A 57,671-nucleotide genomic window follows, 5' to 3' on the forward strand; every position below is an offset into this window, starting at 1 on the left:
TAGAGCTGGGGGATAAAAATGAAGAAAGAAATATGGGCAATTTGTGATGATATGCACACTTGTAACAATGGTTATTTTAAAGGACTTGTAAGCAAAACAGCTTCTTTAGCACATGAGGGTGGATATATAGCTACAGCTGTTTGTATTGGCAAGTTTGATAAGAATGAAATGGGTGAGCTATTTCATTATGGATTGGATAAAATTGTTTATTGTAAAAATACAAATGAAATTTTAGATGATTCATATTTAAAAATTCTTGAGTATGCTATTAAGCAGAAAAAACCAAAAATGATAATGTTTCCAGCTTCAGAGATTGGAAGAAAATCAGCTGCTTATATGTCTATAACATTTGAGGCAGGGTTAACAGCTGAATGTATAGAAATTAGTTTAGATGAGTTAAATGAATTTGTTTATAAGCGTGCAGCTGTAAATTCCTCAGCAATAGCAAAGATAAAGTGTGTTAATTGTGATATTGAAATGTGCACCGTTAAAAATAACGTTTTTGATGAAATTTTCAATGAAAATATGAACGAGATAAACATTGAAATTTTAAAATACGATATTGATATAAGCAAAATGGACGAATTGGTAAAAAAGCTATCGAGTGAGTCTATCACAATTGAAAAAAAGGTTGATATATCTTCTGCAAGGATTGTTCTTGCAATAGGAAGAGGAATAAAAGACAAAGAAACTATTGACTTAATATTTAGCCTTGCGAAAAAGTTAGGGGCAGAAGTAGTTGGAACAAGGGCAGCGATGGAAGAAAATACTATTGAAAAATTTAGACAGGTTGGACAATCAGGTATTAGTATATGTCCAGATATTTATGTAGGATTTGGAATAACAGGAGCAAGTCAGCATATGGTTGGTATAAAGAACTCTAAAATAATAGTTGCAGTAAATACTGATGAAAATGCTCCGATTTTTAATTATGCAGATTATGTAATAGTTGAAGATGCGACAGTAGTTTTAAAGGAAATTGAAAAATCTTTAATTTAAAGGAGGCATATGAGTGATATATAAGATTATACTGAGAAATGCTGTTAAAAAGAAGATTAGAACATGTCTGATAGTGTTAACATTGATGTTTGTTATGTGTATAACATTTGTTACAATTGGAGCAAGCAATATTACAGAAAAGGTTGTACTTGAAACAAGCAAGAAATATTCGGGAAATTCTGATTATAAAATAACTGCAAAAGAAAAAAGTGATTATTTATCGTTTAATATAAATCAGAACAACAATTACGAATATATTATAGGATTTGTTGATATTAAATGTACCTATGAAAAAAATAATGTATTAATGTTGCGTGGAGCAGAGCTTTTAGATGTTGAAAGAGTTTGGGAAATTAATAATTTGAATAAACAGATAGGTGATAGCTTTAATGGTAATGTAGCTATTGTTAGTGATTATTTTTTGGATAAATATAATATTACTGTTGGCAGTGAAATAACTGTAACAGTTAATGGAATTAATTCTAAACTAAAAATTATAGGAGCAATGAAACCAAAGGGGTTATTTATAAATGATGGTGAACTTGAATATGTGCTTGTTCCAAGAGATTATCTTCAAACAAGATTAGGTTATGATAATAGAGTAAATATAGCATTTGTTAAGGTGTATAATAATAATGAAAATTCATTAGCAGATTTAACAAATGAATATCCAGACTGTGAAGTTGAATATTCAATTATTCAAAGTAACATTGACACTGCAGTAAATATTCAGACGAGTACATACAAAATATTAAGTTTAATTGTTATAATTTTAAGCATAGTTATTATAATGTCAATATTTAAGGTCATTTCGTATGAAAGAATGGCTGACATAGCTATTATTAGAAGTCTTGGAGGTAATAAGAAAAGATGTAATAGGATTTTGATTTTTGAAGGTGTTTTTTATAGTCTGGTTGCAAGTGTTTTAGGAAGTATAGTTGAAATTGCTTCAATGTATGCCATTGTAAATGTAACAATGCCTGAAAGCCTTTCGAATTTAGATATTACAATAAAATTTTTACCAATCCAATTTATTTTACCATGTATTATAACAATTGGGGTTGCGGTGATTTCGTGTATTATTCCTACTCTTCAAATAACAAAAAGGTCTATTAAAAATCTTTTGTTTAAAATAGAGGAAAAAAAGAAAAGAAAGTTATCAAAAATAAAATTAATTATTAGTTTAATTTTTGTATTAATACCACTAACATTTGATAGAAATCTAATTTCATCTAATAAAATGCTGTTTGAAATATTATTCATATCAATGCTTGTTATAGGATTTATTTTAGTAACAGAGTTTGTTGTTTATTTTTGTTGTGAGGCATTAAGATATATTTTTGGTAAGCTTTCTAAGGATATAGCTTATATTTCAATTCAAAATATAAAAAATAATGTTAATTTTGTGACAGATATTAAGCTTTTAGTTGTCAGTCTTGCATGCTTTTTACTTACATTTTCAGTAGTAAATAATGTTGAGGATAACGTATCTGACTTATATAGAGACAATGCCAAATTTGATGCTTTTGTATGGTATGAATCAAGTGAATCACAGTCAGATATTGAAAATTTAATTAACTCATCTGGTTATTCTTATAGAATGTATACCTCGGATTTTAGTTATGGTCATGATATTTGCAATACAGAGTTTTCTTTTGAAAAGATACAAAGTGTTGATAGCACAATATATTATGAGTTTTGGAATGTAAATCTTTCTGAAAATATAGATGTTAATGAGTTATTAAGTAAGCTTAATAAAGGACGCAATATTATTATTACAAAAGTTATGCTTGAAAGATTAAATATTAATGTTGGTGATAGCATTGATGTTATGTTTGGAGATAAATGTATTTCGTATAAAGTAATTGGAGCGGTCGATTCTCTTAATAGTAATGGGAATAATGGTTATATTTCAGATAAATATTTTTTTCAAGATGTTAATAGTGTTTATTATAAAGATACATCTTTATATAGTGAAGGAGATTCAAGTGAGTCGTTAAAAATGCTTAAAAATATTTTAAGCGAAAAAAAAGTTAAAATAATGTCCGTCGATGAAATGCAAAGTGAAAATTATGAATCTTACAGTGGAATTTATTTTATGCTTAAGGTTTTAACGGTAATGATTTTAGTTTTATGTTTAATAGGAATGACAAATAACAGAATAGTTAATTTTATTCAACGAAAAAAGCTATTTTGTATTGAACGCTCTATTGGAATGAGTAAGAAGCAATTAGCATTGATGCTTGTACTGGAAGCAATATCAAGCGGTTTTGTGGGTGGTATAATCGCAATGATTTTAGGAAATATGCTTATTTTAGTTGTTCCATATTTTATAAAATCCATTGGCCAAATTATGTCTATTAATATTTCCTTTATGCTATCCTGTATATGTGTAGGTTTGGGAGTGATATTATCAACGATTACTTCAATATTACTTGTACAAAAGAGCTTTAAGATAAGCATTATTGAGGAAATAAAACAAGAATAGGAGGTTAGTTATGAGTTTTGCAGTAGAAACCGTAAATTTGTGCAAGGAATATGGAAATGGTAATAATGTTTCTAAAATATTAAGAGGAATAAATCTAACTATTGAGGAAGCAAAATTTGTGTCAATCATGGGGCCCTCAGGTTCTGGGAAAAGCACATTGCTATATTTGATTGGAGGAATTGATACTATTACATCTGGTCAGGTAAAAATATTCGGTGAAGATATAAAAAATATGAACGATGATAAGAAAAGTATTTTAAGAAGGCGTGAAATAAGTTTTATTTTTCAATTTTATAATTTAATTCCAACCTTATCTGTTATAGAAAATGTTATGCTTCCACTTGCTTTAGATAATAAAAAGTTAAAAGACTATAAGGAAAAAGCTGAAGAGCTTCTTGAGATTGTTGGATTAGAGGATAGAATTAAGTATATGCCTGCTGAGCTTTCTGGAGGGCAACAACAGCGAGTGGCAATAGCAAGAGCACTAATAAATGACCCTAAAATAATATTAGCTGATGAGCCAATAGGAAATCTTGATTCTAAAAGTGGTATAGATGTTTTGGAACTTCTAAAAAAAATAAATGAAGAAAAGAAAAAAACAATTGTGATGGTAACACACTCAACTGAATCCAGTGAATATGCGAATATGAGAATTAACTTAAAGGATGGGAAAATTAGTTGATTTGAAGAGCAAATATTTGAAATAAATAAAAGTTTATGGGGAAGGAGTATTTTATGAAAAAAACAAAGGTTATTGTATTAATTGCTTTAAGTTTGGCAATGTTAGTCGTAACTGCTTGTGATAATGGTAAAGAAGTAGAGCAGGAGGTAATAACTGCGAAAGAGGTGGATACTATAACATTTGATGGTACTGTTAAATCTAAAGAAGAAAAAACATATTTTTCATTAGATGTTGGTAAGGTATCAGCTATTAACTATAAGGTAGGAGAAATTGTTAAAAAAGGTGATGTGCTTATTGAATATACATGTTTGGACGATTCATCAAAATCAGAACAGATTATTAGTGATATTGATGAGGGAGTAGTTACGAGTATAAATGTGGTCGAGGGTCAAGCTATTAACAATCAAGCTGCAATAATAACTGTTTCAGATAAAAATCAGTATTGTATTATTTCAAATGTATTAGAAAATTTTGTAGTTGATATTTCAGTAGGGGGAAAAGTTAAAATAATTCCTAATGCAGATAAGTCAAAAGAGTACATTGGAACAATAAACAGTATTTCTGACACGGCGTATTTAAAAAATAATGGTGATACAGTTGTCGATGTAGAAATTTTAGTAGACAATATTGATAGCTCACTGAAATTGGGTTATACAGTTAAAGTAAGTGTGGAATAGTATGGAAAAATATTTTGGTATTGGTGTAGTTGCTTTATGTATAATTATTGGAGCAATATTTACTTTTCAAATAATGGTAGCTTTAATTGATATTTTTAAAAGGGAGAGGAAGTTCAAGCGAGGGATACTATCAAAACTTAAGACATTTGCTTGTGTTGGTTTATATACGCTTGTTGGATTAGCTACATTTTATAATATAAAACAGAGTGACCTTAATTTGTATTCAAAGATTAAGGAATACATTTTAGTAGTATTTATTATTTATTGTATCTTTATTGTATATTATTTAATTACAAGCTGGTTTACTAAAAAAGAGCTTAGACTATTTTCTGTCATTTTAGTCGGATTATTAGGGTCTTTAGGTTATGCATTCATTATGTTTATAATAGATTTGGTTATACAAGGTAATACGAAAAATTATTACATATGGTATTTTATATTCGCTATGGTTACATATATTTACGCACAAAAAATAACCAGAAGCAGTATAATTACATTTACAAATAATAAGGTATGCGATTTTAGAAAAAAGCTTTTTGATCTTGTTCTTAACACTTCTCACGAAAAGCTTGAAAATACTGATGTTGGAAGAGTATATACTTGTATTAACAATGATATGGAAATATTAAGCAGCTCGATGAGGGATGTTGTTACTGTAATTACTAATATATTAACAATTGTAGTTTGTTTTATATACCTTGCGATATTAAGCTTGAAGTGTTTTATTTTTGCAATAATATTTGTTATTGTATCATTTTTACTACAGCTAATTTATGTTAGATTTCAGGAAAAAATTTTTTCATTACTTATGAAAATACAGCATAAAGTATATAATTTTTTAGATTCATTAATTAAGGGGCACAAGGAATTGGCTATTAATAGTTTGAAAAAGAAAGAATTTATTGGTGATGTGTACGAAGTTAACGGACAGTATATGAAGACAAGGATTTCAGCTGAAAATAAAATGACAAATATATTTGTTTTAGGACAAAGTCTTTTGTATGTAGTTATTGGGTTAGTAATATTTATATTTCCGATAATATTTAATGATGTTGATAGTCAAGTTCTTCAGTCGTATGCTTTAATTTTCCTATTTATAATTAGTCCAGTAAGTTACCTTGTGGATTTAGCTCCAAGAGCTATGCAAGCCAAAGTAAGCTATTTTAGAATTAAAGAAATTATTTCAGAGCTTCAGATTAATGCTAACTCAATTAATCAAATTGATATAGAGTATCAACATAATGTTAATAAAATAGAACTTAAAAATGTTACTTATGCATACAAAAACAATTCTGATGAAAGTAGCTTTAAAATAGGGCCAATTAATTGTGATATTGAAAGCAATAAAATTAATTTTATAATTGGTAGTAATGGTAGTGGTAAATCTACGCTCGTAAAAGTGATTACAGGTCTTTATGAAGAGAACGAGGGCGAAATACTAATAAATGGGAAAAAAGCTTTAGCAACTGAAAGATGTGAATTATTCTCTGCAATATATAGTGATTATTATTTATTTAAAAAGCTGTATGGAATGAATATTGAGGGTAAAGAAGCAGAGATTGATTATTATTTAAAGCAACTTAGAATTGATGATAAGATAAAAATAAACAATAAAGAGTTGTCTACAATTGAATTATCAAGTGGTCAGAGGAAGAGAATAGCATTACTGCTTTGTTATCTTGACAATAAGGATATATATGTATTTGATGAATGGGCTGCTGACCAAGATATTATTTTTAGAGATTTCTTTTACAAGAAATTGCTGCCTCAGATGAAAGAAGAAGGGAAAACTATTATAGCTATTACACATGATGATAGATATTTTGATATTGCTGATAATATTATTTGTATGGACATGGGCAAATTGACTGAGGAGAAAAGTATATGGAAAAAGTAAAGCTTTTTTGTCTTCCTCATGCAGGAGCTTCTTCATATTATTATCTTCCTTTTAAAAAGTATTTTCAAAATGTTGATGTAGTACTTATTGAACTTAAGGGTAGAGGGAAAAGATTTAATGAACCCTTTTATACATCGTTTGAAGATGCTGTTAATGATATTTATTCACAGATTAAGAGCGAATGTATTGGTGATTATGGAATATTTGGACATAGTATGGGAAGCTGGCTTGCTTACGAATTGTATTATAAATTATTAGAGAATAATCATGTTCTTCCTAAATGCATGTTTTTTTCTGGTCGTGAGGCACCAAATGATAATATAGATAAAATTGATTTTACCAATTTTTCAAATGAAGATTTTGAAAAATATTTAAAAGGAATGGGCGGAATAGAGGAATTATCTAATATGAATGAAAATCTCACAAAAGTTTTTTATGAAATAATTCGGGCAGATTTTAATATTATTAGTAATTATGATTATCAAGAGTACAGTGAAAAGATTAAATCACCAGCTGTAATTATGTCTGGAACAGAAGATGAGGGAATTAATTTTAGAAAGCTTACAAAGTGGAGTAGTCTTATTGAAGATAAAGTTTCATATACCAGTTTTAATGGAAGCCATTTTTATATGACAAATTCGTGGGACAAACTGTCTAAAACAATTGAAGATAATCTTGTTAAAATTGATGAATAATTATCATATGCGAGTAGATATTTTCGAATTTTATAAAATAATTTGTAGTTGATAGCCGCTTTTAAAAAAGGAGGATAAAATGTTAGATAATTTAGTTGAATATTTTAAGAAAGCATGCAGTACTGATAAAGGGGTATATTTCATAAAAGATATTGAGAATAATTATGAATTTATATCATATAAAGAATTGTATTTGGAAAGTATTAAAAGCTTGAATTTATTATATACAAAGGGAATTAATAGCGGCGATACATTAGTATTTTTGACTGATGATAATAAAATTTTTATGAAATATTTCTGGGCTGCATTCATGGGGAAAGTATTAGTTGTTCCATTAAAACTTGGGGATAAATCTGAAGATTTTGAAAGATTAGAAAATGTTATTAAAAAATTTGAAAATGTTCATATTCTAATTGATGAAAATATGTATGGAAAGGTGAAAAATTATTTTAGTGATAACAATAGAAATGATATTGTATTAGATAATGAACCCTTAATTGTTGAACAAATAATAAATAAAGAAAAGCTTTGCTATGAAAAATTACAAAAAGGTGAAATGAATTCATTGTTTTCATGTGATGAAGAATATGGTTATGTTAGTAAAGCTAAAATTGATGGTAGTGATGTTGCTATTATACAGTTTTCATCGGGTTCAACTGGAACTCCAAAAGGAGTTATTTTGACACATAAGAACTTGGTATGTGGAGTCGATGCTATTATTTGCGGTTCTGATGGTCGACAGGATGATACATATATGAGTTGGTTACCGTTAACCCATAATATGGGGTTAATTGGTATGCATTTTACCCCAATTATGAGTAAAACTAATCAGATATTTATGCCTACTAATCTATTTTTTAAAAATCCATTATCGTGGTTTTTTATCATTAACAAATTTAGAGTGTCAAGAATTGCTGGCCCAAATTTCGTTTATCGGATATTAATAAAGCTTCTGCGACAACATAAAATCACAGGGGTCGATTTGTCATGTATAAAAGAGATTTATAATGGTTCAGAGCCTGTTTCAATGGAATTAATACGTCAATTATATGATGAATTAAAAATATATAATTTGAAAAAAGAAGCTTTGTATCCGGTTTATGGTATGGCGGAAGCTACTTTAGCAGTAACCTTTCCACATCCTTCAACTGAACCACAAGGTGTTATAATAAATAGAAAAAGCTTGTCAATTGGTGATAAGGTTGAGATATTATCTTCTATTAATGAGGAAAATGCTGTTGAGTATGCAAAGCTTGGATATCCATTAAAGTATTGTGAATTAGTTATCCTTGATGAGAACGAAAAAAAATTGGAAGATGGATATGTTGGAATAGTTTATTTAAAAGGCGAAGTAATTACAAGAGGTTATTATGGCGATGATAATAGTGTTTATAATAAAGATGGATGGTATTGTTCAGGAGATGTTGGATTTATTATAGATGGTCAGCTTGTAATTTCTGGGAGAAAGAAGGATATAATTTTTTCGTGTGGACAAAATTTTTATCCTGTCGATGTAGAAAAAGTTTGCTGTGGTAATATGAATATAGAGTCGGACAAGCTGGTAGTTTGTGGATTTTTTAATGAAGTATCAAATAAGGATGAAATGGCAATTTTCATAGTTTCTGATTTGGATGATAAAGATTTCTTAATAATAGAAGAAAAAATTAAGAATATTACATTTATAAAGTTAGGAGTAGCTGCTGATAGGGTTGTTAAGGTAAAAGAAATTCCCAAATCAGCTGGAGCTAAAACTGCTCGATATAAATTGATTGAAAAAATTAAGCAACAAATTTATGAAGAAAAAGTTTTAGAAGATACTAATAAACAAATATCTAATGCCAATAAGAATGATACAATTGTTAATAGTTGTAATTATAATAAAACAGAAGAGACAATATTAAAAGTATTAAAAACGATTGTTGGAATAAATGATATTAATATTGAAGACAATTTGTTTGTAATGGGTATATCTTCAATTATGGCATTTAATTTATTTGATAAATTAAGTGATTTGTTCCCAGACAAAATAAATTTTGAAGATTTATATACATATTCTTCAATTAAAGAGTTAGCACAGTTTATTGATAGTAAAGAAGAAAATGTTGCTAAGGTAGATGAGGAGAGTAAAAATAACTTTACTAATGATACAGATATTGCAGTAATTGGTATAGCTTTAAATACCCCAGCTGGAAATAGTATTGAAGAATATTGGGATAGTATAAAAAATAATGAAGACTGTATTAAAAAATTATCTAAAACTCGTTGTAATGATATTGCTGATGTTATAAGACATAAAAATGAAGAATGTGATTTTGATTTTATAGAAGCTGGTTTTCTTGATAATATCGATTTATTTGATAACGAATTTTTCAATATTAGTGAAGAGGAAGCTTTATTAATGAGTCCAAGTGTAAGAATGCATCTTGCTGTAATGTGGCATTCTTTAGAGGATGCAGGTTACACAGAAGCTTCTGTACATGGGCAAAATATTGCAGTTTATACGGGAATGGTTACTGATGCTCAGGTTTATGAGTATAGAGAATTTCTTAAAGCATATGATAAATCAAAGTTGCCTATTGCAATATCAGGTAATTTGTTGCCTATGTTACCTGCAAGATTAGCATATTATTTAAATCTAAAGGGAACGGCAATGCTTATTGATACTGCGTGTTCGTCTTCGAGCTCAGCAATTGTTCAAGCATCAAATGCTCTTAAAGCAGGAGATTGTAAGGCGGCAGTTGTTTCCGGTGGTAGAATAGTTTATTCACCTTTTAATGATAGTAATGAATTTATCGGAATTGAATCTATGGATTATAGAACACGTTCGTTTGATGATAAAGCAGAGGGTACAGCTTACGGAGAAGGTGTATTCTCAATAGTGCTAAAAAAATATAGCGATGCAATAAAAGATAATGATAGAATTTATGGTGTAATAAAAGGATATGCATCTAATCAAAATGGTTTAACATCTATGGGGATAACTGCACCGAGTGTACATTCACAAGCACAGGTAATTAGCCAAGCTATTAAAAATGCAAATATAATGTGTGAGGATATTCAATATTGTGAAGTGCATGGAACAGGGACGCCAGTAGGAGATTATTTTGAAATAGCAGGAATACGAAAGGCATTTAGGAAACAATCTAAGAAATATGGATTTTGTGCAGTTGGTTCTGTTAAATCCAATATGGGGCATTCATATGGAGCAGCAGGCTTAGCTTCTGTAATAAAGTGCCTTTTGTCGATGAAGAATGGATATATTCCACAAATGGCAAATTTTATAAAGCCTAGTAAGAGAATTAATTTTGTTAAATCTCCTATATATGTTAATACAAAATTGAAAAAGTGGGAATCAAAGGATAAGAAAATAAGTATTGTTAACTGTTTTGGGATAAGTGGAACAAATTGTAGTATCGTTTTAGAGGGCGCAGATGATTGTAATAAAGTTATAAAAAATCAAAATAGAGTAAGAATGTTTGCTTTTTCTGCAAAGAGTGAAAATGCCTTAACAGAGCTTATAAAAAAGTATTTGAATATAATAGATGATTCAAAGTTGAGTATTGACGATTTGAGTTATTCATTGATGGTAAGAAGAAACCAATTTAAATATAGGATTATTATTTTGGCTGAAAGTCAGGATGAATTAATTCTTAAGCTAAGGCAAATTTTGAATAAAGGAAAGAAAAGTATATTTGATTTTTGTGATAATCAATCGATTTTTAGTGGAATTGCTAATGCAAAGAAAACTGAAGAAATAACAGAGCTTATTAGTTTATATCAAAAAAATAAGGACTCTGTGTATTTAAATATTATATGTAAAAAATATTGTGAAGGATATGAGGTTGAATGGCAAAGATTTTTTGATGCTTCAGTTAATTACATATCATTACCGCTATATACATTTGAAAAAAAGAGGTTATGGATAAATAATAATGAGATTAATAGAGTATTCAACAAAAAAACAGAAATAGATTGTAATACCTTTAAAGTTGAAAGTAATTCTAAACAAGAAATTACAGAGCTGGAAAAAAATATTGGAGAATGTATTTGTAAAGTGATAAAAAAAAGCCATATAAATATTGATGATAACTTGTTTATGATAGGTATTAATTCAATAATGGCAATGAAGTGTATTAATTATATTAACAGTATGTATAATGTTGATATATCAATAATAACTTTATTTGAGTATGACACAATAAAAAAAATATCAGAGTATATTAAAAATGCGACACAAAATAAAGATGTTATGTTTATTACAAAAGCAGATGAAAAGTATTATTATGATTTATCAAAGGCTCAATTAAGGATATATTTACAGGAGAAGATTAAAAGAAATAGCAAGGAAAATATATTGCGTGGAGCATACATTTTATCGGGTAAAATTGATATAAATAAACTTGAAAATGCGATAAATCAGATTTTACTCAGAAATAGTATTCTTAGGACAGCTTTCGTTGAGGTTAAGGGCATTCCAAAGCAGGTCATTTTAGATAAATGTATATGTCATGTTGAAACAGGACTTATGGAGGGAACGATAGATGATGAATTTGATAGCTTTATTGAAACATTTGATTTAGCTAATCCTCCATTTATAAAGGTTAAAATATTAGATATGCTTGATGGAAAACAAATATTTATGTTATATACCCATCATATTATTTTTGATGGTATATCTGTTAATCAATTCATTAGTGAGCTTAACAGATTGTATTTAGGAGAAGATGTCGCATATGAAAAGTATTCCTACGTTGATTATTCAGAGAGCATGGAATTGTTTTATAAAACTGATAAATATCTAAGTCAGGAAAAGTATTGGCTTGAGGAATATTCTTCTGGAATCATAAGGTCAAATCTCTCAAAAACATACGATAAATGCAGATATACAGTTGATGATAAAGCAGAAAAATACTATTTTAGCTTTGATAGTGAGCTTAGTAATAGAATTAATGAAATTGCAAAAAAAAATGGTTTTACATCATTTATGCTATTATTTACTGCAATTAACATATTAATTTATAAGTATTCAAATGATCAAGATGTTTGTATTGGTGTTCCATATGCATCAAGAAAATCTGCACAAATTGAAGATATGCTTGGTGTATTTATTAATACTCTTGCAATTAAGTGTAAGATTGCAAAAAACATGAGTGTTAAGGAATTATTTGAAATTGTTAAGAAAAACTGTATTGGTGCTTTTAATAATGCGGATTATGGATATGAAGAATTAGTTTACAGATTAAATTCAAATAGAGATTTAAGTGATAATCATCTATTTAATGTAATGTTTATTTTCCAAAATATGAGTAAATGTAATTTAAGATTTAATGACATTGAATGTGAGGAATATAATTTAAACAAATCAACTGCAAAAGATGATTTGACCTTCGAGTTATTTTATATTGATGGTATATATAAAGGCAATATTGAATATAAGTCTGAATTAATGAGCGAAAATTACATTAAAGATATGTTTAAGCATTTTTCTAATATTTTGACTGAGGTTACTAATGATGAAAATATCTTAATTAAGGATGTTTCAGTAATTAATAATGAGGAAATTAAAAATCTTTTGTTGCTTGGAAGTGGTAATAAAACTGATATAAATAAAACTATTATTGATATGTGGTATGAAAATATAAATCATACTGATAATCCTGCTATAATATTTCATAATAAGTCTGTATCGTATAATGATTTGGAAATAATGTCAAATATCATTGCAGAGTATTTAAAAAATAAATATTCTGATAAATGTATGGTTATACCTGTTTTAATGCATCGTAGTGAGTTCTTAATTGCAACGTTATTTGGAATATTAAAAGCTGGTGGAAGTTATATACCATTAGACCCAGAGTATCCTGAAAGGCGAATAAAATATATAATTGACGCTGTTGATGCAGAGTTGGTATTGACTGATAAAAATGTTAAGTATGAATTTGAAAATGTAAATAGTATATATATTGAAAAGATATTTGAGGAGAAATTATTAGATGAATCAAGTGGGTTAAAAGTTAATAACTCTAATATGTCTGATGTAGGATATACTATTTTCACTTCCGGTAGTACAGGGAATCCAAAGGGAGTATTGGTCAGACATAGGGAGCTTGCAAATTTTGTGCAGGCTATGAGTAATATTGTAGATTTTAACAGTGGAAGCAAAGTATTAGGAGTTACTACTATATCATTTGATATATTTGTGTTAGAGTGCTTTGCAACTCTATGCAATGGAGCTGTTTTAGTGCTTGCTGATGAAAAAGAAATTAGGGATGTTGAAATTTTGGCTGATGTAATTTCTGACAATAATGTTAATATAATTCAATTCACACCTACAAGGATGCAAACAATGTTAATGACTCCTAAAAGCAGAGAGATTCTTAAAGATTTAAAAACAATCTTTATTGGAGGAGAAAGTGTAGGAATTGATTTATTAGAGGAGTTAAAAAAATATACGCAAGCAAGAATAATTAATATGTATGGGCCAACAGAAACCACAGTATGGTCAACATATAAGGACTTAACAAATGATAGTTTTATTACAATAGGCAGACCAATTGATAATATGGATATATTAATAATATCAGAAGATAATAAGCTTTTACATAAGGGTGCTATTGGTGAGATTGCTATTGGTGGTATAGGGGTTTCAAAGGGCTATTTAAATAACAAAAAATTGACAGATGAAAAATTTATTTGTATTGATGAATATGAGGGAAAACTTTATAAGACTGGTGATTTAGGTAAATGGAATCAAAATGGCAATTTAGTCTGTTTAGGAAGAAATGATTATCAAGTTAAGATAAGAGGTTACCGTGTTGAATTAGGAGAGATTGAAGAAATCATTAATCAATATGAAGAAATAGAAAAATGTGTTGTTGTTGATAAAAATATTGATGGTAATAACGAATTGGTTGCATACGTTATGGTAGATGATAACAAGTATTCATTTGATGAGCTAATGAAAAAATTGACAACGGATTTACCTTATTACATGTTACCATCAGTAATAAATTTAATAAATGAATTTCCAATGACACCTAACGGCAAAATTGACAGAAAAGAGTTGAAAAATTGGGAAGCGATTATTAACCAAGATAATAGAAGTATAGATTTATTAGCTCCAGCTAACGAAATTGAGAAGAAACTATTTGATATATGGAAGGATATACTAAACACAGATTATATCGGATGTGACCAACGGTTTTTCTTAATAGGTGGAAATTCTTTATTATTAATAATGATGTTAAATGAAATTAAGCAATATTACAATGTTGAGATAACAGCAGCAGATTTATTTGAGTTTCAAACAATAGTTAAAATTTCGGATTATATTAAGAAATGCATAGAAGAGAAAAAATGCATGGATAACATTACTGATAATTGTTTAGCTAATAAAAATTTATTGCTTGATATTCATAATATGCCTATTAAGGATTATTATGAATTGTCTGAATCTCAGCTTAGAATTTATTTGCTTGAGCAGATAGAAGAGATAAAATGCAAATATAATGTCACTTCAGCTTTTATCGTTGATTGTGGGTTAGATGTAGAGCGTCTTGAAAAAGCTATTAATACAGTAATATTACGGCACGAAATATTAAGAACTGCATTTGTAATGATAGACAATAATCCAATGCAAAAGATATTTAATGAAGTACATATTAAAATTGAAATTAAAGATTTAGTTGATGATATTGATATGGAAATTAAAAAATTCATACATGAATTTAATTTAGAAAAGCCACCACTTATGCGTGCTTATGTTGGGAAACTTTCAAATGGAAAAATTTTGTTTATTTTTGATATGCACCATATTATTACAGATGGAAGTACGGCACATATTTTTATTGAAGAGGTTGAGAAGGTTTACAATGGATTAGATTTAGAAGATGTCAAATTTCAATATAGTTTGTTTAGTGAATATTCAAATAATAGACAGAAAAATGATGATTATTTAAAACAGGAAAAATATTGGCTTCAAGTTTTTGAAAAAAAATCTGAAAGGCTTGAATTGCCGTTATCATTTGAAAGAAATAAAATGAATGGAACTAAAGGCAAAAAGTATTATTTTGATATTAATGGAGATTTGTGTAATAAGATTAAGGAATTAGCAACTCAAAATAATAGCACTGAATTTATGGTATCAATAATGGCATTGTATATTTTGATAAATAAATATACTGGGGCAAATGACATAAATATAGGAACTTCAACATCGGGTAAATCTATAGCTGAAGCTAAAAAAATGCTGGGAGTATTTATTAATACATTAGTGCTTAGATTTGAATTCAGTGAAAATACGTCAGTTCAGCATATGCTACAAGAAATAAAAAAAATGTGCTTAGATGCTTTTAGTAATGCTGATTATGGTTATGAAAATTTGGTTAGTAAGGTTAATGTTCAAAGAGAGGTAAATAGAAATCCTTTGTTTGATATTATGTTTATTTATCAAATATTTGGAGAAAGAAATATTGCTTTTAATGGAGCAAAACTAACTAAATATCCAATTAAGGAAGTTGTTCCAAAGTATGATATTACTTTTGAAATGATTCCAAATAAAGATAATATTGAATGCAATATAGAATACAATTCTGAGCTTTTTTCAGAGGTATATATAAAAAGATTTGTTAGTAATTATATAAATATTTTGCAAATGATTGTTGCTGACAATGAGATGATTGTTAAGCAAATACAGATTATCAATAAAGAACAAAGAGATGAATTGGTTGCATTAGGAAAAGGCCCTCAATATACTGTTGATGAAACGATTATTGATAAATGGTATAGACACTTTAATGAAAATATAATAAATGAAGCTATAATTTGTGATTCTAAAACATATTCATATCAAATGCTTGAAGAAACATCAAATATAATTGCGAACTATTTATATGAAAAATATAGCAATACAAATATGATTTTTCAGGTATGTATGAGAAGAGAATTTTTACTTATTGCTACTTTGTTAGGGGTATTAAAGGCTGGCGGTAGCTATGTTCCAATTGACCCAACATATCCAAAGGATAGAATAAGCTATATTCTTAATGATGTAAAAGCTTCAGTAGTTTTAACAACAACAGCGACATTAATTGATAACGAGATTATTAATAGCGTTAAGGTAGATGAAATAATTAATCAACATAGAAATAATAGTAAAATAAATCATAGTGAGTTAGAAAAGTCAAGTTATATGATATACACCTCAGGCTCTACTGGTAAGCCTAAGGGGGTTATTATTGGACATGAGGCAATGTGCAATTTTGTTCAATCAATTAATCATATTAAAAGTATTGATAGTACAAGCTGTGTACTTGGAGTAACAACTATTTCCTTTGATATTTTTGCGTTGGAGTGCTTTGTAACATTATGTTATGGTGGCAAATTAATATTGGCAAATGAAAATCAGATTCAAAATGTTGAAGAGCTTGCAAAACTTATTGTAGAAACTGGTGTAAATATTGTGCAGTTTACACCATCAAGACTTTCAATGATGTTAGAATTAAAAGAAAGTGCAAATGCATTAAAACAGGTAAATGTAGCATTTGTTGGTGGAGAAAGCTTAAATTATGACATTCTAAATAAGTTGCGTAAATATACTGATGCTAAAATCATCAATGTTTATGGACCTACTGAAACAACGGTGTGGTCAACATATAGGGATGTTACTGATGATGAGCAAATAACAATTGGAAAACCTCTTGATAATACAGATATATTTATTATAGATAAAAATGATGATTTGATATTCAGAGGTGGATTTGGTGAGCTTGCAATCGGAGGAATGGGAGTTTCTAAGGGATATGTGAATGATTTGCAGTTAACGAATGAGCGATTTATAGAAAAAGGATTTGCAAACGGTATTATATATAAGACAGGGGATTTAGTAAAATGGTCTGATGAAGGTAATCTTATTTGTTTAGGTAGAATAGATAATCAAGTTAAAATTAGAGGCTACAGGGTTGAGCTGGGTGAGATTGAGGAAGTTATTCGTAATTTTAATATTAAAGTAAGTAATAATATTATTAACAAAGCAGCTGTTATTGCGAAAGATATAGATGGTTTTAATAATATTTATGCATTTGTTGAAGTAGAAAGTGATAATAACGAGCTTAATATTGATAAGTTGACTGAGTTTATAGCAAGCAAGTTACCTTTTTATATGCTTCCAAAATCAATAATAGTAATAGATAGAATGCCCATTACTCCAAATGGAAAAATTAATAGAAAAGCTTTATATGATTATAAGATAAAAAAACAAAATAATGAGTTGTTTGTTTCGCCGACTGATGAAACTGAAAAAAAAGTTTTGAATATTTGGATTGAAATACTTAAAGATAAGAGTATTAGTTGTCAGCAAAATTTTTTCGAAGTGGGAGGAAATTCCTTATTATTAATTAAGATGCTTAAGAAAATAAAAGAGACATTTCCAGTTAATATAAGTGCTGGTGACTTGTTTAAATTACAGTCTGTAAAAAAAATAGCTGGATTTATTAAAAGGCAAAATACAAAACAAGATATATATTTAAATGAAATTGAATTTGTTGATAAATTTTTTAGCACTCAAAAAAGTGCTGGGATAAACGTTAAGAATTATAAGACGAATATTAACTTATCTAAGCAAGAAGCTTATGCTAAATTTGTATTTACATTTTTAAGAATAATTTCCTTATTAAACAATAAAGAGGAAGTTGCAATTAATTTAAGTAATAAGCAAGATTATTATTCGGTTATTAATTTTAAAATTAACAGTGAAGTTCAAGTTGAGTATATAAAAAAGGAAATATTTAATGCTTTTGATTTTAATTCTATTCATATTTCAGAATATGCTAAGCAAATAAGGAAAAAGAATAATCTAAAGTTACTATTTACGTTAGATTATAAGGTTAATTATGAAAAAATCATTAATGATTTTGATGTTATTGTTTCTTTGAGGCAAGTAAACGATTTAATGAGCATTACTTCAATTTATGATGGCAGGATTGTCAATAAGGCGGCAATAGAATATACATTTGAAAAGATACGTTTATTATATAACAATTGATAAGTGTTTGTTATTTAGATATTATAGGGTGAAAGTGAGAAATTATGGAACATTTGTATGAGAAATCTATTTCTTTAAATGATATAAAAGAAGATATTGTAAATGAAGACAGCGTTTCTAAGGATGTTGCAGTTATTGGAATTTCCATTAATACAGCTTCTGGTAATTACAAAGAATTTTGGGTAGATATTGTTAATGGTCATAGCATGGTTAATAGGATTGATGGACAAAGAAAAGCTGACCTTGATTATTATAATATGTGTTGTGGAAAAAAAGTGAGCTATTATGATGGTGCATTTATTAAAGAAATAGACAAATTTGACTATAAATTCTTTAATTTAACACCTAAAGAAGCACAATTAATGGATCCTTGTCAGAGATTGTTTTTAGAAAACACAATTAAAGCTATCGAGGATGCTGGTTATGGAAATGAGCGATTAAGTGAAACCAATACAAGAATATACATTGGGTATGCTGGAAATATAAAAGATAGCTATCTAAATATGTTGTGGAAAGCACAGCCTGATGCAGTTAATATGGCGATTGTTAATAACATGAATGGTATGATAGGTGGACGAATTGCTTATATGCTTAATACTCATGGCATAGCTGAGGTGATAGATACCACTTGTGCGTCATCCCTTGTAGCAGTACATGAAGCATGTGAAAGTATTATTAATGGCAATTGTAGTACGGCTATTGTTGGAAGTATGAGAATCAATATGCTACCTAATGATATTGAAATGTCAAGAATAGGGGTTGAGTCAAAGGATTATCAAACAAGAACTCTTGACAATGATTCTGATGGCTTTGGAGAAGGTGACGGAGTAGTAACTTTAGTGCTAAAGTCGCTCAGCGCAGCTAAAGAGGATAATGATGATATTTATGCAGTATTAAAAGGTAGTGCTGTTAGTCAAGGCGGTAAATCCATGGGCGTAACAGTTACTAATCCACAGGTTTTAAGCAATACTATTAAAAAAGCTGTTTCATGTGCAAATATTGATGGTGAATCAATAGGAATGGTTGAAATGCATGGAACAGCAACAAAGCTTGGTGACCCAATTGAGATTCAGGGATTGTCAGATGAGTTTGAAACACTCACAGATAAAAAAGGAATATGTGCAATTGGTTCTGTAAAAAGCAATATGGGTCATCTATATGAAGCGTCAGGAATTATGGGGCTTGTAAAAACAATCCTTGCTGTAAAAAATAAAATTATTCCGCCAACAATTAATTTAGTAACTCCTAATGTTGAAATTGATTTTGTCAATTCACCATTTTATATTAATACAAAAGCAAAAAAGTGGGAAACGAACGGTGACAAACGTGTAGCTTTAGTTGATTCTTTAGGTTTAAACGGAACTAATTGTAATGTAATTGTTGAGGAATATCTTGATGAAAATAAAAAAAGCAGTGAAATTGGCAAAAAATTTCTTGTTATTTCTGCAAGAATTGAAACTTCTCTCAAAAATCTAATTGAGGAATATGTTTTATTTTTAAAGAGTGAAAATATTAATCTTAATGATTTATGTTATACAGCTTGTATAGGAAGATGGCATTATGAAAAAAGACTTTTTATTGAATTTTCCACTAAAAATGATTTGATAAAAAAACTTGAGCAAGCTAATAAATGCCAAATTAATGACGAGGGTATTTTCTTTTCAAATAATATTAATACAGATGAAAAAAATATTGATAGTTACCCACAGGATGAGTATGAAAAAACAAAATTAAAATACTTAAATGGGGACAAGATTAATTGGGAAAAATATTTCTATAATATTGAGTGCAATATTATTCATATTCCAGTTTATTGTTTTGACAGTATTAGATGTTGGGCTGAGTTTAGACCAGTTGTTAATGAAAGTAGACAAGAAGAAAAATCACCTTATTTATTTAGAACAACTTGGAGTGAGGCACAATACAGCAAGCCTAATCCAATGAATGATGTATTAGTAATTGGTTTTAGTAATAATAAAGTGCAAAAGTATTATGATAAATATTTAGATATAGGAATTAAAGCAGAATACATAATTTTAAGTGATAAGATTAATGAATCGATAAGTAATAATTTGATTAATCATAGTGCAAGACAAGTAGTATTTGTATTTGAAGGTGAAGAATACAAAGATGAAATAGTTTGTTATGAAAAAATTAAAAACACTCTTGTAATTATTTCTAAGATTTTTGATTTAATTAATCCTAAATATTTTGCTTTAATAATAGATACATGTACTGATATTTTGGGTAATGAGATTATTTATAAAGATTGTGCAGCGATTGCAACAGCTTTAAAAGCGGTAGAAAAGGAAAATAGAGAGCTTAATGTAAAAATAGTTGAAAAGGATGAAGAAACATCCCTAGATAGAATTTGTTGCGAAGTATTTAATAATGAAAATAATTACATTGTCTTTAGAAATGATAAGAAATATCTCATGAAAATTGTAAAAGAAAGCAAATGTGAAAATACAGAAGAATGTTACTCATCAGGAACATATTTAGTAACGTCTGGAACAAGCATTGTAACATTAGCTGTTTGTGAGGCGATTGCAAAAAAATATAATAACTCAAATTTTGTTTTATTAACAAGAAGATTAGATGAGTATGATTCTAATTCTGATGATAATAGTGTTCTTAATAATTATGATAAAGATATTTCTGAATATATTTTAAAAATAACGTCACTCGGTAATAGGGTAATTGTTAAGAAAACAGAAATTTGTAATTTGTCAAGTGTTAAAAACACAATAGATTGGCTTGCTGAAAATGAAATAGAACCAGAGTATGTTATTCATGGTGCTGGAAATGGTGCATCATTTAGCTTTGAGAATTCTAATATTGAAAATATTTCACAGGTGATAGACCCAAAGGTAAAAGCTTTAATTAACATTAATAGTATACTTGGTGATAATGTAAAAGCGTATATTTTGTTTTCTTCAGTTGCAACCATATTTTCTGCACCATATCAAAGTGCTTATTTGGCTGCTAATGCATATTTAAATAGTTTTTGTCAAGAGCAAGTTAATAAGGGTAAAAAGGTATTATCAATTAATTGGTCAACTTGGAAAGAAATTGGTATGGCTATAAAAAATAATGTAGCATATGATTTGATTTTTAAAGCTATGCCAACAAAAACAGCTCAGGAGTATATAGATACTATACTTGAACAAAATATTATCGGAAATATTATTGTGGGTGAATTTAATACTTCTAAGGTAGGCCAAAATTTAATTAAAAGCTCTAAGATTAATATTGAGGACGGTATTGTTGAGTTTAGTGAGAATACTAAAAATTATAAATATAAAAGTGATAATGGTGAGGTTGAGTTAACTGGTAAAAATGATGATAATTATAGTAAGACAGAAAAACAAGTAGCTCAAGTATGTAAAGAAGTTTTAGGTTATACCTCAATAAACGTGTATGATAATTTTTTTGAAATGGGTGCAGATTCACTGCAAATAATGAATATGCATAAGCAGTTGTCTAAGCTTTATCCAAATAAGCTTGAAGTAACTGATATGTTTGCTTATTCCAGTGCCAATAAGTTGGCAAATTATCTTTGTGATAATATAATCTCTAATAATGAGTCTTCATATTTAAATGATGATGAATTAAATAATGATGGAACAGAAATTAATGATAATGATATTGCTATAATTGGTATTGCCTCAAAAATTCCATATGCATCTTCAGTTGATGATTTTTTTGAAACATTATTACAAGGTGAATGTATGGTTAATGAGCTTCCTAAGTGGAGAAAGAAATATTTGCTTGATTTTATGAGGTTTTCAAAGCAGAATACAAGTGATGTGAAATTTTTAAAGAGTGCATATCTTGAAGATGTAGATAAATTTGACTATGAGTTTTTCAATATTTCTCCAAGAGAGGCTTGCCTTATGGACCCACATCATAGAATATATTTAGAGCTTGCTGTTCAAGTTATTGAGGATGCAGGATACAGCATTGAGAATATTAGTGGTACTAATACAGGAGTTTTTTTAGGTTTTGCAACTAACATTAAAGATATGTATCTAAGAATGATTGCTGATATGAATAAAGAAGATATTGCTGATGCTATTGTTGGTAATACTCAGGCAGTTATGTCAGGTAGAATTTCGCATAATTTAAACTTAAAAGGTGTTAGTATGGTAGTTGATACAGCTTGTTCATCTTCTCTAACAGCTTTAGAAACGGCAATGCAATACATAACTAATAATAAGATAGAAGCTGCGTTGGTAGGCGGCATTAAGCTAATTTTGATGCCTGTTGAGGATAATGATTTATTCAGAATTGGTATGGAATCTTTGGATGGTTATACAAGAACATTTAATCAGACAGCGACTGGAACATCGTTTGGCGAAAGTGCTCAAATGATTATGATTAAATCTTTGAAAAATGCAATTCGAGATAGAGACAATATTTATGGTGTAATAAAATCAGCAGCAATAAATCAAGATGCTAATTCATCTGGAATAACTGCTCCTAATCCAGTTTCACAAAAGGAGGTTATTCTAAAAGCATGGCAAGATGCAAATTTAAACCCTGAAGATTTATCTTATGTTGAAGTGCATGGTACAGGAACAAAACTTGGCGATAATATTGAATATAGAAGTTTAAATGATGCTTTTAGAAAATATACAAATAAGAAAGCGTTTTGTGCTGTTAACTCAGTAAAGCCAAACTATGGGCATATGTCTGAAGGGTCTGGATTATTTGGAATAATTAAAGGCTTAATGGCATTAAAACATGAAAAGATTCCAAAGAATATTTTGTTCCAATATCCAAATATGTCAATTGATATGGCTGATTCAGCTATGTATTTTAATACCAAGAATATTGAATGGAAAGCTGAAAACAATAAACGAAAATTTGCATTAAGCAATTTCGGAATGAGTGGAACAAATGCTCATATTGTTATTGAAGAGCATAATAGGAATGTCAATGATATACAAATTGATAGCAAAATGAGAATACTTACAATTTCTAATAAAAAAGAAGATGGTTTTTATGATGCCATTAATAAATTATATTGTTATGTTAGAGATAATGAAGTTGATTTTGCAAATTTAAGCTATACATTAAACTTAGGAAGAGGTCATTATAATTATAGAATGGCTATTGTATGTTCAAATATAAATGAGTTTAAAGATGCATTACAAAGTTATATTAGCACAAAAAAATGTAAAAGTTATGCATATGTTGGACATATAAAAGTTATTCCAGATGATAGGGAATATATTTATGATTATGAGATTAGCAATAGTAAAAAACTTGAGTTTTCAAAGAAAGCTTTAAATGAAAATGATTATGACGAACTTGCTAAGCTATACATTAAAGGAGCTGATATTGATTTTAGTAGGTTTTACAGTAATGATAAGCCATATCGAATAAGTGCTCCTACATATTCATTTGAGAAAAAGAGCTGTTGGATTAAAGTACCTGAGTTATTTGATATAGATGAAAATTTATATTACTCAATAAAATGGATTAAAAAATCACCACAGATAGTTTGTAATAATTTGAGAAATAGTTATCTTATTTTTGCAAATGAAGAAAATATTAAAAGTATGAAAATAGTCAAAGAAATAAAATTAACTGAGAATGTAATACTTGTAAATAAGAATGATATTGAAGAAAAGTTAAATTCGGTGGAACTTTTAGCTGACTTTTTAAGAGGGATTATTGACAGTAATATTGACGGAATAATTAATTTGTTGCCATTAAACAGTTGTGCTGATGAGCAGGATGCTATGAAATCAACAATGTTATTGTTTAGATTGGTAAAAGCTTTGTTGGATATTAATTATTATAGCAACTTAAAGCTTATTACAATTTCAACAAATACTTATAAAGTAACAGACAAAGAAAATAAGTATAATCCTTATGGAGCAATCACTCATGGAATAAATAGAGTTATTGGACTTGAATTATTAAAAGTATCTAGTTATGCAATTGATATTGATGAATTTACAAGTATTAGTAATATTATAAAAGAAATTAAATTAGATAAAAAGGAATATTGTGTAAGTTATAGAAACAATGAACGTTATGTAGAAGAGTTCAGTGTGGAAGATTTAGAGGTAACAAAAGGAAAGCTTAGCATTAATTCAAAAGGTGCTTATGTAATTACAGGTGGTGCAGGTGGTATAGGTTTATTTTATGCTGGTTGCTTAGCTGAAATTAATAATAATATTAATATTGCTTTAATTGGTAGAAGTAATAATTATTTATGTAATGCTGTAAAGGTTGAAAAAATCAGTAATATTAAGAAATTAGGGGCGGATATTCGTTTTTATCAGGGAGATGTAAGTAATAAAAATCAGGTAAATCAGATATTTGAACAGATAAAAACTGATTTTGGTCATATTAATGGAGTCATTCATGCTGCCGGAAATGCAAGTGCTGAAATTATTGCTACAAGGAAAGAATCAGATTTTCTTGATGTAATTAATCCAAAATTTTCTGGAACGATTAATGTGTTCAATGAGATTATTAGAGAAAATGTTGATTTTTTTGTATTATGCTCATCAGGGTGTACTCTTACTGGAGAGGCATCTCAAGCAGATTATGTTGCAGCAAATTCATTTTTAGATGCTTTTACATATTATACAAATCAAAATAATGTTAAAACACATTGTATCAATTTTAGCTCTTGGAAAAGTGAAGGAATGTCTGTTAGATTTGGAATTAACAATGATTTATTCTTTAAAGCATTAGATAACAATGATGCAAGGTCAGCATTAATAGAAGTAATAAATTCAGGAATTCAAAGATGCTTTGTAGGTAAGCTTAATGTAAAATATTTTGTTGAAAATGATATTGACATATCAAGTCTTCCGTTTGAAATATCTAAAGAAATAAAGGGTAGTATTCCTATTGGGGTTGGGAAAAACAAAATTGAATTTGTTCCGCAAAAGACTACTTCTATGAAAAAATCAGTTAACACTGTGTTAGAAGGTAAGAAAAAAGGTAAAAATACATATACGGATACAGAGTGTGAAATAGCGAGGTTATTTAGTGAGGTTTTAGGTTTTGAAACAGTCAATATTTATGATAATTTCTTTGAAATTGGTGGGGATTCCATCTTGCTCAGTAGATTGCATGGAAAGATAGATGAAATATATCCAGGAGAAATTAAGCTTATGGATTTATTTAATTATACATCTGTTAATAAGATTGCAGATTTCATATCTAATAAAGAAAACGATAATAACGATACACAAGAAGTATTGCCAGAAGTTGATGATAATATGGATAGTATGATTAACCAGTTTGAAAATGACGAGATATCTATAGATGAAATGCTAAATATGTTGGATAATTAGGAGGTGAGTAGCTATGAAAGATTTTAACAAATATGTTTTATCTGGAGTTAAGGACGGTAAAATTGATAAGGAATTATCTAAAGATTTAATAAACATGTATAATGATAAAAACAAAAATGATGATGTCGCAGTTATTGGTATGGCGTATATTCTTCCTAATACTGATAGATACAATTTTTTAAGAAATTTATCAGACAAGGTTGATTTTTCAAAGGAGTTGGATGATAAAAGAAAAGAACAGGTTAGGGATTATTATAACAGTACTAATAATGATGAGAAAATTGTTTTTTCAGAGGGTGCATTTTTACAAGATATAGATACTTTTGATTATAGGTTTTTTAAAATAACTCCAAGAGAAGCGATGATGATGGACCCAGCACAACGGAAATTTTTGGAGACTGCTTATCATGCATTGGAGGATGCCGGCTATTCTACACAAAGTGTTAAAGGAAGTAAAACAGGTGTTTATGTAGGGTATGCAACTTTTGTGCAAAGCAATTATGGACTAATGGCATATTCAGTGGATAAGTCTTTAATGTCAGATGGAATGGTTGGGAATATATCAGCATTAATGCCATCAAGGATATCATATTTTTTAGATTTGAAAGGGCCTAATATTTTAATTGACACTGCATGCTCATCTTCATTAACTGCTCTTAATCAAGCTTGTGAAGGGTTGAAAAATGACGATTGTGATATGGCATTAGTTGGAGGTGTAAGATTAAATCTTTTGCCTGTTGAAAATGATTATATAAGTATTGGAGTACAATCCTCTGATAATATAACAAGAGCTTTTGATGAAACTTCTGACGGCACGGGTTTAGGTGAGGGAATTGGTGTTTTGGTAATAAAGCGTCTGTCAAAGGCAATAAAGGATAAAAATAGAATTCATGCTGTGATAAAATCAATAGCAATAAATCATGATGGAAATTCAATTGGAATTACTGCACCTAATGCAAATGCACAAACTGATGTTTTAGTTAATGCTTGGGAAAAGGCTGGGATAAATCCTGAAACGTTAGGGTTTATTCAGACACATGGTACTGGCACAAAACTTGGAGATACGTTAGAATTGCAAGGTATTTATAATGCTTTTAAAAAGTATACTGATAAAAAGCAAATTTGTGCTATTAGTAATGTTAAATCTAATATGGGACATTTATTTGAGGCGTCAGGTATGGTAAGTATTATTTCAAGCATTTTGTCATTGAAATACGGATGTTTGCTTCCAACAATTAATGTCAATAAACCAAGTAAGCAAATTGATTTTATAAATTCGCCGGTATATATAAATACAAAGCTACGCAAATGGGAAACCAAGTTAGAAAGAAGATGTGGAGTAAGCTCATTTGGACTTGGTGGAACTAACTGTCATATTGTGTTAGAAGAACAGCCTAAAATAGTTGATGAAAATATATTAAGTGAAGATTTATATATGTTAGTTATATCAGCAAAATCTAAGGCTTCATTGGAGCGGCTTGTAAAACAATACATAGTTCGATTTTTTGAATTAAGTGAAGATGTGGCAAGATTATGTTATTCATCTCAAGTTGGGAGAACCCACTATAATTATAGATTAGCAGTTTTAGGTTCAAATAAAAAGGATATTTATAATCAGCTGATAAAATATTCTAAGGGCGAAAAATCTGATAATATATTATACGGGGAACACAAAATTGTACCTGCTAATAAATCTGTAAGACAAGATAGTGAAATTACTCGTGAAGACATTATAAAAATGAATGAATTAGCTTTAAAATATATTCTTATTTATAAAAAATTATCTTCTGAAAAGAAAATACAAATATTCTATGAAATTGCAAAATCATATTCTAAAGGTGCTGATATTAGATTTGAAGATATGTATAACAGTAAATATGTAAAAACTTATTTACCATTATATGAATTTGAGAACGAACATCTTTGGTTCCCAATGAAGGCTTCTAATTGTTACTCGCTAAAATGGGAAAAAGTTGATGGAATTATTTTTGCAAACGATAGTTATTTATCTAATTATGTATATTTATATGTTGATAATAGTAAATGTAAAGAAGCAGTTGTGTCAGAAATTCTAAAAACTAAAGCAAATGTAATTGAGCAAAAAATATTAAATAAAAGTATAGATATTTTAAATGAAGATGTTAATGAGCTTGGATTTATTATTGATATAACGGGTATGAATAGCATAATTGATTGCAATACAGATAATATAAATAATTTCTATAATCAAATTAATAGTGTTTATTCTGTATTACAAAAGCTATGTAAAGAAACTTTTAATGGTAAAAAAATACATATATTTATCATTGGGGATAATTGTAATCATATATTAGATAATGATAAAACTAATCCATATCAATGTGCTGTTTTAGATTTTAGTAAGTCAATTGAAAAGGATTGTAATTCAATAACAATAAGCAGCATCGATATTGATAAAAATAGTAAATCGATTAATCTGATTAGTAATTTCTTGGTGAAGAACAATTCTGAAAAATATATTGCAATAAGAGAAGGTAATATTTATCGTCAGTTATTTGGTGAAAATGAATCTAATAAAAATCAAATGATAAAATTGAAAAAAGAAGGAGCATATGTTTTTACTGGTGGATTAGGTGGAATTGCTTTAACTATTGCCGACTATTTTTGTAATTTAGAAAAGATAAACATAGTAATTATAACGAGAAGAAATATTTTAAAAGATAAGGATTTAGATACATTAACTAATGATGCTTCTATTCAAGATAGTTTAAAAGAAAAAATAAGAGATTTAATTCTGTTAAAAGGGAAATGTGGAAGTTTAGAAATCATTTCGTGTGATATTTCTGATGGTAAAAAGGTTAATGAAGTAATAAATAATACAAGGAAAAAATATGGCGAAATTAATGGAATAGTTCATGCAGCAGGTGTCGCAAAAGATATAAGTATTCTTGAACGACAAAATACTTTGTTAATAGATGATATTGTTAAACCAAAAATTCATGGCACAATTAATATTCATAATGCAACACTTAAAGATAATTTGCAATTTTTTATTATGTGTTCATCTATTGCTACAGTATTTAGTTCTATTGGTCAAACAGACTACATTCTTGCAAATGCATTTATGGATGAATTTTCTTGTTATAGAAGAGAGTGCGGTTTGCCATCTTTGACAATTAATTGGTGTACATGGAAAGAAAAAGGAATGGCACATGATGCTGGTTTTACCATTGATACTATTTTCAAGGCAATGACTTGTAAAGATGCAATAAATGGTTTTGAAAATGCATTGAAGCTGAATTGTGCAAGAGTAACTGTTGGATATATAAATGAAAATGGTGGATTGCGTTTATTAAATAAATCTCAAGTTTTATTATATGGAAGATTAAAAAGAAAGCTCACAAATAATAATATAAAAAATATTGAAAAGCAGCAAAAAAAGCAAGATTCTCAAAACTCATCTTTAATATTAAAAGGAAAGTCGGATGATAGTTACACAATCACAGAGAAAAAAGCAAGTGAGGTTTTTGCAAATATTTTAGGGTATTTAGAAATTGATGTTTATGATAATTTTTTTGAAATGGGTATGGACTCTATTTCTGGAATAAAAATTGCGCAGGCTTTATCAGAAAAACTTAATTTAGAATTAGGTGTTGTTGATATTTTAAAGTACAATTGTATATGTGATTACTGCAAATATATTGAGGGACTTTCACAAAGTGACGAAGTTGATAATCAAATAACTGTTTTAGAAACAAATAATTTCCCAGAAAAATTTTTATTATCACCATCTCAAAGAGGAATTTATTTGCTTAATAAAGTACAAAATAAGAGTACTAATTATAATGTGTCAAACGTTGTTGTGCTGTCAAAAAAAATTGAAATTGATAAAGCAACCACTGCTTTGCAGGAGCTTATTAACAGGCATGAAATGTTAAGAACATCATTTTATGATAGCGATGGTGAGTTGTATCAAATAACACATAACGAGGTTAATGCACAAATCGAATATGAAGAGCGAACTGAAGGAGAGATTAAAGATAACTTTTCTGAAATATTTGATAAGTTTATAAGACCATTTGATTTATCTAAAGCGCCATTAATTAGAATAAAAATTTTAAATACAGATAGTAAAAAGAGTATTGTTATGTATGATATTCACCATATTGTTACTGACGGTATTTCCAATGAGATAATTATTAGAGATTTTCTTTCTTTATATAAGGGCGAAAAATTACAGCCGATTACATGTTCATATAAAGAATACGCTAAGTGGTATGAGGATGGATTTGAAAACAATGCATTTAGTAAACAACAGGAATTTTGGCTTGATAAATTTAGTGGACAGCTTCCATTAATTGATTTGCCAACAAAAAATGGTCGTAATAATAGATTAACATATGCTGGTTCACACATAAAGTTTGAAATATCAAAAGATACAATGCAAGCGATTAAAAAAATGTGTAGTTCTGAGCAGACAACGTTGTTTGTGATGCTATTAGCAGTTTTCAATCTAACGTTATATAAATATTCCAATCAAAAAGATATAATTATAGGTAGTCCTATTGTTGGAAGAAATAATAACAAATATAAAGATGTTGTAGGTATGTTTGTTAACACTGTTGCAATAAGAAATATTCTAAATACTAAATTGACTTTTAAAGAATTCTTAATGAGCATAAAGCAAAATGTACTTGAAGCATTTAATTATCAGGAATATCCATTTAGCTATATTGTTGAGAAGTTAGATGTAAGAAGAGATCTTGGAAGAAATCCTATATTTGATATTATGTTTGTTCTTCAAAATTATGGCATCAATAAAAGCGGAGGAGATTATTTTGATGTTATTGATCAAGTAGAAAATGGTGTATTTAATAAAGCGTCTAAGTTTGATATTTCATTAAGTGCTGTTGAAGAAGAAAATAGAATAATTTTTGATGTAGAATATAGCACACAATTATATTCGGAACAAATACTACAATGTTTGGTTAATGATTATTTAGCAATCATTGAAGAGGTATTAGAATTTCCTAATAAGTCAATTGACAATATGAGTTTAATTTCTCAGGAATCTAAGCAGTTGATTTTAGAAGATTTTACAAATAAAGATTATGAGTATGATAAAAAAATGACTGTTAATGATTATTTTGATAAATCAGTTAAAACATATTCTGATAAGACGGCAATTGTTTATAAGGACAATAGTTATACATATAAAGAACTTGGAGAAAGAGTTAATAAGTTAGCTGGTTACTTGAGAAGCCAAAACATTGGTAATGATGATTGTGTTGCTATATATCAAAAAAGAAATATTGATACAATTGTTTCAATTTTGGCAGTATTAAAAAGCGGAGCTGCTTTTGTTCCGATTGACATGTCGTATCCAGATAGTAGAATTGAGTATATTCTTGAGGACAGTAATGTAAAGGCTGTAATTGTTAATAGTGAGGATAATGGTGCTATTCCAAGTAATGTTAACAGTATCAATATTAATTCAATCGATTTTGATAGTTTATCAAACGATGTTATTAAAACTAATTCTGCTAATGATTTGGCGTATATTATGTACACATCTGGCTCAACGGGAATGCCAAAAGGAGTTATGATTGAGCATAGGAATATAATCGCATTTGTAAATGGTTTTTTCAGTGAATTTGGATATAGCGAAGAAAGAATTATGCTTCAACAATATTCATATGCATTTGATGGATACAATGAGGAAGTTTATACAACATTATTTTCTGGTTCAAAACTGGTTATAGTTGATAAAGAAGATGTTTTGGATATGAAAAAGCTTGATAATATTATAACTACACATTCTATAAATATTATAAGCGTTTCCGCTGTACTGTTTGCTCAGATTGGGAAATATATAAATAATCGGTGTCTGAAAACTGTTATATCTGGTGGAGATGTGATGAAATGTAGTTATATAGACTCTTATGATGCATCATTACAACTATATAATAGTTATGGACCGACAGAAGCGACATGTTGTGCTACATATTATAAAATTGACAGAGATAATATTACAAATAGTGTTCCGATTGGGAAAAATTTAGCTAATTATAAAGTTTATATTATGGATGATAATTTAAACTTTAATCCAATGGGTGTTGTTGGTGAAATATGTATAAGCGGGAATGGTGTAGCAAGAGGATATTTGAACAAAGATAATTTAACAAAGATTAGCTTTGTTTATAGTCCATTTATTAATGAAGTAGTTTATAAAACAGGGGATTTAGGAAAATTCGATGAAAGTGGTGAAATAATATTCTGTGGCAGAAAGGACAGGCAGTTAAAAATTAGAGGTTTTAGGATAGAAGTATCTGAAATTGAAAAGTATTTAATGAGCTATCTAAAGCCGGATGGGATTTATATAGGACCTGTTGAAATAGTTGAAGGTAGTAAAACTTTATGTTGTTATTTAGTAATGAAAGAAGAGCCTGTAATAAAGGAAATTAAAAAATATCTAAAGAAACATCTACCAGAATATATGATTCCAACATATTTTGTAAATCTTGATAAATTGCCATATAACCAAAATGGAAAAGTTGATATAAAGTATTTACCTTTACCTACTCAGGAAGATTGTACTAAAACTGTTTATGTTGCACCAAGAAATGAAATAGAGAGAATGCTCATAGAAATTTATTGTGAGGTTCTTATACTTGAGCGGGTAGGAGTAGAGGATAATTTTTTTGATATAGGTGGAAATTCAATAAAAGCAATTGAAATATTATCAAAAATTATTGAGCAAGGTTTTCTAATTGATATAAATATGTTATTTGAATATCAAGATATAGAAAGCTTAGCTAAGGAAATGAGTACCATGAGCAGCGAGTATATGACTAATAGACTTGATTATTTAAAGACATCTGCTATTGAAGATGGAATTAAACTTAAAAAAGAATTTGAAGATGATAAAGAAATGCTTGATAAGATATCTAAATATAATAATCAAGTTGGAAAAATTGCAGGGAATAGCATTAAGGGGTCTGTTAATTATAAGAATGTTCTTTTGTTGGGAGCTACTGGTTATTTAGGAGGATATTTATTGCATAATTTTTTGAAACAAAATTATAAAAATATTTATTTAATTGTAAGGTCAATAGATGTAGAAAAAGCATTTGAAAAATTAAGAAAGAACTATAATTACTATTTTGAAGATTTTCTTTTTGACGATAATATTGATAAGATACATGTTTTTTGTGGAGATGTTTCCCTTAAGAAATTTGGGGTAACGGAAGAAGAATATTCTGAAATGCTTGAAAATGTTGACTGTATAATTAACTCTGCGGCGTTAGTAAAGCATTACGGTGAGTATGAAGAATTTCTTAAAGTAAATGTTGATACGGTAAGTAATTGTATTGAAATTATTGAAAAATCTCCTAAAGTAGCATTTCATCATATTTCAACAGTAAGTGTTGGTTCAGGATATATTGAAAAGAAAAAGTATGACGTGTTCACTGAATATGATGTGGATATAAACCAAGTTGGTGATAACAATTATGTAAATAGTAAGATTGAAGCAGAACGTCTTATTGAGAAGAAGCGTCAGGAAGGTCGGATAATTACTGTATATCGTGTTGGAAATTTAGTCTTTAATAGTAAGAATGGTAAATTCCAAAAGAATATTAATACAAGTGCATTTTATAATTTGTTAAAAACAGTTATTGAGATCGGCAAAGTTCCGGACATTAATGATATTAATGTTGATTTTTCATATATTGATTATGTTGCAAATGGCATTATTAGTTTATTTGATAAGAAAGAATTAATAGGACAAAATTGGCACGTTTTTAATCAGTATTCTATTGGATTAGTTGATTTAGTCAAGATTATCAATAAAAAGCTAGGGAAAGACAAAAAAATAGAAATATTGCAGTTAAATGAATTTATTGAATTTATAGAAAACAATTTAAATAGTGAAAAATATGGTTCTATAATAAGAGATTTGATTATCAAGACTGGAATCATGAATGATGTAGATAGTGTAACTGATATTCGTGTATTACAACAGAAATCTATAAATGTACTAAAAGCTTTAGGTTTTAAGTGGGAAAAAATTGATAGCGAAAAAATAAGTAAGATGTTAGATTATTGTAAAAGCATCGGATTTATTGAATAAAAATTAGGAGGTAAGCTTATGAAAATTGGTATTATTGGTGCAGGTGTTATGGGAAGTGGTGTCGCAGAACGCTTTTCAAAATATGGACATGAGATTAAGATTGTAGACATTAATGAATCAACATTCGATAACTCGAGAACAATTATCAAAAATAGTGTTAGAATGACAAATATGTTTAGCAAAGGTCAGGAAAAAGTTGATTACAAAGCTTTGTTGGATAATATAACATATTCAACAGAATATGTTATATTATCTGATGTTGACATCGTAATTGAAAATGTTGTAGAGAAAGTTGATGTAAAAAAAGGTGTGTATGAAAAGTTAGAAAAGGTTTGTAAAGAGGAGTGTATCTATCTTGTTAACACATCATGTATTTCAATAACAAAGATTGGTAGCTTTACAAATAGAGCGGATAGAGTAATTGGTACTCATTTTATGAATCCAGTTCCTATGAAAAAAGCGTGTGAGGTTATTTTAGGACATTATACCTCTGAAAAAACTATAGACCATCTTAAAGAAGTTTTGAAAAATGTTGATATTAAACCTATTATTGTAAATGATTATCCTGGATTTGTTTCAAACAGAATATCTCATTTGTTAATGAACGAAGCTGCATGTGTTGTGCAAGATAATGTGGCAACACCAGAAAATGTTGATGCAATCTTTAAGTTATGTTTTGGGCATAAAATGGGGCCTTTAGAAACAGCTGATTTAATTGGTATTGATACAGTTGTTGATTCCTTAGATGTTTTGTATGAAAATTATCATGACCCTAAATTTAGAGTTGCACCAATATTAAGAAAAATGGTTGATGCAAAACTATTTGGTAGAAAAAGTGGGGAAGGTTTCTTCAAATATAAGTAAGTGAATATTAAAGTTGTTAATTTTAAGTATATAGTTAATACATAAAATAATATTAAAGGAGAATTATTATGGAAGTTAAAAGAAAAATTAGAATGTTTATGAAGAGATTTTTTAGAAATGAGGAATTTACTGATGATGATAATATTTTTGAAAATGCAGTAAATTCATTGTTTGCAATGCAATTAGTATTATTTATTGAGAACGAGTTTGATATTGAGGTCGATAACGATGAATTAGATTTGGAAAACTTTAGTTCTGTTAATGCTATTGTAAAGTATGTTGAATCAAAAGTTGTTGATTTGAAGGAGGAAAGTGTGATTTAGTTTCTATCTATATCATACATGAAAAATATGAGAAGTAAAATAAAATGTGTTGTATGGGATCTTGATAATACTTTGTGGGAAGGTATTTTATCTGAAGATAGTAATGTACACTTAAGGCAAAATGTTTTTGATATTATTACTGAATTTGATAATAGGGGAATTCTTCAGTCAATATGCAGTAAAAATGATTATGACCAGTCAATGGATAAATTAAAGGAGTTGAAAATTGACCATTTCTTTGTATATCCTCAGATTTCGTGGAATCCAAAATCAGACGGAATTAAAAATATTAGGGAACTAATAAATATTGGTATAGACACATTTGCATTTATAGATGATCAGGAATTTGAAAGAGAAGAAGTTAATTATAAATTACCTGAGGTTATGTGTATAGATGCAACACAAATTAATGATATTTTATTAAATGAATATTTTAATCCTACTCATCTTACAAATGATTCAAAGAATAGAAGACTTTTATATCAAAATGATATTGTAAGAAACAATATTAAAGAAGAGTTTAAGGGAACAGAAGAAGATTTTTTAAGAATGCTTGATATGAAATTCACTGTTAGCAAGGTTAAACAGGATGATTTGGCAAGAGCTGAAGAATTAACTATAAGAACACATCAGCTTAATGCAACAGGTGTTACATATTCATATGATGAACTAGATAGATACAGTAAAGATGATAATTATCTTGTATTAATCGCACGGCTTGAAGATAAGTATGGTGATTATGGGGCAATTGGTTTAGCCTTGGTAGAAAAAGAAGAAACAAAGTGGACTTTAAAGCTATTATTAATGTCCTGTCGAGTTATGTCAAGGGGTGTGGGCTCTGTTTTGTTAAATTATGTTGCTAATAAAGCAAAGGAGGCTGGTGTTGATTTGTATGCAGAATTCATTCCAACAGATAGGAATAGAGTAATGTTTATTACATATAAATTTTCTGGCTTTCGTAAAGAGTATGAGAAAGATGGAATTGATGTTTTAAAGCTTAATATGGATAAAATAAGTGAAATTGTTGACTATATAAAATTATATGAAGGGGACTTGAAAAATGTATAAGTTATCATTTGTTTTTCCAGGACAAGGCTCACAATATGTAGGTATGGGAAAAGGAATTTTTGAGGAATATAAAATAGTTCAAGAAACCTTTGAGGAAGCTTCAGATGTTTCTTCTATTGATGTGAAGAAGTATTGCTTTGAAGGCTCACTTGCACAATTATCACGTACAAAAAATGCACATATTTGCATACTAACCTGTGGAATAGCAGCTTTTAGAGTATTTACGCAGGAAATTGGATATGCACCACAATTTATGGCTGGGCATAGTCTTGGTGAGTACTTAGCATTAACAGCTGCTGGAGTATGGAGTTTTGAAGATGCAATTAAAATTGTTGGGTTAAGAGCTGATTTGACGAAATTAGCTGTCAAGGAAACTAATGGTGGTATGACTATTATTGAAAATATTTTAACTGAAAAAGTTGAGGATATTGTTAAAACAATGAGAGATAAGGGCAAAAAAATATATATTTCAAGTTATTCAACTATGGACCAGACAGCTATTTCAGGAAATGTTGATGATATAATGTTATGTGAAGATGAGCTTTTTAAGGCTGGCGGACAATTAACTCCACTTGTAGGTAGTGCACCTTATCATTCACCACTTATGCAACCGTATGCAGAAGAGCTAAAAAAAGAGATTGAAAAAATTGAATTACATGATTTTAGATATCCAGTAATATCAAATGTTACAGGAAAGCCTTACAAGGATATTAGTGATGTTTCAGAGGGACTTGCTAAGCATTTGACGCATCCTGTTTTATGGAGGCAGACAGTTGATTATTTAGATAATAAGGGAGTTGATTTAGTAGTAGAAATGGGCCCTAAAAATCTTGTAACAAATATTATAAGAAATCATAGTGAAGATATAAAGGCTGTTTGTCTTGGTAATAAATATGAAAGAAATGAATTGTTTGAGCTATATAAAAATAATGAAATGTATAGTAAGCATATTCCAACTATTATAACAAAATGTATGGTTGCAGCAGTATCGACTCCTAATCAGAATTGGGATAACGATGAGTACGAGAAAGGTGTAGTTGTTCCATATAAAAAAATACAAGAAATTCAGCAGCAATATGAGGATAGTAAAATAGAACTAACATATGAAGTGAAACAAGAAATACTTAATTTATTAAAGAGAATATTTGAAACTAAGTTTCTTCCCCAAAAGGAGCAGGATGAATGGATTAGTCAGATTTTAGAAGAAACGGGTAATAACTATTCTTTTAAAGATTTTGTGGCTCAATAAATTTAAGTAAAAGAAGAGTGTATTTATCAACTGAAAAATGGTTCGAAAAAATTTAATTAATTGCCTGGACACTCCCAAGAATTTTGTGTAAATATAAATTCTTCACAAACAAGCAAATAAAATATTTTGATAGTTTTGCATGACAAAACACAGTATAGTATTTGTCCTTGTTAACAATTAAAACCGGAGATGAAATTGGTATGCGTTCCGAAGGAATGCCGGTTTCACCTTCGGGGATCATAACAAAAGGGCAAATCCTTATGCAGTTTGCTCTGAAAACATGATGTTTAACTGGTTTAATACAACATCCCAATTGTTTTCCCAACTTTTTACGTAAGATGGATAAGCCTTGCCCCATGTTTCTTTGAAATTAACAAGATTATTAAGTGTTTCATCTTCGGTAACAGCTTGATAAACAAGCTTTAGATCAGCCATTAGTGCCTTGATATCCTTGTAACTTACATAGCGTGTCGAGTAACAGATTTGATGAATTATGCAACGTTGAATTGTGCTTTTGGATAAGCTGTGTTTATAGCTTTCTTAAAGCCTTTTAAACCATCAATACAGAACAGGTAAACCTTCTTCAAGCCCCTTCATTTCCAGAAGTTTAGCTTCAAAACCCGAAACCAATATATTTTATCGGCATTTCATCCATATAAAAAATGTCGCAAATTCGGTAAGCGTCAAAGCAAGCACACCTTTTAAGCAATAAATAAAGAGAAAATATTTATGAGTTCTATACACAAAAACAAAGTATTAGAAATAGTGAAAGAAATAAGAGAAGAGTTAGAATTTTATGTTATTGCCTATTGTATTATGGATAACCATATGCATTTGTTAATCAAAATTGATGAAGAAAAATTGGGAACATTAATGAAAAAAATTAATGTAAAGTATGCTATGTATTATAATAAAGTTGAAAAAAGATATGGACATGTATTTCAAGATGGATTTAAAAGTGAAGCAGTGGAGGACGTTAATTATTTAATAGGTGTTTTGAGATATATACATAATAACCCTGTTAAAGCAGGCATAGTAAAAAATATAGAAGAATATAAGTGGAACAGTGTAAGTGAGTATATAAAAAAGGAAGAGTTAGCTGAAATATTATTAAAATTAGATATAATTTCTTACAGAGATATAGCAAATATATGTAATTTATCTTATTATAAAGTTGCTGACATAGGGAAAGGAATAAAAAGTGATTGTATCAATTAGAAAGAACCGTCCCTTAAGAATCTAGTAAATAATATATTTATGATATAAATATATTTATAAAAATATTAAAAATAAGGTAGGTAATTATGTTGAAAGAATTTAATCCTTTTTATAATGATTTGCAAGATTTAGAAAATTGGTTAAATTCCTATGCTCAAAAAGGATATAGGATTGTGAATGTTAATAAGTCGAACTATGAATTGTGTGAATGTCCATCAGCTGAATATAGCTACTATGTAGGACTGGTAAAGAGTAGTGAATTTGATAACCTAAAAGAAAAATATGAATCTGAGTTAATAAAAGCCTTTAAAACAAATTTATTTATTAAAAGTACAACTTCTAAGAAAAAAATTTCATTAGATATTAGAGGTCAGCTATGGACATCGCCTGAAGTACTAAATAATTGGGAAATTGTAATTTTAGAGACTAAAAACAATACGCAAATTAACAATGAAAATTTAATAAAAGATTTAAAAGAATATAAAAGTTTAGTAAGTAAAGCTATAATCAAATTTAAAATATTATTATCGATTATTTTATTTTCAAGTATTGTGTTATTTACGATTTGTTCGTTTATTTTACAACAAAAGATAATATTTATACTAATTGATATTATTATGATAATATTAACAATATATGTATTTGTTTATTGTAATAGGATTAAAGCAAACGTAGAACTTTAGGGGACGGTTCTTTTTGCTTGACAGATAAACAAAAGGAATAAATAAAGAGAAAATATTTCAGAAAGAAATATATAAAAACAAAGTAATAGAATAATCAAAAATATAAAAGGAGAAATGGGCATGTGCTTTAAGACAGATGTAGAAGCGAAGCAGTAGAAGATGATACTTATATGCTAGGTGTGCTGATATATATACATAATAATCCCATGAAAGCAAAAAGTGAAATATTGGATTTATTTAAAAATAAAAAAGATTTTAAAAAATTTCATAATAGTAGTGACGATAATATATATATTGATACAAAAGAAGAAAAGCAAGATAATATTGAAAATATAGTAAATAATACAATTGAAAATTTTGCAAATGAAAATCAAATTACAGATCAAGTTCAATTTTCACAGATAAAAAAAAGAAGAATTAGTAGCAAGACTTTTAGAATTAAATGCTATAACATACAGCGATATAGCAGACTTATGTAATTTAAGTATATATAGAGTATTTGAAATAAAGAAACAAAAAGATGAATAAAGTCGAATTTCAGACAAAAATAACCGTCCCAAAAATAGTAATTCTACAAATACATCATCTGTCTGACTGTCATCCAATGGTCAGGAGATATTTAATTTCATGGCTTTGTTAATGACACGATTGATAGTTTCTTGAAAATGCTGATCCATGGAGTTGAAATTTTTTTACAAAAATGTTGAGAAATATTTGGAAATATGTTGACAAATGTAAAAATATGTAGTATAAAGAATATAGACCGGCGGTCGAGAGAAGAAAAAAATGATTAAAGTATTTTTGATCTTCTATAGAGAAAGAGGTAAGACGTATGAAGGTTAGTAAGGAATTTAATGAAAGAAGAAGCGAGATAATTGATGTTGCACGAAGATTATTTTTAACTAAAGGTTATGACAAATGTACGGTAAATGACATTCTTGATGCCGTAGGAATAGCAAAGGGAACATTTTATTATTATTTTAAGTCCAAGGAAGAAGTGCTTGATGCAATCATTGGCAGGGTTACTGAAACAGTTGTTGAAAGGGCTGTGGAGGCTGCATCTAATCCAGAACTTTCACCTGTAATCAAGATGCTTAATATAATGCTTTCCATGAGAGTTGAAAGCCAAGTAGATGATGATCTTATGGAAGAACTTCACAAACCACAAAATGCACTAATGCATCAAAAATCCTTAAGCTTAATGGTAACAAGAGTTGCTCCAATACTTACCAAAGTTGTGGATGATGGAATCAGTCAGGGAATATTTAAATCGGATTTTCCTATGCAGTACATGCAGATTTTCTTAACATCATCAATCACACTTTTAGATGATGGAATATTTCAGGTTAAGCCGGAAGAACAGCAGATGACTTTAAGAGCACTGATAGCATTACTTGAAAAAATGCTTGGAGTTGCAGATGATTCTTTCTGGAATGTGGCAAAGCAGTATTGGGGATAATATTTTAGGTTAAGAACACATTTGATTAAAAAGTAGTCAGAGGCAGTTAAGAAACAATAATAATGATAGGAGAGTATGACTATGAAAAAATTTATGACAATATGGGCAGGAGAATTAATATCAAATATTGGAAGTGGAATGACAGCTTTTGCCTTATTGGTATACGTTTATCAGCTCACAGGTAGTGTTACCTGGGTATCAATTGTTACACTACTTGCATATCTTCCAACAATTCTTCTAAATCCAATTGGTGGAATCCTCGCAGACAGATTTGATAGACGGTTTATGATGATTTGTGGTGACCTTTTATCCGCACTTGGCTTATTATACATACTTATAAGCATTCAGACGGGTCACATAGGCATTGTTCCAATAGTTATTGGTGTAACAATTAATTCAGTATTTGTTTCGATGCTTGATCCTTCTTATAGGGCAACAGTAACAGACTTACTTACTGAAGAAGAGTATGCTAAGGCAAGCGGACTTGTGCAGATGGCATGTAATGCTAAATATCTTATATCACCAGCCATTGCAGGAGTTATTCTTGGATTTTCAGATATAAGAGTGATTCTTATAATAGACATTTCAACGTTTTTTGTAACAGTTTTCGCAGTTGCTTCAGTTAGAAGAAATATTCAAAAGGTTAAACCAAGACAGGGCAAATTCAATTTCTTCAAGGAATTCAAGGAAGGCATGCAGTATATTGTTAAGGATAAGGGAGTTACGGATCTTGTAATTTTAATGGCTTTCATGTGCTTTTTTATTGGATGTGTTCAGACATTAATGATTCCCATGGTATTACCAATTGGTAGCGTAAAAACAGTAGGCTTTGTGGAATCCATAAGTGCAATTGGAATGGTTATTGGTAGTGTAGTAATCAGTATTAATGGTATTAAGAAACAATATTCTAAAATCCTTGTGGTGGGTTTAATTGTTTGTGGATGCTTTATGGCATTAATTGGAACAAGCACTAACATGTCATTCATAGTAATAACATGCATATTATTCTTTACATCGCTTCCCTTTGTTAACACATGTGCTGACGTGCTTGTAAGAGTAAGTATCCCTAATGAAGTACAGGGAAGAGTTTGGGGACTTATTAGTCTTCTCACTCAGATTGGATGTGTTATAGCATATGCAACATGTGGAATATTTGCAGATAATGTATTTGAACCAATGATGCAGGGAAAGGGTGTTCTCGCTGACAGCATTGGAAAAGTAATTGGAACAGGTGAAGGTAGGGGAATCGGGCTGATGCTTATCATTGCAGGAGTATTGATGGTAGTAGTTGCATTGGTTCTTGGCAATAAAAAGAGTATAAGAGAAATCGAGGTGATTAATTGTGAACATGAATATAAAAATGTTAAAGAATGATTTTAAAAGAAATCGTGCTGGTAATGTATCATTGCTTTTGTTTATGACACTTGCAGCATGTCTTGTGGTGGTAGCAACTATAGTTGTAACACAACTTATAACTTCTATGATTGGAATGTATAATACAGCAAAGCCACCACATTTTCTTCAGATGCATAAGGGAGAGGTGAATTTGAAGGCAATTGATGAATTTAATTCATCCTATGATGGTGTTACAGCCTGGCAGACCCTTGCAATGGTAGATGTTTACGGAGATGACATTAAGGTTTATGGGGATGATGAATTTAGTTTATCAGACTGCAGACTGGATATAAGTCTTGTTAAGCAGAATAAAGAGTATGATCTTTTGCTTGATGAAAACAGAAATGTAATAAATGTTAATAAAGGTGAAATTGGTATTCCTGTAATTCTTTTGGATTCCTATAACATAAACCTTGGAGATACAATTGTGTTAACAAGTAACAGTATAACCAAGGAATTTAAAGTAACAGCTTTTGTGCATGATGCACAGATGAATTCCACACTTTGTTCTTCAACAAGAATGCTTATAAGCGATAGGGATTTTGAAGAACTTTTTGGAAATGTAGGAGAAAATGAATATCTTATCGAAGTATATTTTACGGATTCATCTATGGCTTCAGATTTCAAGTCAGCTTATGAAAAAGCAGGTCTTCCACAGGATGGACAGGCAGTTACTTATACAGTTATATTTCTTTTAAGTGCTTTTAGAGATATTGCTATGGCAATGGTTTTAATTTTTGTAAGTATGTTACTTGTTATTGTTGCCCTAATGTGCATTAAGTACACTGTGATGGCTGCCTTGGAAGAAGAAATTGGTGAAATCGGTACCATGAAAGCCATAGGAATGTCTTATAAAGATATAAGAAATCTGTATCTTGTAAAGTATAAAATGATGGTGACAGCAGGAATAGTCATAGGTTATGTGCTTGCTCTTATCATGTCAAACGTGTTTACTGGACATGTAAGTAGCACATTTGGTAAACAGCCAGTTTCAATTCTTACTATTGGTCTTCCTGTTGCAGTATGTGCGCTTGTGTATTTTATAACTAACCATTACTGTAAAAAGATTCTTAAGAAACTTAAGAAAGTAACTGTTGTTGATGCATTGGTAAGGGAAAAAGGTTTTGGTAAAAAGCAACGTGTTAAGGACGGACTTCATAAGTCAAAGACGATGTCAGTTAATTTGCTTGTAAGCATAAGGGAGACACTTAATAATTTTGGTGGATTTGTTATAGTTTTTGTGGTAATGTTCATCGTCTCAGGGATAATAATTGTTCCTATAAACCTTTTAAATACTATGAAATCAAAGGATTTTATTTCCTATATGGGAAGTTCTATGGATGATATATTGATTGAGATTGATTCAGGGGAAAACCTCGAGAACAAGTACGAAGTCATTAAAGTGCTTCTAAATGAGGATGTTGATATTGAAAAATATAAGGAGTTCAGAAGAGTACGTGTTGAGACAATTAATTCTGAAGATGAATGGATGAATCTTCACGTTGACTGTGGAAATTATGCAGGAAAAGAACTTAAATATCTTGATGGAAAGGCACCTTTGATGGAAAATGAAATCGCACTTTCAAAACTTAACGCGGATGAGATGGGCAAAAACACAGGTGATATGATAATAATAAGATTTAACCACATGCAGAAGGAGTTCGTTATTTCTGGAATTTATCAGGATGTGACAAGTGGAGGATACACGGCAAAGGCTATATATAGCTTTGCAGGAGTAGATACACAAAAATATCAATTTACAATAAATATTACTGACGGAGTAGATGCGGCAGAAAAAGCTTCGCAGTGGAGTGACAAGATAGGAGGAGGTTATGACATAGAACCAATGGAGGAATTCATAAGCCAAACATTGGGCGGTGTTTCAAGACAGGTTGAAGTTGCTACAACTGCAGTAGTGGTGATAGGAATGTTGCTTGCAGCATTGATAGTAGTTTTATTTATGAAACTACGACTTGCCAAGGATGTTGCACAAATTGCAGCAATGAAGGCCATAGGTTTTACAAATTCTGATGTGAGAAAACAGTATCTTTACAAGATTGGAATGGTTTCAATTGCAGGGATATTTGCAGGAACACTTATTTCAAACATACTTGGTGAAAGCATTGTAAGCGTGACTTTCGGTATGATGGGACTTGGTATATCAAAAATAACATTTATTATAAATCCATGGATAGCATTTGTAATATTACCGTTGGTGATTTTTGTAGTGGTAGCAGGAATGATATGGATTAGTACTAAACAGATACGGGAATATAATATTATTTCATTGATTAATGAATAGGAGATGTAATTATGAAGACTATTTTACAGGCAAAAGGATTATGGAAGGAATTTGATGGAACAAAGATTTTAAAGGGAATCGACGTTACAGTTAACGAAGGAGAATTCGTGGCAATCATGGGACAGTCAGGTTCAGGAAAATCAACGCTTTTATATAACATAAGCGGCATGGACCGAGCAACCAATGGTGAAATAAGTTTTGATGGAGAAGACATTTCAAACATTGATGATGAGAAGATGAGTAACATACGACTTGAAAAGATGGGATTTATATTCCAACAGTCACATTTGCTTAAGACGCTATCAATACGTGACAATATTGTACTCCCAGGATTCAAGGCAAAGAGTGATAGCAGAGAAAATGTAAATGCATATGCAGAAGAACTAATGAAACGAACAGGAATTGATCATATTGCAGATCATGATATTAAGAAGGTTTCCGGGGGACAGCTTCAGCGTGCGGCAATATGCCGTGCATTAATAAACCATCCGGATATTATATTTGGTGATGAACTTACAGGAGCTCTTAATTCAGCTGCAACAAATGAAATTATGGATATCATTAATGAGGTTAATGCTGAAGGAACCACAGTAATGCTGGTTACACATGATGCAAAAGTTGCAACCAGGGCAGATCGTGTGATTTTTTTATCTGATGGAAATATTACTGATGAAATTTTTCTGGGGAAATATCAAGAAAAAAGCTTTTCTGAAAGAGAAAGTAAAATGACTCAATGGATTGGAAGTCAAGGATTTTAAGAGTACTTGTTTATAAAGAAGTATAGATTTTCAAAAATAATATTTATAAGTTTGTTGACTATACTTTCAAAATAAAATACAAGGATGTGTAACTTTTTAAGCTTCACATCCTTGTCACAAAAAAGTAAATTCTACAATAGATTTAAATATACTTGTATACATTATATTTGTTACTATAAAACATATTATAAAGAAAGTAGGATTTATGATATTATATAAAGTAATCTAATCCAACTTCTTCCACATCTTTATAATATCCTTTTTTTGTTCTGTTATTAAGAATTTCAGTTGCTTTTGCTAGAGTGATTTTAGGGAAACTTATTAAATCATAGAGCGAAGCTGTATTAAGATTTACCTTTAGTGGTATCATTTCTTCATTAAGCCAAAAATATTTAGGAATTTTTACATGTGTGTTTTCAATCCATATTTCCTTACCTATATTTTCATCTATAGCAATATCACCATTTTCTATCATTTTACATAAATTGTCAAAAGTTTTTTTGTATTCATTAATAGCTTCAATAAGTACTTGCATATTTCCTATCATTCCATTATATGCAGCCTTTTCATATATATCAGAAAGATCATTGGATATGGTTTTTCCTACTGTTGTAGATATGAATAATTTAAGTAGTTCTTGTTTATCTTGTGGAAAGCATTCACACCACATTTTTATAAATTCTATAAAAGGAATGGAGTTTTCATTTAGGCTATCTTTAATTTTATACCATATCCAGAAAGTTTTTAGAATAATGTTTTCAAAAGGGGTAAATAGTTCTTTTATGTTAGACCTATCGTTTATGTTTGAAATTAAAAAGTTGTTGTAGAAATCTTCTGATAGATAGTTGTTTTGTAAAATCTTATTTGTACTTATTCTATAAAAAAGAGTTGCTATAACTCCTTCACAGGATAACATTTCTTGTGCACTTTTAAGTTTTGTTTTATCAAAAATAGTTGAGGTGTGTTCGAGTATTATAGTATCTGATATATTCAATTTTAATTTATCAGTTGTTGGAAGTAATTTATTATGAATATATATATTATCGATAACACCATTTAGTCTTAATTCACAATCTGATTCACATTGCCATAGTCTGCATATATCTCTATCATAATTATACTTTAAATTATGTATTTCTTTATAATGTGTAATAAAATCATAGGTTAACCTTTCGAAATGGACTGCCCAACCTTCGTTAAAAGCCATAAAATAATCAGTTATTCCCATACTGAGATGTTGCTTTGATGAATTACTGGAAGGAAAGTTTTTTAATATATTTGCCATCATTACATGACCTAACTCATGGCTAAAAATTTCAAGACTACCATCATTCAATAATTCTTCATCAATAAATAAATCTACATAGTTTAAATGTGGATAATCAATAGACTTGGTTTCTTCTATTAAGTTAAGTCCACATTTTGCAAATCCACCTGCATTATTTGAGAGAAATAATACATTAGGACCAAAAGTATCTTTCATTAAGTTTCTTGTACATTGACTCAATTTAATAACTGATTGATGAAAAGGGAATTCTAACTCTGAAATTATTTTTTTATAAAGTGGAGAGGATTTGGATAATTTCTCGCCTATGTGAATATTGTCAATGGGGTCTTTACATTTTACGATGCATATTTTTTCATTTGGATTTGGAAAAATATAATCCATATTAATACCTCCTAAATTAGGAATTTGTTATAGATTTAGACACCTTATATTATTTATTTTTAATTAAATTAATCCTATCAGCATATTTAAGTCTTCTATTTAATGCTCCTATTGTAAGATATACATTTAACCCGTGATTGGTTGCAGTATATTTTCCATTTTCATTTTTACATATAAATTTATTTAATAGTAATTCCTTTAAGTGATGATGTAGATGTCCTCCAGCCATTTTTGTTAATTCAACTAATTCGCCGCTGCTGTACTCGTTTTTAGTTAAATGTCTTAATATACATATTCTTTGTTTAGAAGATAAAACATTACATAATGTTTCTATATCTTCATCCGATTCTTCTTCATCTAAAACGAATAGTGAAGTTAAATGATAATCTCCTTTTGTATTGTTGTTATGAAGTACTACTTGGAAGATGATGCTATCTTCCTCTTTGAAATTTGCTTTTAAGCTTTTAAGCTTTTCATTTACCTCCTTTACTGTGTTATTAAAGTTATCGGATAGAGGAAGGACTGTATCTTGGTGTTCAATAGTTTTTTTCTCAAAAACAGCATTTTCAAGTTTTTCAATTCTTTTTATTAAATTATTTATTTGATCCATTAATTAACCTCTTTATATTATAAATTTATATAATTATATAAATTTATAATATAAATGTAAACATAAAAATGCAGAGATATTGTATTGTAATCTTTTCTAAGATTTTAGTATTTGTTAGTGAAACTTATAAGTACTTATTATTGAAATATTTTTATAAAATGATATAATATACAATGTATCTAATATATGGAATACAATAAAGTGAATTTTAGGTTGAGTATGGTGTAGCTATAGGTTGTATTTACGATTATATGGATGAGGTATATAGCTATATTTGATAACCTTTTTCTTTTTAATTTATTGTGTTCGCTATTTTTAAAAAAGGGGGAATAGTATGAATTTATTAATTAGCGCTATTACACAAATTATTTTCTTGTTAATTATACCGTTTGTTTGGTGGGCAATAACTGATAGGAAACAATCAAGCTTTTTTAATTGGATAGGTTTAAAAAAAATTAGAATTAAGAGTAAGCGAAAGTATATAATTTCATTTTCACTTATGATATTACTTTCACTAATTCCGGTATTTATTGTTTTCCCATTATTTGTTAATGCCAATGCTACTGATATAGCAACTTCACAGTTTGAGGGACAGGGTGTGCATGCGTTAATTCCTGCGTTAATTTGGTCATTTTTGCAGACAGGATTATCAGAGGAACTATTCTTTAGAGGTTTTTTGACGAAAAGACTTATAAATAAATTTGGATTTCAAATTGGTAATGGAATTCAAGGTTTATTGTTTGGATTAATGCATGGAATCTTTTTTATTGAAATAGTTGGAGTAGTGGAAACAATAATAATTATCTTATTAACTGGTATATCAGGATGGCTGATGGGATGGATAAATGAAAAGCAATCAAATGGTTCTATTATATCAAGTTGGATATTACATGGTTGTGGTAATATCATTGCTTCTATTGCAGTAATGTTTAATCTTATCTAGCTATTGTATAAAACAAGTTAAATATCAAATTGAATATAAAATGGGGTGAGAAGTACTATGAAAAACAATATTTCTAAGTATGATAGAAAACTAAAAATTGTACGCTGGATTGCTCGTGTAATAGGTTCGTTATCAACAGCATTTTTTCTTTTTATGATTATTGGAGATCTAATGTTTATTTCTGAACCTTATACATTAGAAGGAGTAATGGTAGTAGGTTTTGCAATTGTATTGACGGTGGGTGTTTTAATTGCCTGGTGGAAAGAAGGTATAGGAGGAGTTATTTTAACAATTAGTGCTATAGCATTTGCAATGTTTATTTACTTTACTGCAGGAAGATACAAGGTCTTAGCATCGGTGTTAATAAGTTCACCTTTTTTGATATCTGGGGTGTTATTTCTGATAACTAGACATAAAAAATAAGGTGACGGTATGGACAATACAGACAAAACAAATCGTAATAAAATTTTTAATATTTTCAATTTTCATCCCTTTTAAATTTAATAAATTATTGGTAGAATTAGATAGCACTTATATCAAAACTCCTTTCTGTTTGGTTTAGTCAACTAACATTATAGCAGTTTTGAATCATAAGTGCCTTTTTTTATATACTAGGAAAGTTCTACTTCTAGTATATAAAAAACGAGGATTGCAAAGGACGGGACGTCCTTGTCTTTAAGAGGGGTGCTCAATAAAAATGCTTATGAAGTAGGCATTTTTACGGCGAAGAGGGACATAGGTCCCCATAGCGGAGTTGCGTAGCAACTTTTTTAATAAATACAATAAATAGTTATTGACATATGTCAAAAACCTTGTATAATGAAATTATAAATAACATATGTCAAAAACTATTGGGAGGTGATATATATGCCAAGAGGTGATGGAACCGGTCCTGCAGGTACAGGCAGAGGTAGCGGTTTAAGCCGAAAAAGTGCAACTGGGACTGGAAGAGGAAGAATGGGAGGTCCTGTAAGTGCAGGTCCCCAAGGATATTGTGTGTGTCCAAACTGTGGTGAAAAAGTAAAACACCTACGCGCGGAGCCTTGTACAAGTTTGAAGTGCCCGAAATGTGGTGCGTTAATGGTTAGAAAGTGATTAAAGATAAGGAGAATATTATTATGCCAAGAAGAGATGGAACGGGTCCTATGGGACAAGGAGCAATAACAGGAAGAGGTTTAGGATTTTGTACTGGAGTTAATGTTGGTAGATACGGTGTAAGAGGTTTTGGTCGTGGATATAAACGAGGAATAGGGCTTGGTATGGGATTAGGGCTTGGTATGGGATTAGGCATTGGATGCAGAAGAGGTTTTGGAAGATATTTTAGAGGTCAATTCTCCGGCTCGACTGACAAAGAAATACTGTCAGAACATAAAGAACTGCTTCAAAATAGACTGAATATAATCAGTGAACAGCTAGACAACCTGTCAGAGGATGATAAATAATAGGGGATTATCCCCTATTATTTTCATTATGCAAGAATTTATTAAGAGGTTGACATTCTGAAACTGGTTGGTATAAACTAATTTATTATATGTTGAAGCAATTTCTGCCTTGAGCGAAACGAAAGGAAAGGTTATAATTATGTACAAAAATGATACGGTTTTTTATCCACAAGATGAAATGACCACTTTTTTATTACCGGTAACATTAGGATGTCCATATAACAAATGCGCATTTTGTTCTATGTATAAAGACTATAAATACGGTGAGGTTCCATTTTCGGATATAGAAATGCAATTACTAAATGGATATATCTATACTGAAAAAGTATTTTTGATAGGTGCAGATCCTATGTCAATAGGATTTGACAAAATGAAGCGATTATTAGATATGATACACCAGCATTTGCCGTATTGTGCGTGCGTGGCTTCATATGCGTCCATTAAGAGCATTGCCAAATATTCGGTTGAGAAACTATCCATTCTTCATGATGCGGGGCTTAGATTGCTTTATATCGGTTTTGAAACAGGTAGAGATGATATTCTAAAATTGATGAATAAAGGTCATACAGTAAATGAAGCAATTAAACAAGCAAAGAAACTTAATGAAGCAAAACTACCATTTAATTCTATTATTATGTATGGAATAGCTGGTGAAGGCGAATCTGTAAATAACGCAGTTGCAACTGCTAAAATGATTAATCATTTTATAACAAATAAAGTTATTACCATGAACCTAACAGTCTTTCACGGAACGGAGCTAAATAGCATGGTAAAAAGAGGTGATTTTATTTCTCCAAATCAAAAAGAACGATTAGTAGAAATAAGAACACTTTTAGAAAATCTCAAACCTAAGCAACCAATGATATTTGATACAACACATCCAACAAATATAATTAAGATAAAAGGTACATTGTCACAAGATAAAGAAAGATTAATAGATGAAGTAACAAATTATATAAAAGTTTTGTAATAAATGATAAAAAGCTTGGCATAAATTTATGCTGAGCTTTTTTTGTGGCTCTTTGTCAATAGTTGACAAACTTCTACAAAAATTGTAAAGTTAAACAATAAAGTGAATAATTTATTAATGAATAATGTATGAATTAAGGTGAATGTTATGCAGAATACAAAAAGTTGTATAAAGATATTTTGTAAGAAATCTTCAAAGAATCTCATTTTAGGAATAATAATTAATATAATTGGCTTGTTTTTTACTATTACACAAGCAACGATTTTGAAAAAGATAATATCAATGGCTACCGATGGAAACCCAAATGATATAATATTTGATTCTTGTATATTAATTTCAATTGTTTTAGTATGCAGGATAATAATCTATTTTCTTGATATCAAGAAGAAACAGCTTATTGAGTGTAATAAACAAGAATGTAGAAACCTAACAGTTGAAAAGTTTCTTATGCAACCTTTAAAAAATCTCTATACCTTTAAACAAAGTGATTCAAAAGAAAAGTTAGATGATGATTTCAGAAATGTTTATGCTAAACTCAACAATCATCTGCCTAATATGATATCTGGTATATTGGCAATTTTGGTTTATGCTATATTAATAGCAAGATTAAATGTAAGTCTAGTATTAATTATGATTATAATAGCTGTTACTCAAGTTATACCACCCTTATTTAGCAAGTATTTTGCAGCAAAGTTCTATATAGAAGATAGGGAAGCTGAAGCAGAACTCTCAGAATGTGTTATTGCAGCATATAAGGGTAATGCAACAATAAAGCTATATAATCTTTATGAATGGTTTAAGAAAAAAATTAGCACTGCCAATAAAAAATCGGAAATGGTCGGAAGGCGTTCTACTACTGCCTTTCAGGCGGATAAAGCAGTACAGAAACTCATTAATAACATACTTAATATTGTCACTTATATGGTCGTGGGCTTTTATATTCTACATAAACATATTAGCATAGATGAAGGTGTGTACGTTATAGCATTAGCTACAAGCTTCTATATTGAATTTAATAAAGTATTCAATTTAATACCTGAGTTTTCAGTATTGAAAAAAGCTGCACAGCGTATAGATGAATGGTTTTTAACTGAACCTAATAGTGTTGATATGGCATCATTTAATAAAGTAAATGTTATAAATGTTAGTAAAAATTATGGTGAAAAGCAAGTTTTTAAAGATGTTTCATTCAACCTGTCTTCTGACAAAATTTCATTTATTTGCGGTGAAAATGGATGTGGAAAATCTACCTTGTTAAAAATGATGGTCGGATTGATTAATTGCTCAAAAGGTAAGATATCCTATGATGGGTTTGACCCCTGCTTTGTATCAGAACAATCATTGCTAAAACACATCAATTATCTTAAACAAAGTGATCCTGTTTTAACTATAACATCATATGAAATGTTCAAGATGATTGATGAAGTAAGAATAGATAATACGATGGAAATAGCTAGAAAATTTGGTCTAAATGATGATGAAATCAAAAATCAGATGATAACGGAGTTATCGGGTGGTCAAAAGAAAAAAGTTTATCTTTCAATTGTTCTTAGTAATGATGATAAGTTTTTGTTATTAGATGAACCGACGAATTCCTTAGATAAAGATGGAATTGAAGTTCTAAAAGAATTATTAAAGAAACGTAAAAAAGGGGCTATCATTGTTACCCATGATGACGATATGATGAACTTAGCTGATAAAGTAGTTTCCATGGATTAGATAGGAGTCGTGAATATGAAGAAAACAATAAATAAAGATGTTTTTAGATGGATGATTATACCGATTATATCAGATATAATCAGTAATGTTAGTGTTAGCGTTATAGCAGTTAAAATAGCTGAGTATCTAGGTTCAATGACTGATGCAGTTTTTATGCTTGATTTTTCTACGTTTAATAATGGAATTAAGAAACTTATATTTTACATGGTTCTTAATTTATTGTTAATTCCGCTAATTAGTATCATTAATGATTTCATTTTCATTAGATTTGGTACAAAAAGCGATGATGAAATGTGTACTAAAATCCCTTGTTGGGAGTATCATAAACTCATGCAAATTCCTGAAGGTGAGATATCATATAGGCTTGAGGAAGAGTTGTGTGAATTTAGGGTAAGATATGCTGCTACTATATCAAACATAATTTCAATCCCTATAATTGCGATATACTTATTCAATTGTTCGGAGCAGCTCGGATGGCTTTATACATTAATTGCACTTGTAGTTTCTGCATTAAAATTAATAATTCCGTTTGCGACTAAAAATGTTTCTGTAGCTTATGATAAGAGCAGTCGTGAATATGGAAGCAAGGTCAAAAATGAATTAATTGAAATATCAGAGAATGCATGTGATATCAAATTACTTGGTATTGAAAAAGCATATTTTAAAAAACTGAATAAATTATTTAAGGATTATTTTAATAAAGTACAAAAGAAGGACATTAAATTAAAATCAGCTTCGGATGGAGGAAAGGCACTACTAGCCATACTTTCGAAATTGATTGTTATCCTTGTAGGGTGCTACCTAGTAGCTAATGGAAATATTACGGCAGGCTGTATTGTAATAATGATGAATTATCAAAGCATTTATGATGATTTAATGAACAAATTAAGTTCTGTTATTACTGGGATTCCTTCTTTAAAAATGCAATCTAAAAGACTTGGTATTTTCTATGATGAAGCAGAAAGTATGGATGGAGATAATATTGGAAAAGAATTTAAGATAATTGCGGATCAACTTAGCTTTGACTATGATGGAAAAGTAGTTTTTAATAATCTTTCTTTTAATATCAAATCTAAAGATAAAATTGCCATATGTGGAAAAAACGGAAGTGGAAAATCAACTTTATTTAAAATTATATGTGGATTGGAAAAAAACTATAAAGGAAGCATAAAGGTCAATAATGTTGAAATGCAAGATGCAAATATTGTAGATTGGAGAAATAGAATATCAGTAGTTTTTCAGGAACCATATTTATTTAGTGGTACAGTAGATGAAAACATAGGATTAGGAAACTTAAATGCTTCTGAAACTGAAATAGAGGATGTCATGGAGAAAACTGGCATTAGATATCTGTGTGGGAAAGAAATTAAATATGATACAGAAGAGCTATCTGGTGGTGAAAAACAAAGGATTTCCATTGCAAGAGCATTATTAAAAAATACAGATATACTTCTGTTAGATGAGCCAAGCAATAATCTTGATTGTAAGGCAATAGAATGGTTGAGTAATTTTATAGCTCAAACGAAAAAAACCATAATTTTTATAACGCATGATACCAATTTAATGAAAATTTCTAATTATTGTATAAATATGAACGAGAATTTGGAAGATTCTGAACAAACAATAAAGACAGTGTAAAATAAAAATATATATTTTAGGAGAGTAAGAAAATGTGTAATAAAGAAAATAAAAAATTCGTAAATATTGATGTAGAGAGATTAAATATTGTTGAGAAAGATGGAACTGTAAAAATGTCTTTGTTTAATAGTGAAAATATGCCACCATTAATTTTTGAAGGAGAAGATATTCTACCAGGACATAGGCAAGGCGATAATAATTCAGGGATTATGTTTTATAATGGTGAGGGTATGGAATGTGGTGGTCTAATTTTTGGAAGTAAAAAGAAAGCAAACGGTGAATATGAATCTGGATTATCATTAACTTTTGATCAATACAATCAAGATCAAGTAGTTCAAATGTCTGTTATTGACCATAACGGTCAACAAAATTATGGACTAACTGTTTTTGATAGACCTCAAAAAACTATTAAAGAATCAATTGATCTAATGAATGAAATAAAGGAAATGAAAAATGGAGCTGAAAAGCAAAAATTAATTAAAGAATTATACAAAGATAATTATCAAAGAATATGTATGGGCAAGAGTTCCAAGGGAGAAGTATCAGTTAAATTGAATGATAGCAAAGGTAATGAACGCATAAGAATGATAATTGATAAAGATGATATTCCAAAGCTTGAATTTTTAAATGAGAAGGGTGAGGTAATATATAGCTTACCACCAGAACAAAAAAGTGAGCAAAATCTTTAGTTTTACTTAAGATGCCAAGGAAAGTAAGAATTAAAAATAATGCTAGAATATAAATGGAGTAGCACAATTGATAACACAGATAATAATTAACAACATTTAGTAAATTAATTTTATATTATATGAGGTGAATAGATTTGGCAAGATTATATGATAAAGCAGATATTTATGACTTGGGGTTTGACGAGCGTAAGTGGAACATTGTAAAAGAACACTGGAAAATGATGCTTGAGGGTACAAAAATTAAGACAATTCTAGATTGTAGCATAGGTACCGGAAATCTTTCGTTGGAGCTAGCAGAATTAGGATATGTATTATCAGGCTCTGATTTAAGTGATAAAATGCTTAAGAAATGCCTTGATAAGGCAGAAGAAAAATCAATTAATGTTTCGTTATTTGAATCAGATTTTAGAAATATTAACATTACTGCACCACAAAAATATGATTGTGTTATGAGTACTGGTAATTCCTTACCATATGTATCAAATGATGAGGTAGCATTAACTCTAAAAAACATGGATAAACTTGTAAATACAGGTGGATATATATATTTAGATACAAGAAATTGGGATAAGATTTTAAAGGACCACCAGCGTTTCTATTTTTGCCCCCCAAAATATATGGATGATACAAGAATGGATGTTACTCAATTTTGGGATTACAATTCTAACGGAAGTATTACTTTTAATATTGTATATTCCTTCGAGAAGGAGCAAAAAGTATATAAACGTGAGATATTTGAAGAAACCTATAATCCTATTAAGAAAAATTTCATTATAACCACTTTAAATGAAATGGGATATAGAATTGTTGCTAATAAAAACTTTCCTGCACAGTTTCCAATGCCTGTTGAGGATTTTGAATGGTATTGCATTCTTGCACAAAAATAAGCAAAACAAATTCTAAGCATATCCTTTAGCAAACAGATAAAAGAATCAAGAAATAAAAATCTTGATGCTTTTTTATATAGTAAAATTTAATATTGAAATCAAGAAACTAAGTTTATAATGGTTTTTGATTTAGTTAATTCTAAAGTTAAACAATTAAATTGGAATAGTATTTAACAAAATGATATAAAGAATAGTTTGTCTAAAAGGAGGAATTTAAATGAGTGCAGATGTAAAAGAGTTAATTGGATTAGAAGAGTTAGGAAAAATCGATATACGTGTAGGAACAATAGAGACAGTTGAAAAAATGTTAAAAATTTAAATAAGCTAGTTAAACTACAAGTAAATTTCGGAGAATTTAAGCGTCAAATTCTAGTAGGTATGCAAGGAGAACGTGAAAATCCAAAAGAGATAGAAGGAAAACAGGCATTATTTGTTGTTAATCTTGCACCAAAGAAAATGGCAGGAGAATTATCAGATGGAATTACTCCAGTCTTAGCTCAACCAGAAAATCAAGTTCCAGATGGAACAAGAGTTGGTTAAAATATTTATACTTATGAGGAAAGCTAGGAAGGTGATAAAATGGAAAATTGGTTTACAGTTGAAAATATAGATAAAGATACATTTGCTATTAGTGAGTATAAACATTGGGAAGAAACACATTGTTATTTGCTTCTTGGCAAAACAAAAGCACTTTTGATTGACACAGGTTTAGGTGTTTCAAATATCAGAGAAGTTGTAGAACACATTACTTCTTTGCCGATTGAAGTTGCTACTACACATATACATTGGGATCATATCGGAGGGCATAAGTATTTCAAGAACATTTTAGTATACGAAGCCGAACAGGAGTGGCTGTCAGTCAAATTTCCTATTCCTCTGGCTGTTGTAAAAGCAAATTTGTCAAGTAAACCTTGTGATTTTCCATCAGAGTTTAACATTGAAAATTATCAAATTTATCAAGGCGAACCAAGCGCGGTATTGCATGATGGGGATACCATTGATTTGGGTAATAGACAAGTGCAAGTCATTCATACACCCGGTCATTCTCCCGGTCATATTTGCTTTTATGAAAAGGAGAGGCAATACTTGTATTCCGGAGATTTGATTTATGCGGGATGTTTGGATGCCTTTTATCCTACAACAAATCCTGTGGAGTTTATGAAATCTGTGAAAAAAGTAAAGGTATTACCTGTGCAAAAAATATTACCTGCTCATCATAAATTAAATGTTCCAGTTAATCTTATAAATGAAATTGACAGTGCATTTATTGAAATTTTCTCTGCTGGAAAGTTGACACAAGGTAATGGAATATTTGAGTTTACAGACTTCCAAATTCATATCTGATTATCAATTTTATACCTATACAAATATAATAAATTGTTTGATTATATTTGTATAGGTGTCTTTTATTTGACGTTTACAACTACATAGTAATTTTAAAAATTGTTGAAACATGGCAAAAAATGTAATATAATATATACAATACTATAAATAGAAATTGTTAGTTAGATTTATTAGTAAATTATATATTATACGAGGTGGATAGATATGGCAAATTTATATGATAAAGCAGATATTTACGACTTGATGTTTGACGAGCGTATGGGGAACATTGTAAAAGAACACTGGAAAATAATGCTTGACGATACAAAAATTAAGACAATTTTAGATTGTAGCATAGGCACCGGAAATCTTTCTTTGGTGCTAGCAGAATCAGGATATGTATTATCGGGTTCTGATTTAAGTGATAAAATGCTTAAGAGATGTCTTAATAAGGCAGAAGAAAAATCACTTAATGTTTCGTTATTTAAATCAGATTTTAGAAATATTAATATTACTGCACCACAAAAATATGATTGTGTTATGAGTAC

The 57,671-nt window shown here is 29.3% G+C and carries 34 protein-coding genes and 1 pseudogene (2 of these 35 cut by a window edge); 32 read left to right on the plus strand and 3 right to left on the minus strand.

From position 1 onward, the window contains the following. The 14 genes from JYG23_RS13430 to JYG23_RS13495 all read left to right on the plus strand — a co-directional run. On the plus strand, nt 1-16 hold the 3' end of the coding sequence (locus JYG23_RS13430) for an electron transfer flavoprotein subunit beta/FixA family protein (RefSeq protein ID WP_207236186.1). It extends 770 nt beyond the left edge of the window; only the last 16 of its 786 coding nucleotides appear in the window; the start codon falls outside the window, past its left edge; the stop codon is at nt 14-16. Nucleotides 17-18: 2 nt separating this feature from the next. Continuing rightward, nucleotides 19-999 (plus strand): electron transfer flavoprotein subunit alpha/FixB family protein, encoded by a 981-nt coding sequence (locus JYG23_RS13435; protein WP_207236187.1) that lies wholly within the window; start codon nt 19-21, stop codon nt 997-999. A 13-nt stretch (nt 1,000-1,012) separates the two neighbouring features. Next, a complete protein-coding gene (locus JYG23_RS13440) occupies nt 1,013-3,487 on the plus strand; it encodes an ABC transporter permease (RefSeq protein ID WP_207236188.1) in 2,475 nt (824 codons plus the stop codon). A 10-nt stretch (nt 3,488-3,497) separates the two neighbouring features. Next, a complete protein-coding gene (locus tag JYG23_RS13445) occupies nt 3,498-4,169 on the plus strand; it encodes an ABC transporter ATP-binding protein (protein WP_207236189.1) in 672 nt (223 codons plus the stop codon). A 53-nt stretch (nt 4,170-4,222) separates the two neighbouring features. Then, on the plus strand, nt 4,223-4,846 hold the full coding sequence (locus tag JYG23_RS13450) for an HlyD family efflux transporter periplasmic adaptor subunit (RefSeq protein WP_207236190.1): 624 nt from the start codon (nt 4,223-4,225) through the stop codon (nt 4,844-4,846). Between the two features lies 1 nt (nt 4,847). Continuing rightward, a complete protein-coding gene (locus JYG23_RS13455) occupies nt 4,848-6,743 on the plus strand; it encodes a cyclic peptide export ABC transporter (RefSeq protein WP_207236191.1) in 1,896 nt (631 codons plus the stop codon). Continuing rightward, complete coding sequence (locus tag JYG23_RS13460; RefSeq protein ID WP_207236192.1) at nt 6,731-7,438, plus strand: thioesterase II family protein; 708 nt, start codon at nt 6,731-6,733, stop codon at nt 7,436-7,438. Before JYG23_RS13455 ends, JYG23_RS13460 begins: the two co-directional genes overlap by 13 nt. A gap of 79 nt (nt 7,439-7,517) precedes the next feature. Beyond that, the gene (locus JYG23_RS13465; RefSeq protein ID WP_207236193.1) at nt 7,518-18,479 is read left to right on the plus strand and encodes a non-ribosomal peptide synthetase; all 10,962 of its coding nucleotides are present in this window, start codon (nt 7,518-7,520) and stop codon (nt 18,477-18,479) included. A 44-nt stretch (nt 18,480-18,523) separates the two neighbouring features. Beyond that, nucleotides 18,524-25,804, plus strand: a complete 7,281-nt coding sequence (locus JYG23_RS13470) for an SDR family NAD(P)-dependent oxidoreductase (RefSeq protein ID WP_207236194.1) — start codon at nt 18,524-18,526, stop codon at nt 25,802-25,804. A 13-nt stretch (nt 25,805-25,817) separates the two neighbouring features. Then, a complete protein-coding gene (locus JYG23_RS13475; protein ID WP_207236195.1) occupies nt 25,818-33,914 on the plus strand; it encodes a non-ribosomal peptide synthetase in 8,097 nt (2,698 codons plus the stop codon). A gap of 18 nt (nt 33,915-33,932) precedes the next feature. Next, a complete protein-coding gene (locus tag JYG23_RS13480) occupies nt 33,933-34,778 on the plus strand; it encodes a 3-hydroxyacyl-CoA dehydrogenase family protein (RefSeq protein WP_207236196.1) in 846 nt (281 codons plus the stop codon). A 68-nt stretch (nt 34,779-34,846) separates the two neighbouring features. Beyond that, nucleotides 34,847-35,101, plus strand: a complete 255-nt coding sequence (locus tag JYG23_RS13485; protein ID WP_207236197.1) for an acyl carrier protein — start codon at nt 34,847-34,849, stop codon at nt 35,099-35,101. A gap of 18 nt (nt 35,102-35,119) precedes the next feature. Beyond that, complete coding sequence (locus JYG23_RS13490; RefSeq protein ID WP_207236198.1) at nt 35,120-36,169, plus strand: HAD family hydrolase; 1,050 nt, start codon at nt 35,120-35,122, stop codon at nt 36,167-36,169. Continuing rightward, the gene (locus tag JYG23_RS13495; protein WP_207236199.1) at nt 36,162-37,418 is read left to right on the plus strand and encodes an ACP S-malonyltransferase; all 1,257 of its coding nucleotides are present in this window, start codon (nt 36,162-36,164) and stop codon (nt 37,416-37,418) included. The genes JYG23_RS13490 and JYG23_RS13495 overlap by 8 nt, the downstream gene beginning before the upstream one ends. 258 nt (nt 37,419-37,676) lie before the next feature. On the opposite strand, the gene JYG23_RS13500 is transcribed toward JYG23_RS13495, so the two are convergent. Continuing rightward, on the minus strand, nt 37,677-37,925 hold the full coding sequence (locus JYG23_RS13500) for a transposase (protein WP_207238038.1): 249 nt from the start codon (nt 37,923-37,925) through the stop codon (nt 37,677-37,679). A gap of 222 nt (nt 37,926-38,147) precedes the next feature. Between JYG23_RS13500 and JYG23_RS13505 the strand changes: the two genes are divergently transcribed. The 7 genes from JYG23_RS13505 to JYG23_RS13535 all read left to right on the plus strand — a co-directional run bounded on the left by JYG23_RS13505 (nt 38,148) and on the right by JYG23_RS13535 (nt 45,233). Next, nucleotides 38,148-38,636: a transposase gene (locus JYG23_RS13505; RefSeq protein WP_207236200.1), complete on the plus strand. Its 489-nt coding sequence runs from the start codon at nt 38,148-38,150 to the stop codon at nt 38,634-38,636. An 86-nt stretch (nt 38,637-38,722) separates the two neighbouring features. Beyond that, nucleotides 38,723-39,319: a DUF2812 domain-containing protein gene (locus tag JYG23_RS13510; RefSeq protein ID WP_207236201.1), complete on the plus strand. Its 597-nt coding sequence runs from the start codon at nt 38,723-38,725 to the stop codon at nt 39,317-39,319. Nucleotides 39,320-39,525: 206 nt separating this feature from the next. Beyond that, nucleotides 39,526-39,798 (plus strand): hypothetical protein, encoded by a 273-nt coding sequence (locus JYG23_RS13515; protein ID WP_207236202.1) that lies wholly within the window; start codon nt 39,526-39,528, stop codon nt 39,796-39,798. A 353-nt stretch (nt 39,799-40,151) separates the two neighbouring features. Further along, on the plus strand, nt 40,152-40,778 hold the full coding sequence (locus tag JYG23_RS13520) for a TetR/AcrR family transcriptional regulator (RefSeq protein WP_207236203.1): 627 nt from the start codon (nt 40,152-40,154) through the stop codon (nt 40,776-40,778). A gap of 81 nt (nt 40,779-40,859) precedes the next feature. Next, nucleotides 40,860-42,152 (plus strand): MFS transporter, encoded by a 1,293-nt coding sequence (locus JYG23_RS13525; protein ID WP_207236204.1) that lies wholly within the window; start codon nt 40,860-40,862, stop codon nt 42,150-42,152. After that, entirely contained in the window at nt 42,127-44,475 is a 2,349-nt protein-coding gene (locus JYG23_RS13530) for an ABC transporter permease (RefSeq protein ID WP_207238039.1), read from the plus strand. Before JYG23_RS13525 ends, JYG23_RS13530 begins: the two co-directional genes overlap by 26 nt. Nucleotides 44,476-44,486: 11 nt before the next feature. Then, nucleotides 44,487-45,233 carry an ABC transporter ATP-binding protein gene (locus JYG23_RS13535; protein WP_207236205.1) on the plus strand — a complete coding sequence of 249 codons (747 nt, stop codon included), beginning with the start codon at nt 44,487-44,489 and terminating at the stop codon, nt 45,231-45,233. Between the two features lie 211 nt (nt 45,234-45,444). On the opposite strand, the gene JYG23_RS13540 is transcribed toward JYG23_RS13535, so the two are convergent. Next, complete coding sequence (locus JYG23_RS13540; protein WP_207236206.1) at nt 45,445-46,902, minus strand: helix-hairpin-helix domain-containing protein; 1,458 nt, start codon at nt 46,900-46,902, stop codon at nt 45,445-45,447. A gap of 49 nt (nt 46,903-46,951) precedes the next feature. Then, nucleotides 46,952-47,512: an ArsR family transcriptional regulator gene (locus JYG23_RS13545; protein WP_207236207.1), complete on the minus strand. Its 561-nt coding sequence runs from the start codon at nt 47,510-47,512 to the stop codon at nt 46,952-46,954. 334 nt (nt 47,513-47,846) lie between these two features. On the opposite strand from JYG23_RS13545, the gene JYG23_RS13550 reads away from it, so the two are divergent. The 11 genes and pseudogenes from JYG23_RS13550 to JYG23_RS13600 form a co-directional block, all read left to right on the plus strand. After that, nucleotides 47,847-48,455, plus strand: coding sequence for a CPBP family intramembrane glutamic endopeptidase (locus JYG23_RS13550; RefSeq protein WP_207236208.1), 609 nt, complete (start codon nt 47,847-47,849; stop codon nt 48,453-48,455). A 57-nt stretch (nt 48,456-48,512) separates the two neighbouring features. Then, nucleotides 48,513-48,878 carry a hypothetical protein gene (locus tag JYG23_RS13555; RefSeq protein ID WP_207236209.1) on the plus strand — a complete coding sequence of 122 codons (366 nt, stop codon included), beginning with the start codon at nt 48,513-48,515 and terminating at the stop codon, nt 48,876-48,878. Between the two features lie 695 nt (nt 48,879-49,573). Next, complete coding sequence (locus JYG23_RS13560) at nt 49,574-49,897, plus strand: DUF5320 domain-containing protein (RefSeq protein WP_207236210.1); 324 nt, start codon at nt 49,574-49,576, stop codon at nt 49,895-49,897. Between the two features lie 139 nt (nt 49,898-50,036). Further along, on the plus strand, nt 50,037-50,867 hold the full coding sequence (locus JYG23_RS13565) for a radical SAM protein (RefSeq protein ID WP_207236211.1): 831 nt from the start codon (nt 50,037-50,039) through the stop codon (nt 50,865-50,867). 147 nt (nt 50,868-51,014) lie between these two features. Next, nucleotides 51,015-52,586: an ABC transporter ATP-binding protein gene (locus tag JYG23_RS13570; protein WP_207236212.1), complete on the plus strand. Its 1,572-nt coding sequence runs from the start codon at nt 51,015-51,017 to the stop codon at nt 52,584-52,586. 15 nt (nt 52,587-52,601) lie between these two features. Beyond that, on the plus strand, nt 52,602-54,224 hold the full coding sequence (locus tag JYG23_RS13575; protein WP_207236213.1) for an ATP-binding cassette domain-containing protein: 1,623 nt from the start codon (nt 52,602-52,604) through the stop codon (nt 54,222-54,224). Between the two features lie 32 nt (nt 54,225-54,256). Further along, nucleotides 54,257-54,913, plus strand: a complete 657-nt coding sequence (locus JYG23_RS13580) for a hypothetical protein (RefSeq protein WP_207236214.1) — start codon at nt 54,257-54,259, stop codon at nt 54,911-54,913. 134 nt (nt 54,914-55,047) lie between these two features. Next, nucleotides 55,048-55,800 (plus strand): class I SAM-dependent methyltransferase, encoded by a 753-nt coding sequence (locus JYG23_RS13585; RefSeq protein ID WP_207236215.1) that lies wholly within the window; start codon nt 55,048-55,050, stop codon nt 55,798-55,800. Between the two features lie 217 nt (nt 55,801-56,017). Beyond that, a pseudogene (locus JYG23_RS13590) lies at nt 56,018-56,340 on the plus strand (tRNA-binding protein). Nucleotides 56,341-56,379: 39 nt separating this feature from the next. After that, nucleotides 56,380-57,144 (plus strand): MBL fold metallo-hydrolase, encoded by a 765-nt coding sequence (locus JYG23_RS13595; protein WP_207236216.1) that lies wholly within the window; start codon nt 56,380-56,382, stop codon nt 57,142-57,144. A 204-nt stretch (nt 57,145-57,348) separates the two neighbouring features. Next, nucleotides 57,349-57,671, plus strand: the start of a protein-coding gene (locus JYG23_RS13600) for a class I SAM-dependent methyltransferase (RefSeq protein WP_207236217.1). 430 nt of this gene lie beyond the right edge of the window; only the first 323 of its 753 coding nucleotides appear in the window; its start codon is at nt 57,349-57,351; its stop codon lies beyond the right edge, outside the window.

Source organism: Sedimentibacter sp. zth1 (assembly GCF_017352195.1).
Classification (GTDB): domain Bacteria; phylum Bacillota; class Clostridia; order Tissierellales; family Sedimentibacteraceae; genus UBA1535.

What these genes read in the sequence shown, in the direction of transcription:
- JYG23_RS13435 (WP_207236187.1), top strand. Translation starts at nt 19, where the DNA reads ATGAAGAAAGAAATATGGGCAATTTGTGATGATATGCACACTTGTAAC.
- JYG23_RS13445 (WP_207236189.1), top strand. Translation starts at nt 3,498, where the DNA reads ATGAGTTTTGCAGTAGAAACCGTAAATTTGTGCAAGGAATATGGAAAT.
- JYG23_RS13450 (WP_207236190.1), top strand. Translation starts at nt 4,223, where the DNA reads ATGAAAAAAACAAAGGTTATTGTATTAATTGCTTTAAGTTTGGCAATG.
- JYG23_RS13455 (WP_207236191.1), top strand. Translation starts at nt 4,848, where the DNA reads ATGGAAAAATATTTTGGTATTGGTGTAGTTGCTTTATGTATAATTATT.
- JYG23_RS13460 (WP_207236192.1), top strand. Translation starts at nt 6,731, where the DNA reads ATGGAAAAAGTAAAGCTTTTTTGTCTTCCTCATGCAGGAGCTTCTTCA.
- JYG23_RS13465 (WP_207236193.1), top strand. Translation starts at nt 7,518, where the DNA reads ATGTTAGATAATTTAGTTGAATATTTTAAGAAAGCATGCAGTACTGAT.
- JYG23_RS13470 (WP_207236194.1), top strand. Translation starts at nt 18,524, where the DNA reads ATGGAACATTTGTATGAGAAATCTATTTCTTTAAATGATATAAAAGAA.
- JYG23_RS13475 (WP_207236195.1), top strand. Translation starts at nt 25,818, where the DNA reads ATGAAAGATTTTAACAAATATGTTTTATCTGGAGTTAAGGACGGTAAA.
- JYG23_RS13480 (WP_207236196.1), top strand. Translation starts at nt 33,933, where the DNA reads ATGAAAATTGGTATTATTGGTGCAGGTGTTATGGGAAGTGGTGTCGCA.
- JYG23_RS13485 (WP_207236197.1), top strand. Translation starts at nt 34,847, where the DNA reads ATGGAAGTTAAAAGAAAAATTAGAATGTTTATGAAGAGATTTTTTAGA.
- JYG23_RS13490 (WP_207236198.1), top strand. Translation starts at nt 35,120, where the DNA reads ATGAAAAATATGAGAAGTAAAATAAAATGTGTTGTATGGGATCTTGAT.
- JYG23_RS13495 (WP_207236199.1), top strand. Translation starts at nt 36,162, where the DNA reads ATGTATAAGTTATCATTTGTTTTTCCAGGACAAGGCTCACAATATGTA.
- JYG23_RS13505 (WP_207236200.1), top strand. Translation starts at nt 38,148, where the DNA reads ATGAGTTCTATACACAAAAACAAAGTATTAGAAATAGTGAAAGAAATA.
- JYG23_RS13510 (WP_207236201.1), top strand. Translation starts at nt 38,723, where the DNA reads ATGTTGAAAGAATTTAATCCTTTTTATAATGATTTGCAAGATTTAGAA.
- JYG23_RS13515 (WP_207236202.1), top strand. Translation starts at nt 39,526, where the DNA reads ATGAAAGCAAAAAGTGAAATATTGGATTTATTTAAAAATAAAAAAGAT.
- JYG23_RS13520 (WP_207236203.1), top strand. Translation starts at nt 40,152, where the DNA reads ATGAAGGTTAGTAAGGAATTTAATGAAAGAAGAAGCGAGATAATTGAT.
- JYG23_RS13525 (WP_207236204.1), top strand. Translation starts at nt 40,860, where the DNA reads ATGAAAAAATTTATGACAATATGGGCAGGAGAATTAATATCAAATATT.
- JYG23_RS13530 (WP_207238039.1), top strand. Translation starts at nt 42,127, where the DNA reads ATGAATATAAAAATGTTAAAGAATGATTTTAAAAGAAATCGTGCTGGT.
- JYG23_RS13535 (WP_207236205.1), top strand. Translation starts at nt 44,487, where the DNA reads ATGAAGACTATTTTACAGGCAAAAGGATTATGGAAGGAATTTGATGGA.
- JYG23_RS13540 (WP_207236206.1), bottom strand. Translation starts at nt 46,902, where the DNA reads ATGGATTATATTTTTCCAAATCCAAATGAAAAAATATGCATCGTAAAA.
- JYG23_RS13545 (WP_207236207.1), bottom strand. Translation starts at nt 47,512, where the DNA reads ATGGATCAAATAAATAATTTAATAAAAAGAATTGAAAAACTTGAAAAT.
- JYG23_RS13550 (WP_207236208.1), top strand. Translation starts at nt 47,847, where the DNA reads ATGAATTTATTAATTAGCGCTATTACACAAATTATTTTCTTGTTAATT.
- JYG23_RS13555 (WP_207236209.1), top strand. Translation starts at nt 48,513, where the DNA reads ATGAAAAACAATATTTCTAAGTATGATAGAAAACTAAAAATTGTACGC.
- JYG23_RS13560 (WP_207236210.1), top strand. Translation starts at nt 49,574, where the DNA reads ATGCCAAGAAGAGATGGAACGGGTCCTATGGGACAAGGAGCAATAACA.
- JYG23_RS13565 (WP_207236211.1), top strand. Translation starts at nt 50,037, where the DNA reads ATGTACAAAAATGATACGGTTTTTTATCCACAAGATGAAATGACCACT.
- JYG23_RS13570 (WP_207236212.1), top strand. Translation starts at nt 51,015, where the DNA reads ATGCAGAATACAAAAAGTTGTATAAAGATATTTTGTAAGAAATCTTCA.
- JYG23_RS13575 (WP_207236213.1), top strand. Translation starts at nt 52,602, where the DNA reads ATGAAGAAAACAATAAATAAAGATGTTTTTAGATGGATGATTATACCG.
- JYG23_RS13580 (WP_207236214.1), top strand. Translation starts at nt 54,257, where the DNA reads ATGTGTAATAAAGAAAATAAAAAATTCGTAAATATTGATGTAGAGAGA.
- JYG23_RS13595 (WP_207236216.1), top strand. Translation starts at nt 56,380, where the DNA reads ATGGAAAATTGGTTTACAGTTGAAAATATAGATAAAGATACATTTGCT.